We start from the raw sequence: 55455 nt of genomic DNA, 5'->3' as shown, positions 1-55455 counted from the left end.
GGTGCCACGCCGTTCTGTTGCAGCAGCCATTTCGCCCGGCTCAGTGCCGACCTGCCGGTATACATACGCCAGAGCCATGCCGAACGCGACCTGGCCGAGTTGGGCCGGCAACTGACCGGCCTGCCGGCGGGAGCATGGCAACTATGAGCCAGAACTTGATACAGGCTGCGCAAGGCACCCCCTGGAGTGCCTGGCAGCATTCTGCTCAGTTGGCCCGCGCCAGCTGGACGCTGCCTGCGCAGTTATGCCCACCCGGAAGGCGCCTGGTGCTGCTGGCTCCGCACCCGGACGACGAAATCCTCATGGCCGGCGGGCTGCTGGCCAGCTTCCAGGGACGAGAACAGGACGTGCTGCTGGTTTCTGCCACCAATGGCGAGGGCAGCCACCCGCATTCCTCGCAATGGCCCGAGCGCCGCCTGCGCCATCAGCGTCCACTGGAAAGCCGCCATGCCCTGCAACTGCTTGGGCTGGACCTCAACCGCCTCGACTGGCGACGACTCAACCTCAAGGATGGCGCGCTGCCCCACGATGAAGCCTTTTTGGTCAACCACCTGAACCAGTTGCTCAAACCTGACGACCTGCTGCTGACCACGTGGCGCGGCGACGGCCATTGCGACCACGAAGCAGCAGGTCGCGCCTGTGCCCAGGCGGCACAAGCCAGGCGCGTACAACTGGCTGAGGCCCCGGTCTGGGCCTGGCACTGGGCAAGCCCCGATGACCCGCGCCTGCCCTGGCCCCGGGCTCACCGCCTGCAGCTGGGCGATGAGCACCTGGCGCTCAAGCGCCAAGCCCTTGCCGCCCATGCCAGCCAGTTGCAGCCCGATGGTGACCGCCCACCGGTTGTGCCAGAACAGCTGCAGGCTTGCCTGTTGCAACCATTCGAGCTGATCTTTCTGTCAACGGAGGCAACATGAGCCTGGACGCACAGTACTTCGCCGACTTGTATGCCGGTAGCGATGACCCCTGGGCCTTTCGGACCCGTTGGTACGAGCGGCGCAAGCGCGAGCTGACCCTGGCCAGCCTGCCGCGCCAATGCTACGAGCGCGTATTCGAGCCGGCCTGCGCCAACGGCGAGCTGAGCGTTCTGCTGGCCGAGCGCTGCGCCAGCCTGTCGTGCCAGGACATCGACGCGACCGCCGTGGCCCTGGCCCGTCAGCGGCTTGCAGGCGTGAGCCACGCCCATGTCGAACAGGGCCACCTGCCCGGCGACTGGCCGGGCGGTCAGTTTGACCTGATCGTGCTCAGTGAGATCGGCTACTACCTGGACCCCACCGACTGGTTGCAGGTGATCGAGCAGTCGGTGGCCAGCCTGGCGTATGACGGTGGTTTGCTGGCCTGCCACTGGCGCCATCCCATCGCCGGTTGCCCGCAGGATGGCCGCGAGGTCCACGCCCTGCTGGCCCGGCATCTGCCGCTGTATCCGCTGCTGCGCCACGAGGAGGCAGACTTCCTGCTCGAGTACTGGTCATGTCAGCCCAGTGTCGTCGACCTCGACGAGATCTGCCCATGATCGCCGTCATCATTCCCGCTCACAATGAAGCCCGTCGGCTTGGGTACTGCCTTACTGCCGTCAAGCAGGCGGTGGCCCAAGCCGAAACGGCGGGCATTGCAGTCGAGGTCCTGGTGGTGCTCGACCGCTGTGTCGACGCCAGCGCGCGCATCGCCCGCCGCCATGGCGTGCATACACTGGAGCTGGAGGCCGGCAACGTCGGCATCGCCCGGCGCCTGGGCGCGACGTGGATGATCGAGCGCGGAGCCCAGTGGCTGGCCTTCACCGACGCCGACAGTCGCGTGCCCAGGCATTGGCTGGTGTCACAGCTGCAATGGCACGCGGACGCGGTGTGCGGCACGGTGCACATCGAACGCTGGCAGCCCTGGCAGAACGCAGCGTTACGCCAGTTGTATCGCAGCCGTTATCAGGCCCGTGAAGGGCATCGGCATATCCATGGCGCCAACCTCGGTGTATGCGCCAAGGCCTACGAGCGCGTGGGCGGCTTCCAGCCATTGCCGGCGCATGAAGATGTGCAACTGGTGCTGGCCCTGGAAGCCAGCGGCGCACAGATCGTCTGGACCGCAGCGCACAGCGTGGCCACCAGCAGCCGGGTGGACAGCCGTGCGCGCGAGGGTTTTGGGGACTATCTCGAGAGGCTGGAGGGACCGCTTGCGTAACTCATGAAGCCTTGGGCGGTCGCTTGGCCGCCGGCTTCTTCGCTTTGGTCTTGCCGCCGAGGCTGCGTTTAAGCAGCTCGGTAAGGTCGATGATGTTGGCGCCCTTCTCAGCCGTCGCGCGCTCGCCTTTGTCCACGGTTTCGATCTTGCCTTTGCTGGCTTTCTCCTCCACCAGGTCGAGGATGGTCTGGCGAAACGCATCATGGTACTCATCGGGCGTCCATTGCCCGCTCATGTCCTCCACCAGGCGCCTGGCCATGTCCAGCTCACGCTTATCGACCTTACTCTCGGTCACGCTCTTGTCCAGTTCCAGGGTATCCAGCCCGCGCACCTCTTCCGGCCAGCGCAGGGTGATCAAGACCAGTGCATCTTCCAGCGGGCGCAGCAGGGCCAGGTGCTGGCGGGTGTGCAGCACCACGGTGGCCAAGGCCACCTTGCCGGTGCTGTGCAAGGTCTCGCGCAGCAAGGCATAGACCTTGCCCCCACGACGGTCGGGGCTCAGGTAGTAAGGGGTATCAAACTGTTGCAGCGGGATGTCGCCGGCATCGACGAACGAGAAGATGTCGATGGTCTGGGTCGCCTCGGGCCTGGCCTTGCGGATTTCTTCCTCGCTGATCACCACGTAGCGGCCCTTTTCGTACTCCACGCCTTTGACGATGTGCTCCTTGTCGATGTCCTTGCCGGTCACCTTGTTCACCCGCTTGTAGCCAACCGGCTCCATGCTGCGCTTGTCCAGCCAGTCGAAGTCCACACGCTCACTGCGCACGGCGGTATTCAGCGAGACGGGGATGTGCACCAAGCCAAAGCTGATCGCGCCTTTCCAGATTGACCGGGCCATGGTCCGCTCCTACACATTGAAAGGTTGACCGGGCTGGCTGTAGCGCAGCGCGCCACAGCGTTCGCAACACTGGCAGTGAAGCCCGGCGACTTCACACACCACCAGGCTGCGCCATTGGCAGCCTCGCAGCAAGCAGACGAGTTTCATCAGCCACCTCCCTGGCCCGAGAAATACGGGCCCTTACTGAGACTGACTACGCGGCGCCGAGAAGGTTTATACGGATTTCCCGGACAGCCATCAGGCCACCTACCGAAAGTCACTCATCACTTGCCCGTACACTGCGCGCATCGCCTGGCGGCTATCCAGGCCCTGCTCACGGGCCAGTGCGTAGGCCTGGCGCTGGCGATCGGCGCTGCTGCCCTCGCGCAGGATGTGCCGGGCCTGATTGAATGAACGCTCAGCATCGGCGGTGTCAGCCGGGCACTGCTGCTGCAACTGCATCAGCCAGCCCTCGGCGCTGACCGGCTGTTGCGCGTGGACACCGATGAAGGTGGCCAGGCGGCCCTGACGCAGGGCGCGCCAGTAGTTCTCCTGGGTGACCCAGCGCATCTCTCGGCTGGCGGGGTCATCGTGGCGGGCCAGCGCCTTCTCGACGAGGTGGCGAAATAGGCCGGCGACAGCCATGGCATCCTCTAGCCGCGGGCAGCCATCGCAGATACGCAGCTCGACCGTCGGAAACCGCCGCGAGGGCCTGATCGCCCACCAGAAGTCGCCGTCCTCGGCCAGGCTGCCGGTACGTTGCAGCAATGCCCGGTAGCGCTGGTACGCACTCCAGTCCGGCAACGGCTCTGGCAGCCCCATGTGCGGCCATTCCCCGCACACTGCGCGGCGGTAGCTCATGTAGCCGGTATCCTCACCGCCCCAGTACGCAGACGAGGTACTCAGCGCCAATAACAAGGGCAGCCAGTAGAGCACCCGATTGATCACCCGCATACGATCGATGCCCACCGGTACGCCAACGTGCACGTGCAGGCCATTCAACAGGCTGCGCCGGGCCACCAGCTGGTAATCGTCGAACAACTGGCGATAGTGCGGGGAGCCACGTGGGCGTTGGCGCAGCCACTGGGCGCTGGGGTGGCTTGCCGCGCCGTACAGCCCGGCGCCCTCATCGGCCAGCGCCTGGGCCAGGCGCTGTCGCCGCTCGCCAAAGAACTCACGCGCCTGGTGCAACGTGTCGAAAACCGGCGAAGCGATCTCTATCTGGCTGTGGAACATTTCTTCGGCGAACCAAGGGCCGAGCGCATCCCGACAACAGCGGGCCACGGCTGCTGACGGAGCCGCCATGACCTGCCCGGTGGCCAGCTTCACCAGCAGGTATTCTTCCTCGATGCCAAACGTGCACTCCCGCGCCACGACGCTATCAGCCGCGACGGGTGACGGTCAGGGCCACGGCGGCAATGCGCTCGACCTGCTCGTAACCGGGGTCAAGCAATTGCTCACCGAATACATCCGGATCCAGCTCGCGATAGAACCAACTGAACGCAGGCCCTGCCAGGCGCAACCGCATGGCTTCGAGCAGCGCGTCGCGCCCCTCGACGATCGCGACACCGGTGTACAGCAGCAACGTGCCCCCGGGCGACAGGCGCTCCCGGGCTTGCTCGACGATGCGCAGCGACAGCTCGGCACCCAGTGCGCCGCCGCCGTGGCGGTAGGCGCGCTGTCCGGCGTCGAGCATGTACGGCGGGTTGGCGACGATCAGGTCGAACGTACCGGCGATGTCATTGAGCAGGTCACTGCGCTCGACCGAAACATTGGCCACACCGGCCAAGGCGGCATTGATGGCGGTGTAGCGCAATGCCATAGGGTTGATGTCCACGGCGCAAACCTGAGCGTTTTGGGCGGCGCGCGCGATCAGCAACGCCCCGACACCGCTGCCACAGCCGATGTCTACGGCATGCTGCACGCGCTCGGGCGTGCTGCTCAAATGATCGTGTATCAGCTGGGCGAAACGGTAGCTGTCGGGGCCAAAGAACACCGCGTCACGGCTGTCCGTTGGCCAGGCAGCATGTACCAGCAACAGGTCGTCCAGGCTGGACCAGCGCACAGTGCTGCGCCACAGCGCACCTTGGGCCTCCAGCACGCCAGCGAGGCGCAGCTGCGCCAGTTCATCGGGGCTGAGCAGTGACGCGGCGAACGGCCTACTCCAGCCGAACACATCACGCAGGGTACGCGCCTGCTGCGCATCGGCCCGTGCATTGACCCTGGTCTGGGTCGCCGGCGTCACACAGGTGAAACGATAGCCGTCGGCACGCAGGCGACGCCCCAACTGCAACAAGGCCTCATCGGCACGGATCTGGTCCTGGTCGAGCAGCATCAGTAGAGCCCTCCTTGCATCAGGCCGGTGGCCTGAATGAACGCGCGGGTGGCGTGCAGGCCCTGCGGGGTAGCATGCCGATTGCCAGCCATCGCTTCGATCAACGCAGCCATGTCTGCAGCCAGCGGCGCAAGGGGTGTTTCATCTGCCAACTGCAAGGCGTGCTCCCACTGCCCTGGCGGCACCCGACGGATCTCTGCGCCTTGCCAGTCTCCGGCGATCCAGTCATGCCAAAGCTGCTTTTCATAAGCATCGAACACACCGAACATGGCCGCTACAGGGCCTTCTATCAGCGACCAGAAGCGGCTTTGGCGGGGATCGGTGTCGCGCTTGATCCAACCCTGAGCCTGTAGCGCCTCCAGAAAATCAGGCATCGCGCCGGGTTCGGCAAGCCACTGGTTGATGGTGCGTCCTTGCAGGCGACAACGGTCAGAATGCATGCACTGGCCATAGATGCGCTTGCGCTCCAGCGCGCCGAGCAACTCGGCCCGCAGGTCGAACGAGGCGATCAACGACGGCGTGTCGATCCCCAGGTTATTAAGACGGTAGCCATGCCTGACACGCTCGTAAAAGGCGGGTTGCTCATCCCGCATCAGCTCGGTGAAGCTCTCTATGGCACGGCGCGCATGGCCGCTGGCGGCATTATCGATGGTCACATGCAACTGGAAGTAATGGGCGTCGATACCCAGCTCGGCCAGCTCGTGGGTGGTGATCAGCAGATGCAAGGGGGGCTGTTCGTAACCCAGGTTGTAACCGATCACTTCTGGAAGAAAACGCTCGAAGTGCTGGCCGAGCGCCAATTGCAACGAGCCCCGCAGGTAGCGAGCGGGGTCAAGCGATGGCTCCTGCAGGCAACCAAGACGACTGAGCAAGCGCTGGTAGATCAATACGTGATTGCAGCGTGGGTCACCGTCTCCGAGTTCTTCGAGGAAGGTGCGGATCAACCCATGGAAGCGCGGGTCCTGCCAATGCCATAGGGCTCCGTGTAGCCATGCGCCGTCGACCGCTTTGGTCGGCGCGACTTGCTGCAAAAACCACAAGGCATGGGCACGATTGGCAAAAAAACGACGGGGGCCGCCCTGACGCCGTTGTTCCAGGTAGGCCGCATGCTCGCTGGCGACACGTCCCGCATGGTTATCGGCCCATTGCGGGAGTAGCCCAGGATCATCTGGCAGGTCGTCGCAAAGCGCACGGGCCAGACGCAGTTGCTCCTCCAGCCAGGCCTCGGTGGTGGGCTCCGGGCCCTCAAGTAGCGCTCGATAGCGATGTTCCAGCCCTAAGTCGGCATTGTGAGGCCTTATACCTGCCTTTGTCGTCGCCACCATGCCCTGTACCTCACTCATTGATTCTGCGGTTTGGTCTCAGCTGGAGGGTTAGTTGCAGGGTCACTGGGTTGCTGCATCTGAAGTGACGGTTTGCTTGGGTCGGCATCCTTCGCTGGATGATCACTGTCGCGGTCGAAGCACCCTCCGAGCAGCGAGAAACTGGCAGTCAACAGCAACAGGGCGATCAGGTTGTTTTTCATGATGGTTACTCGTTTTTGTAAAGACCTAAACCAACGAGTCTCACCCGTCCTCCTGAATTCGTTCTGATTACGACATAGCGGATGAGCGGTGCCCGAGAACGCAGATTGCGCTGCCACGGCGGCCCTGTTTTCAAGAAAAACTAAACCTTCACCCGCACCTGCGGTTCAACCGAGTGCGACATTGAGGTCGCGCCAACAGAACGAAGGAGTGAGACATGAACACACCATTCTTGAAAATCGCCGGCGTTACCCTGTTGATGGGCCTGGCTTCGCTGCAGGTACAGGCAGCGTCTTCGGACGATTTCGTCGATGCGGCCACTGAAGCCGGTATCGCCGAAGTGGTCACCGGCAACCTGGCGCAGGAAAAGAGCCAGAGCGCAGACATCAGGCAATTCGCCCAGCAAATGGTCTCAGACCATACCAAAGCCAACCAGGAACTCGGTGATATCGCCCGCAAGCTGGACATCAGCGTGCCCGACGAAGCCGCGCTGACCGACAAGGTGAAGAAGATGATCCTCGAATGGCGCGAGGAGTCGTTCGACCGGTCATACGTCAATAACCAGGTCGACGCGCACGAAAAGGCCGTGGAACTGTTCAAGAAAGAGGCCGCCTCCTCCGACAAGCCGGAGCTGAAGGCCTTCGCCAACGACAAGCTGCCAACGCTGCAGCACCATCTGGAACAGGCCAAGGCGCTGCAAGCCACCCACGGCAAGTAACCCACACGTCACCGCGCAATCCCAGGGGCCGCCCTGCGGCCCTGCCTTGAGCCATCTGGAGGTGGGCTCCCCATGAATGATCGAATCATCGAACTGTTCACCGACACCACATTCTTCGGCATTTCCATCCTCAACCTGCTGGTAGCGCTGTGCGTTGCCGTGCTGACGTTCGTGATTGCCAGAGCTGTCATCGGCCTGTTGATGCGCCGGGTGCAGCGCTGGTCCGAACATGACGGGGCAATGAGTCAGGTGCTGGCCAAGGTACTGGCCGGCACCAGCAACAGCCTGCTGCTGCTCGCTTCGCTGCTGGTGGGTTTGAGCATGCTGGACCTGCCCGAGCGCTGGCTGGGCCGGGTCAGTAGCTTGTGGTTCGTGGTCGCTGCCCTGCAGATCGGCCTCTGGGTCAATCGCGCCATCGCGCTGGGCCTGACCCGCTACTTCAGCCGGCACAGCGCCGACGGCCTATACCAAGGCAGTGCGCTGGCCACGCTTTCGGCCTGGGGCGCGCGCGTGCTGTTGTGGTCGGTGGTGTTGCTGGCCATGCTGTCCAATCTGGGCGTCAATATCACCGCCTTCGTGGCCAGCCTGGGTGTGGGCGGCATTGCCGTCGCCCTGGCCGTGCAGAACATCCTGGGTGACCTGTTCGCCTCGTTGTCGATTGCCGTCGACAAACCGTTCGAGGTCGGTGACTTCATCGTCATCGGGCCGCTGGCCGGTACGGTGGAGCACGTGGGGCTGAAGACCACGCGGATCCGCAGCCTGGGTGGCGAGCAGATCGTCATGGCCAATGCCAGCATGATCAGCAGCACGATCCAGAACTACAAGCGCTTGCAGGAACGACGCATCGTGTTCGAGTTCGGCTTGTCCTATGACACGCCCACCGAGGCGGTGAAACAGGCGCCCGCCCTCGTCGAAGAGGCGATCACAGCCCAACAGCAGGTGCGTTTTGACCGCGCTCATTTGCGCGGCTTTGGCAAAGAGGCACTGGAGTTCGAATGCGTCTATATCGTGAGAGACCCTGGCTACAACCTCTACATGGATATTCAGCAGGCGATCAATTTCCACCTGCTCGAGCGCTTCAACAGGATCGGTGCCAAGTTTGCCGTACCGGTACGTGCCATCAAGGTGACCGCACTGCCACAATCCCTCGAGCAGCCCCAGGCCCTTTGATCGACAGCGGCACTTTGGCCAGCATGGGCAGTCCTACTTGAATCCCGCTCGTAGATTGATCGGTGCCAGGCCTATAATCGCCGCCACTGCTCACTCCCGGTCCGCACAAGGCTCGTGCCCATGAAATCGTCCAGCAAGCCCACGCTCGCCTCGCCGCAAAACCCTGCGCTAAGCCCCAGCCATCTGGACTTTCCAGTGGTGGGTATCGGTGCATCGGCCGGCGGCCTGGAGGCGGTCCAGGCGTTTTTCAAGCACGCCCCCGAGAACTGCGGCATGGCATTCGTTGTGGTGTTGCACTTGTCGCCGGACCACCAGAGCCAGGCCGACCGCTTGATCCAGCGCGTCACGCGCATGCCGGTGTGCCAGGTAAGCGAGCCGGTACCGATCGAGCGTGACCACGTCTATGTCATTTCGCCGGCCAACCGCCTGTCCACCAATGACGGCTACCTGCGGGTCAGCCCGGCCAGGCGCAGCCGCGGTGACCACGTCGCCATCGACCTGTTCTTCCGCGACCTTGCTGATGTGCACAAGGACCATGCGTTCTGCGTGATCCTTTCGGGCAGCGGCAGCGATGGCGCAGTGGGCCTGTCGCGCATCAAGGAACAAGGTGGCGTGACCCTTGTGCAGTCGCCCGATGACGCCCAGTACCCTGACATGCCCAAGGCCGCCATCGCCACCGGCATGGTCGACCTGATCCTTCCGGTGACCGAGATTCCGGGCAAGCTGGTGGAACTGTGGCGCTCGGCTCAGAAGGTCAAACTGCCGGAAATCGAGGATGACAGCCTCCCGCCGCCGCTAGGCGAACGCTCAGGCGACCCAGCCCAATGCGACCCGCTACTCGACGACATCCTCGCCCGGCTGCATGCCAGCACCGGCCACGACTTCCAGCACTACAAGCGCGCGACCGTCCTGCGCCGGCTTGAACGTCGCCTGCACGTCACCGCGCAGACCGACCTTGCCAGTTACCGCGACTACCTCGAGCGGCATCCTGAAGAGTCTCGCGCCCTGTTGGCGGACATGCTGATCGGGGTCACCAACTTCTTTCGCGACCGGGACGCCTTCGAAGCGTTGCAACAACAGGCGATGCCGGGGCTGGCCAACGACGACAGCGAGGATCCGCAGCGCGAAATACGTATCTGGTCGGCGGGGTGTTCATCCGGCGAGGAAGCCTATAGCCTGGCGATTATGGCAACCGAGCAATTGGCGATGGAGCAGCGCAGTGCCAAAGTGCAGGTGTTCGCCACCGACCTCGACGAGCGCGCGATCAATGTCGGTCGGCTGGGCGTCTATCCCGAAGCCATCGCCACCGATGTTCCCACGGCCAGGCTGCGCCAGTTCTTCATTAAGGAAGATCAGAAATACCGCGTGCGCAAGGACATTCGCGAAAAAGTGCTGTTCGCCCGGCACAACCTGTTGTCCGATCCACCGTTCTCTCAGTTGGACCTGGTGGTATGCCGTAACTTGCTCATCTACCTGGACCGAGAAGTGCAACGGGAAATCCTGCGGCTGTTCCACTTCGCCCTGCGCAAAGGAGGTTACCTGTTCCTGGGCAGTTCGGAATCTGCGGACGTGGCGGCCGACCTGTTCATTCCCGTGGACAAACGCCATCGCATCTTCCGCGCCAGGGAAGTAGAACCGGCGCGCCGTCCGGGGCGGCTTCAGACGCCCGACACGCAAGCCGTACGCGCCAAACCCAAGCTCCTGCGCAAGCTGTCCTATGCTGAAATCCATCACCGGGCGTTGTCCAGGCGCTCACCGCCCAGCCTGATCGTCGATGGCGATGGCAACATCTTGCACATGAGTGATGGCGTCGGCCGCTTCCTGCGCCACGCCGGTGGCGAAGTCAGCCCCAGCCTGCTGAACCTGGTACTCACGCCGCTGCGCCCGGCCCTGCGCAGTACCCTGTTGCAGGCTCAGAACACCGGCCAGCCGGTCAGCTCGGGCGCAGTGATCACCACCGTCGACGATCAGCGCGTCGAAGTCCAGGTACAGGTACAGCCCCACCAGGACGAACCCAGTGGCAGCGAATGCCTGCTGGTGGTTTTTCAGGTTCGCGAAGCTGATCCCCACAACCCGCCTGCTATTCAGCAAACCGAAGGCATGGTGTTGAGCACCCTGGAGCGCGAACTGCAGCGTACCCGTCAGCAGTTGCAGGAAACCATCGCGCAATCGGACATCTCCAGCCAGGAGCTGATGGCCTCCAACGAAGAAATGCAGGCGATCAACGAAGAGTTGCGCCTGGCCAGCGAAGAGCTGGAAACCAGCAAGGAAGAGCTGCAATCCATCAACGAAGAACTGCTGACGGTCAACTACGAGCTCAAGACCAAGGTCGATGAAACCGACAAGATCAACGACTACCTGAGCAACCTGATCGCCTCGACCCAGATCGCCACCGTGTTTGTCGACCGCAACCTGCACATTCGCTGGTTCACCCCTGGGGCCACCGCCATTTTCAGCATATTGCCGGTCGACACCGGCCGCTCGCTGCTCGACATCACCCATCGCCTGGAATATCCAGGCCTGGCTGACGATGCGCGTGCGGTGATCGAGCGCGAATCCACGATCGAGCGTGAAGTGATCGGCCAGGACCAGCATTGGTACCTGGCGCGCCTGCTACCGTACCGGGCCAGCGAGCAGAATGTCGATGGCACCGTGCTGACGTTTATCGACATCACCAAGAGTCGCGCTGCCGAAGAACGCTTGCGTCAAGGTGAGGAGCGCATGCGCCTGGTCGCAGAGAGCACCCATGACTTCGCCATCATCCTGCTTGACGAACAAGGCCTGATCATCGACTGGAATACGGGCGCTGCGCTGATCTTCGGCTACGCCAAGGATGAAGTGCTGGGCCTTCACTATGCGCTGATTTTCACCGAGCAGGACCGCGAAAACGGCGAGCCGGAACGCGAATTGCGCGCTGCCCGCCTGCATGGCCGCGGCCAGGACGAACGCTGGCATGTGCGCAAGGACGGCAGCCGCTTCTATTGCAGCGGTGAAGTTTCACGCCTCAAGGGCAGCAGCCTGCGCGGTTACGTGAAGATCGCCCGTGACCTCACCGGCCACAAGCGCCTGCAAGACGAACAAAGCAAGCGCCTGGCCGAGTCACAAAGCTCCAGCCACATGAAGGACGAGTTCTTCGCGGTGATGTCCCATGAGCTCAAGCACCCGTTGAACCTGATTCAGCTCAATGCCGATATCTTGCGACGTATACCATCGGTCACAAGTACCGGCATGGCGAACAAAGCGGTCAACGTTATTCGCGATGCGGTCACCAGCCAGGCGCGGATCATCGATGATTTGCTCGATGTAGCGCGCATCCGCACGGGCAAACTCAAACTGAAGACCCAGCCGGTCGATTTGTGCGCCGTGCTGCAGGGTATCTGCTCCGTAGCCTGCAATGAGCAGCGCGGCCGAAGTGTTCGGCTGACGCTGCCGGCTGATGGGGAACCGGTCTATGTGGAGGCCGACAGCACACGTGTCGAGCAGATCATCTGGAACCTACTGAACAACGCATTGAAGTTCAGCCCTGCCGATGGCGAAATTCTGTTGAGACTTGCTCGGCAGGATGAGCAGGCGCGACTTGAAGTCATTGATCAGGGTATAGGCCTCGCCAAAAACTCCCTGGAAGATATTTTTGAGCTGTTCAACCAGGCTGCACCCACCGGCCATGGGCGAGAGGGGCTAGGTATTGGCCTTTCCCTGGTTCGTCAATTGGTAGAAGCCCATGGCGGAGCGGTCAGCGTAGAGTCTCCCGGAATAGGCCAGGGTTGTACGTTCATCATCACCCTGCCTTTGTGCGTGTATACCCAGCAACCCCAGGCTCAGGGCGAAGCGCTGCCATCAGAAGGTCGCCTGAAAGGGATTCGCATCCTGCTGGTGGATGACTCGCTCGATGTGCTGGAAGTGATGGAACAATTGCTGTTGATGGAGGACGCCGACGTTGACGCCTACAGCGACCCGATACTGGCGCTGCAATCGGCGGCAGATGCGCGTTACGACGTGATTATTTCCGACATCGGCATGCCTGGCATGGACGGTCATGCACTGATTCGGGCGCTGCGCGGTCTGGAACATCTGCGCTACATCCCGGCCATCGCGTTGACTGGCTTCGGGGCAAGCGCTGACCAATACAAGTCCCGGCAGTCCGGGTTTGACCGCCACTTGAACAAGCCGGTGGGTTACGACGACCTGATCGACGCGATCGAGCGCCTGAATGGCTCAGCATCGGTCTGATTAACGGCAGATGGGCTTTGCGGGGGCGACTCACGCCCCTCAGTGCTTCCTGCCCTCCTACTTCTGTTTTTCTTCGTCCTGCCCTTCAACCTTGTCCATCAGCAAAGGCATCGTGCCCAGCACCAACAGCGCCAGCACCGTGCTGACCAGCGCCGTGGCTTCGCGTCCCATCCCCGCTGCCGTACCGATGGCAGCCGTCATCCATAACCCGGCAGCTGTGGTCAGGCCTTTGACATGACTGGTGTCCTGGCCATTGCCCTTGAGAATGGTGCCCGCACCCAGAAAGCCGATACCGGCAACGATGCCCTGAATCACCCGGCTGAGTGCCTGCGCATCGGCACCTGCCATGCTGGGTGCCAGCACGAACAGCGCCGCACCCAGCGAAACCAGCATGTGCGTGCGCACCCCGGCGGACTTGCCCTTGTGCTCTCGCTCGAAGCCTAGAACAGCGCCCAATACGGCAGCCATCACCAGCCGTACCAGAATTCGCACGATCTCGCGCTCATCGCCAATATCGGCGAATTCGGCCTGGATTGTTTGCCAGATCATGTCCATTGACAGATACCGGCCGGATGAGGTTCTCTGCTGATGCGGCGCTCTTCACAGGCTCTCGTTGGTCCGATCTTGATCGGCATGGCAGCGGCTTCCGAGGACGGTTAAAGCGTATGACTGCGAGCACTGCAAGGTTGCTGCATCAAGTTCCACAAAGCGTCTTAAAGCCTTCAGATACATAGGCGCCTCAGGTGGCTTGACTTGATGTCAAAACCGGCCCGGTGATGTTCATCTCCTTACCAATCGTGCGTATAACTGGCAGTCAACACAGTGCCGGGTGCTGGCAAGTGGCTGGTGTTGTTGTTATTGCGCAGCAATTGACTGTAGAGCGGGTAGTAGTCGCGATTGAACAGGTTCTGGATGCCGACGCTTACCTTGTCGTCAGCGGATATCTGGTACTGGCTCACCAGGTCCACTGTCGTATAGCTACTCACTTGATGCCGACCGAAGCTGTCCACGCCATCGAGCCTATAGTCCTTGCCGTCGAAGAACGTAGCTTGCAAGCGGTTGCTCCACTCCAGTGTCGGCTTGTACTGGACGTAGGCGGTCAGCTTCAGGGGCGGAACGCGATAGCCGGTCATGTCTTGCCAGCCTTTGCCGTCCGGTTTTTCTCGTCCGCGCATCCAGGTCGCACTCCCCCCTGCGCCCCACACCGCATCGTCGGACAGCCAATCTGCACTGGCTTCGGCTCCGTAGATGCGCTCCTTGGTGCGGGTCAGAATCAGGCCATTGTTGAAACTCTGCACATCCCCCAGTTTGGAGGTGGTGTAGAACAGCGCCAAGGTACCGAGGGTGTTGCTGCCCAGCTCTCCTCGCCAGCCAAGCTCATAGTTGTTGGTTTTGACCGGTTCCAGGTTCGATACGCCGATGTCGAAACCACGGCGCGCATTGCGCAATTGAATGCCCACGTCGGGCAATTGGAAGCCCTGGCTGAAGGAGGCGTAGATCTCCTGGCCGAGTACCGGTGAGTAGACGACGCCCAGGTTCGACAGCACCGCATCGTAATGAACTTCGCCCCCCTTCACCGCCACCGGCGAGGCAGCGGTGGATTCGGACAACGGAACGAAGTCATCGAATTCGGCAGTGGAGTATTCGTAGCGCAGGCCGCCGTCGACAGACCAATGCTCATCAAAGCGATGCTGTAGCTGGGCGAACGCACCGGCGCTTCGCGTCCTCAGCGGGGGCATGTAGGTGAGCTTGCCCGTCTTGTCGAAGACCAGGCCGCCACTGGCGTCATAAACCGCAGGGTCGAAGACATCGAGCGGCATGTCGCTGCGCTCCTGGTTATAGTCGCCCCCCCACACCAGCTCGGTACTGCCGCTGTCGCCAAGTGGCGTGCGCAGGGTCAGGCGGCTGCCGAACACTTCGCTGTTCTGCATGATCTGGTCCACGTTGCTGCCGCGGGTAGCAACGGCCCGGGCATCGAACGGCGTGAAACGGGTGAAGTAGTCCCGGTAGTACATCTGGGCAGAGAGCCGGCTGCTGAGAATGTCGAGATTCTCGTACTCCAGGTTCACCAGCGTGTTGCGAATGCGGTTCTGTTCGTCAAGATCCAGGCCCTTGATCGCATTGGCCGGCACAGAGCCTGCGGGGAGTTTCGCGACGCTTGGGTCTGTAGCGTAGTCGGTGTCCTGGCGTGCATCGTAGTGGCTGACTGCAAGCTGGATTCGCTGGTTCTCGTCGATGTGCAGCCCCAGCTTGCCGCCGATGTTGTAGATGTTCGAATCGAACAGGTCACCTTGACTGGGCTCCGGGGCGATCCGGTCACCATGCGCATCGTACGAGGCACCGATGTGGCGGGTGCCGAAGTCGAACGCGTAGTCCACCGCTCCCTGAGAGCCTGCGAAATACTGCTGGAACTGGCCCCCCAGGCCATCGCTGCCCAGGCGGGTAAGTGGCGAGGTGGCGCTCAGGCTGGTTTCGGCACGGTTTTCACCACCTGCAGGTCGTGTAGTGATGGAGATGATGCCTCCCGTGGCGCCGCTGCCGTAGATGGCGCTGCTACCACGGATAACTTCGACCCGGTCGATCAGCGCCGGGTCGATATTGGCCAGGTTGCGCGACGAGTCGCGGTTGGTATTGAGCGGCACCCCGTCGACCATGACCAGCATGCTGCGCCCGCGCAGGGTCTGGCCATACTCGGTGATGGTGCGGCTGGAGTCGGACATGCCCGGAATCGCCTTGGCCAGTACCGTGGCCAGGCTGTCTGAACCCTGGCGCAGCTCCTGCAGTTGTTCATGCTCAAGAACGGTGGATTGCCGCGTTGCGGAAACCAGGCTGCTGCTGGTGCGCGAGGCGGTGATTTCCATCTGCGCCATTTCCACGGGCACGCTCTGGGTCACGGGGCTGGATGCGGGGGCACCCTGCGCGACGATGACGAACGTACGCTCATCCTTGGCCTGCAACTGCAAGCCACTGTCCTTGAGCAGCGTTTTAAGTGCTTGCTCAGGTGTGAACCGTCCTTTCACCGCAGGCGCGTTTCGGCCTGCACCGAGATCGCTGGCAAAGATGACCTGTACCGAAGACTGCTGTGCAAGGGCGTTGATGGCCTCCCCCAGCGGCGCGGCGGGGAGATCCACGTTCACCTTTTCCCGGCCCTGGGCCGACATTGCGATGAGCAGGCTACTGGCGAGCAATGACAGGCGTAGTTGGCGACTGCGGAGGGGAAAATGCACGTCTCGAGTTCCTTTTTCTGGTTGGGCTTTTTTCAATAGCCGCCATGGGAATCGAGAAACCCTACCTGCGCTTGAGCTTTATTTTCTTGCCGATTTACGTTGAATCCGCACGCTGCCATCCTCTGTTTTCAACACGGCGACGGGCAGGATGCTCGGTAGCAGATCCAGCAGTCGGTCGACATTGTGCGCTTCGAAGACCCCTGTCACCTTGAGTGCAGCCAAGCTTGGGTCGCTCAGCTCAATGGATGCCTTGCGATAGTGACGCAGCAACGACACCGCTTCATCCAGCGGCGTCTGCTCGAACACGATGCGATCATCTTTCCAGGCCATCGCCTTCAAGGCGTCGACCTTCGAAACCGGCATCAGTTGCCCGCCGATGGAGTCGACCTGTTGCCCTGGCCTGAGGGTGACAGGCGCGTGTTCTGAAGCTGCAGCGGTGACGTCCACGCGTCCACGGGCCAGGGTCACACGCACCGCATCGTTATCCAGCCGGCGGACATTGAACAGCGTACCGAGCACCTCGACCTTCGCCGGGCCAGCGGACACTACGAAGGGGCGATACACGGCCGAGGAGACATCGAAAAGCGCCTGCCCTGCGCGCAGGTCGACTTCGCGGCTGAGCAGACGCCAGCTGATATCGACATGCGTGCCACTGTCCAGCAGCAGCTTGCTTCCGTCGTTCAGCAGCACAGCACGCCGCTCACCAATGGCGGTAGCGAAACGCTCGCTCTTGTAGGCAGGGTTCAGCCAGGCCAGGCCTGCAAAGGCGATCGCAACCGCCAGCGTGATACCTGCCGACTTTGCTGCCTTCGAGGGCGCAGGCCTGGACGGCGGCATGGGGAACAGCTGCTTGAGCTCTTCACGATGTCGCCCAAGAGCCTCGTCCAGTGGCACCTGTTCGGGTTGCTTCGTCATGGGCGCACCTCATCACGCCCAAGCCGTTGCCGGCACGCCGCCAGCCCCAGGCGCAGGTGCTTTTCCACGGTCTTGATGGAAATACCGAGGCGAGTGGCTACTTCTGCCTGGGGGATTTGGTGAATCTTGTGCATGACGAGAACAGCTTGGCAGCGAGGTGGGAGGTCTGTGATCGCGTCGACGAGCAGTTGAAACTCGCGCTCGCTGTCATACCGGGTCATCGGGGTGGCCGCCGGGCAGGCCACCTCAGGCAGCTCGGAGACCGCCTCTACCCAGGCGCCCCGGCGGCGATCGCTACGATAGCGACTAATAGCGGTATCGTGGGAGATTTTTCGTAGCAAGGCCAATGGGGTTCGAACGTCTTCTTTCTCACCGCGCTCAAGCAACTGCACGCACACGTCATGCACCACATCACGCGCCATGCTTCTGTCGCCGAAGCGTCGGCGAATGTGGTCCACCAGATCGTCATAGTGACGTACCAATGTAGACAGCAGCGTCGGTTTGGCGGGATCGAACGACACGATGCATCCTGGATAAGAGGTAGGCTCCGAAACAAGACACAAGTGTAAATGAGAAATAATTGCGAATAAACCAGCTGCCGCGTTGCGGTATGCTAAATCGCAGGAAGGTGAGCAATGGTCAGCCCGTTGGCAACGGCAAAGGCCAGATCACCAACGGTCTGGTCGCTGTAGCTGCGGTAGTTGTTGGCTTGGCGATGGGCCACGATAAGCCCGAGTTGCTCGTAATAGCGCTATGTATGGCGGCCGACTTCACTCCGGCGCTCCAACTCTCCAACATTCACAGTAAAAACTCCTTGACTGTAGAGTACGCTCTACACCTTAGCCTGCGCCGATCATTCAAACAAGGATTCAGGTATGAGCGTGGAGTGCTTCGTCACAGGCGGCAGTGGGTTTGTGGGTCAACATCTGCTGGCCCATCTTACCGCCACAGGGCATAAGACTTGGGTGCTCATGCGCACCCCTGAAAATATCGGACGCCTCAAAGCGCAAGTCGGGCAACTGGGAGGTAACCCTGCGTATATCCATGCAGTTGGAGGAGATATCAGCAGGGATGGGCTTGGACTCAGCGAAGCAGACAGGCAATGCGTAGCTTCAGCCGCTGTGGTCTTCCACCTCGCGGCGCAGTTTACCTGGGGCCTGACAATGGAACAGGCCCGCGCAGTCAATGTACAAGGGGCGCTGAATGTCGCCGGGCTCGCGGCGAGCCAGCGTATGCGCTTGCTGATGGTGGGCGGTTATATGCTGCAGAACCTTACACATCTTGCAAGTATCGGAGTTGATAACGAGCACCCTGAAAACACCAATTGGCCTGCAGTCTACGGCCGTGTAGGTGGCTACGAAGGGAGCAAGCTGGAGTCCCATTTCGCCGTCATCCGTTACATGCAGGCGGTAGGCGCAGATTACGCGATCGTTCATCCTGCTACGGTGTGTGGTCACAGCGAGAGTGGGCACATCCCTGAAGGACAACCTCTGGTAGATCTCATTCGAAATCTGGCACTGGGCCGGTTCAAGGCTGTCCCGGGTTCCGACAGGCACTGGTTGCCATTGGTCAGCGTCGATTACCTGGTAAAGATGATGACCTGCGTGGCGTTCGACCCGTCAATGGCCAACCGGCAGGTGCTGGCGCTGTATGAGCACACGCCAAACCTGCAGGGTATGCTCGAACAATTGGCACAAACGCTGAATATAAGGGCTCCCCGCCGCCATGTACCTATAGGATTGCTGAAGTGGCTATTGGCGATTCCCGGACTGGCCACCCGATTATCGATCAGCGCCGAGTCACTGAACTTCGTCCAGACGCAGCGCTTCGACATGAGTGACAGCCAGCAACTGGAACTCAAGTATCAGCTGGCACATCCCGACATGGCGCGAGCGTTGGAAAAGACCGTGCGTTACGTCCAGGGTTACTTGCCCAATCGTCATGTTCACACTTCTGCAAACCCTGCCGGGAGATAACAAACGGGTTCTGCCCTGAGTCACCCAGCTGAGCCCTGCGCATCGGCACCTGCCATGCTCGGTGCCAGCACGAACTGAGGGTGTCCCTGGAGTTGACCATGTAAGGATTACTCCTTGCAATTTCTTCCACACGCCCGGAGCTACGGTCCGCAGGAAGTAAATCCGATCCCTAGCCGTGTTCGAGAAGATGTTGGGCAATGGCAATCCTCTCGATGACTACAATCCTTTCGCCCCACCCGCTGTTCACTCGGATGCAAACGAAGGTCGTTCCGCGAACCATGCCACCGCCAGCGCCTTGAACGCCTCGGCCGAAGGCGTCAGCGGATAGCGCTGATCATGCGCTGTACGCAGATCCTTGCCATCGAATACTTGTTGGCGGCCCAGGCATTCGAGTTTCTCAAGGAGCAGCGCGTTGGCGCAGGTACCCAGGTAGTCTGGCGGTTACTGCGCGAACGGGTGCCTGCCTATGCCCAGGACCGCTAGCTGGCTCCGGACATCGCCAGCAGTGCATCGATCCTGAAGAATCCCGGCCTGCTTGACGCTGCCTTTCCTTGGCTGCTATGACGCGTGCTGAACGGCGCCAGGGTGTTCACACTACAGCGCTTGATGCTGCCCCAAAGGATTACTCATGCTCTACATCGTCATGCTCGGCGGTCGCCACCCTCGAGCCCGTATCGAAGTCCACGATGTTGTCTTCGCCCAGGCCGACACCCTGGAACAGCTCCATCCCCAGTTGCGCGAAGCCTGGTTTGGCAGCGCACAAGGCCTGCACATCGACTCCTGGCTGGAAGTCGGCGGGGTCGATGGCTACCGTGTCGAACTGAGCCAAGTAGCCCCCGGCCCCGGCGCCATGCGCTTGTTTTTCCTGAACCTGGGCGGTTATGAACGGCAGGTATTTGGCGAAGCGCACCGGTACCTGCTGGTGGTGGCTGTCGACAAGGCCGAAGCCAAGCGCCTGGGCAAGCAACGTATGGCAGAAGATTGGCTCAAGCCGCATACCGACGCCGTGCTGGATGTCGACGATTGCCTGCCGGTCGACCTGGTGGCAGGACGCTATGTGCATCTGGTCAAGGGTGAGCATGCGGGTATTCGCCAATTCAGCGACTACATCCTGCTCTGAAGCCTATGAGCCCAGGCCAAAACCAGCCCGTTCTTTGACCCGAAAATCCTGCCAAACGTAAACAGTGACTCGGCATTGACCGGCTGGAAGTTGCTGAAGCCTTCGCGGATCAGGCGGCCGAAGTTGCCCCCGGTGATCGACACCAGCGCTTTATACGCTCAGAGGTTTGCCTGGAAGAACGGCGTCAGATGCTGCAAGGCCCTAAGCACGCCCGGGCCGTCGTACAGGTCCATGTGCGCCAGGCCGTCGAGCACCACCAGTTCCTTCTTGCCCTGCGCCTTGGCAAGTATCTGGAAGGCGCTGGAAGAATGATCGTGGTACCTAACCGATTGGTGAACTTCATCGTCTGACCTTGCGGGCAGCTCCTGAAAGCCATGAAACCGGCATATTTTGATAATGCCGGTTTTTTTGTTCAGTTTCAGCGCACGCTTGGAATTCGCATCTTTAGCTGTGCAAAAACTTGTACATCAATTTATATTTGTACAGTATTTTGTTCTCCGGTATCACACGCATGGCAAGCAGAAGCGCGGCGCTCAGCCTGTACACCTTGGCCATTCTGACCGCAATGGCGCTGCCCGCAAGCGCAGACTGGCGGCAATCGCTGTCATCGGCACACATGGCCGGTAGCGGCGAGTTCAGCTGGTTTGGCCTGCGTCTGTATACCGCCCGGCTTTGGCACAGTGGTTCCGCGTGGGACTGGAACGAGCCGTTCGCCCTCGAGTTGATTTATCACCGGTCGCTGTCCAGAGACACATTGGTACAGGCCAGCATGGATGAAATGCAACGCCTGGCTGATCGCCCAATGCCGGCAGAGACCCTGAATCGTTGGTCCCAGGCTATGCGTCAAGCCTTTGTGGATGTACGCCCGGGCATGCGCATCAGTGGCCTATACCTGCCTGGAAAAGGTTGCCGCTTCTACGTCGATGGCCAACTTGTCCAGGAAGTGAACGACCCCGCCTTTGCCCGTGCCTTCTTTGCCATCTGGCTCGACCCGCGGGCCCGCGATCCACAGCTGCGCCAGCGATTGCTTGGGTTGACCGAGCAGGATCAAGGAGACTGAAACATGCACAAACTATTGCTGTTGATCGCCTGCCTGCTGCTGGGTAGCTGCAAAGTCGGCGTTGAGCATTACGCCCAGGAACAGCCACAGTTGGATTTGGTGGAGTTTTTCTCGCGGCCCGTGCAAGCCTGGGGCATGTTCCAGAAACGTTCAGGGGAAGTCGTCAAACGCTTTCATGTACGGATCGACAGCCGTCTCGAAGGTGAACAGTTGATCCTTGACGAGCACTTTGTCTACAGCGACGGCACGCGCCAACAGCGAACCTGGGCACTCACCCCGAACGGCCCCGGGCGCTGGCGTGGCACTGCGGGAGACGTGATCGGTGAGGCCAGCGGAGAAGTGGCAGGTAACGCGTTGCGCTGGCGCTACCGCCTGGATCTACCCGTTGATGGCCGCCACTGGGAGGTGGACCTGGATGACTGGATGTACCGGATGGACGAAGACACCCTCATCAACCGCTCCAGCATGAGCAAGCTCGGTGTGGAGATTGGGCAGATAACCTTGTTCTTCCGCCGTCTTCCGGCCAGCAAAGAGTAGTGCCGACGATGCGACTGGGCTTGGTGCTGGGCGACCAGCTGTCCTTCGACTTGCCGGTGCTGCGTGCGCTGGACCCTCAGCGCGATATGTTGTTGATGGCAGAAGTGGACGGTGAAGCACGCTATGTCCCTCATCACCCGCAAAAAATCGTGTTTATTTTCAGTGCAATGCGCCATTTTGCTCATGCATTGCGCGAACGGGGCTGGCGTGTGCAGTACCAAACATTGGACACGCCAGGCAACAGCGGCTCTATCGCCGGCGAGCTAAAGCGCTGGCTGGTGTTACTGGGCGCAGACGAGGTGCATGTAACCGAATGTGGAGAGTGGCGCCTGGAGCAGGCTCTACGCGATGCCGCGTTGCCACTTGTCTGGCACCGCGACACCCGCTTCCTGTGCTCACGCGAAGCGTTCGCACGATGGGCCGAGGGCCGCAAACAGCTGCGCATGGAGCATTTCTACAGGGGGATGCGCAAACGCTGCAACCTGCTGCTGGAGCCTGACGGCAGCCCCGCCGGCGGTGCCTGGAACTTCGATGGAGCCAACCGCAAGTCATTGCCACGCGGCTTGCGCGGGGCAATACCCGCGCAGTTTACCCGCGACGCCATCACCACTTCGGTCATTGCACTGGTTCGTGAGCGTTTTACCGACCATTACGGCGCAATCGATGCCTTCGACTATCCCGTAACCCACGAAGAGGCGCGGCAGCTCTGGGAACACTTTCTGGAATTCGGCTTGGCAGCCTTTGGCGACTACCAGGATGCGATGGCCGAAGGTGAACCCTATGTGTTCCATGCCCGCATCAGTGCAGCACTGAATGTTGGCCTGCTGGATGTGCGTCAGTTGTGCGAGGATGTCGACGCAGCCTGGCGTGAGCGGCGTGTGCCACTCAATGCGGCAGAGGGTTTTATACGGCAGCTGATTGGCTGGCGGGAATATGTGCGGGGTATCTACTGGTTGCGCATGCCCGAATACGCGCAACTCAATTACCTGGGTAATGTGCGTACGCTCCCCGAGTTCTACTGGACAGGCCAGACGCGCATGCGCTGTATGGCCCAGGTGATTGGGCAGACACTGAAGCTGGGCTACGCGCACCATATCCAGCGCTTGATGGTCACCGGCAATTTCGCGTTACTGGCCGGCATTGCCCCACCGGCGATATGCGAATGGTACCTGGCCGTGTACATGGATGCCTTCGACTGGGTCGAATTACCCAATACGTTGGGCATGGTGATGCACGCAGACGGGGGTTACCTGGGCTCGAAACCGTATTGCGCCAGCGGCCGCTACATCCAGCGGATGTCCGATCATTGCAAGGCGTGCAGTTACAAGGTCGATCGCGTTGTGGAGGACGACGCTTGCCCGTTCAATGCGCTCTACTGGCATTTCCTTATCCGCCATCGCCCTTTGCTGTCTAGCAACCCCCGCCTGACGCTGGTTTATCGGGGGCTGGACAGCATGTCAGCCAGCCGACGCGACGCTGTCTGGCAACGTGGCCAGCAGCTAATGACGCACCTGGATGCCGGGGAGTCGATATGAAAAAACCGTTTCTACCCAGCAAAGTCTGCGCCGAGTGTGGCTTGCCTTTCACCTGGCGCAACCGGTGGGCCGGCTGCTGGGAACAAGTGCGTTACTGTTCCGAACGCTGCCGCCGCTCACGCCACACGTCACATTAACGCGCTACCCGCTCTGCCCCACCAGAGCGGCTGGCCCGGCTGACGACAGCTTTCCCGGCACGATCGAATGCGACAGCGCATCACCGATCAACGACCAGCCCTTGAGCATCAGGAAACAGGACAGGAACGCACACACGCCGCCCACCAGCATCGACACCCACATCGCATTGCGCATATAGCCATGGGCGAACGGCTCGATCAGCCCTTCGACGATGGTTTGGGTGGTAACACGTCACGGGTCGAGGTAAGTCGGAACCAGACCCTCTTCCCCGTTGAGCGAGTCGACATACAGCACACCGCCATAGTGCGCGCCGGTTTGTCGGACACGGGGCTCTCACTGAAAATGGCCGGAACAGCAGCGCGCCAAGCAGCGCACCGGCAAGGCGTCAGGGTCCGGAAAGGTGCTTGTATTGTTCGAACATCCGACACTTCCACGTCTTGCCAGAGGAAACGGCTAGGTTGACGGTATGGGCGCCGCTGTTTGAACCCGCACGACACGCACGGGTACTGCTGGCTTTAGTGCAACGAGTATGAATTGCTACCCTGCCGATCGCAAACAGGTCTACTGCCATTTCTCAATTCCCCCAAAGCCGCGTCAGGATGGTAGACTTCGCACCGGGTGCTAGCTGCATAACGCAGCAACGCAGGTTAAAGAACAGCGCAGGTCGGGCCGCCTTGCGGGGTTACTTGTGCCTATGCAAAAAATTCGAATTCCCCTTGCCCAACAACTGGCCCGTCGCGCGTTCGCCACGCTTGAGCGCTTCCTGCATGTCGAGGCCGTAAGTGGTTTCGTTCTGCTCATCGCCGCCCTGGCTGCACTCGCCTGGGCAAACTCTTCACTCGCTGATAGCTATGATGCGCTCTGGCACACACCGCTCACGTTCGGTGTGGGTTCGATGGTCTTCTCGCAATCCCTGCACTTCTGGATCAATGATGGCCTGATGACCATTTTCTTCCTGGTGGTCGGCATGGAGATCCGCCGGGAAATCCACGAAGGCGCACTGGCAAGCCTGCGCCAAGCCACCCTACCCATGGCGGCAGCCGTTGGCGGCGTGGTTGTACCTGCCCTGATCTACCTGGCGTTCGCTCATGCACCCCAAGAACAGAACGGCTGGGCGGTCCCCACGGCGACCGACATCGCCTTCGCGGTTGGCGTGCTCGCCTTGCTTGGCAAATCGATCCCGTCCAACGTGCGTATCTTCCTGCTGGCACTTGCGATCATCGACGACATCATCGCGGTGCTGATCATTGCAATCTTCTATTCGGGCGGCCTGGACTACGCAGGCTTTGGTGTTGCCATCATCGGCATCCTGCTGGTTGTCGGGCTGCAGAAGATCGGCGTTGGCTCGGCCTACGCTTACGTGATTCCGGGCGCAATTACCTGGCTCGGCGTGCTGATGACCGGCGCCCACCCCACACTGGCGGGTGTGGTGCTTGGGCTCATGACACCCGTTCGCTCAGCGCCCATGGGTGAGCGCCCTGTGGATGCCGTCAAACGGTTTTCCAACGACCTGTTCGGCACCGCAAAAGCGCCAGAGCAGGACAGCAGCAACCTGATTGACCCACTGAAACGCCTGCGGTTTGCCCAGCGTGAAATGGTACCGCCTGTGGTGCGGGTCCAGAGTGCACTGCACCCCTGGGTCGCCTTCGTGATAATGCCCCTGTTCGCGCTGGCCAATGCCGGGGTCGGGCTGTCTGGAGTAGACCTGTCCTCCGAAGGGCCATACCACGTCATGCTCGCTGTCACCCTGGCACTTGTCCTGGGCAAGCCCTTGGGCATCGTCGGCATCAGCTGGCTAATGGTGCGCCTGGGTTGGTGTGAGCTGCCCAAGGGTGTCACCTGGAGTGGCATTACCTTGATCGGCTTGCTGGCAGGTATCGGTTTCACCATGTCGATCTTTATTGCCAACCTTGCCTTTGTCGACCCTGGCGCACTGGGTGCGGCCAAGCTCGGCATTCTTACCGGCTCGCTCATTGCTGCAACAGTCGGGCTGTTGTGGGGCGCAGTCAGTGTTAGAAAAGCCGCCAGCCCACTGAACGCCAGCTAGCCTGCAAAGTACCGCTTGCGGGCCACGCTGCGTCTCGGCAGCCCGCAAGTCAGGCTCTCGGTTTTACATCTCGACCTGGGTGCCCAGTTCAATCACCCGGTTCAACGGCAATTTGAAATATTTCAGGTTACTGTTGGCATTCTTCAGCAAGAACGCGAACAGGTGCTCGCGCCACTTGGCCATGCCGATCCGCTTGGTCGGTACCACGGTTTCCCGGCTGAGGAAGTAGGTGGTGCGCATGGGGCTGAAGTCCAGTTCGGCTGCGCCGCACTGGCTCAACGCGAGCGGTACGTCTGGCTCTTCCATGAAGCCGAAGTGCAGGCTTACCCGGAAGAACCCATCGCCGAAATCTTCGATCTCGAAGCGCTCGCCCACGCTGACCCGCGGCGAATCCTCTGATACCACCGTCAACAGCACCACTTGCTCATGCAGTACCTGGTTGTGCAGCAGGTTATGCAGCAGTGCATGGGGCACGGCATCAGTGCGGGCCGTCAGGAACACCGCAGTACCCTGTACCCGATGCGGCGGCTGTGCCTGCACACTGGCAATGAAGAGGTCCAGCGGCAATGCTGACTCGTCCAGCCGATCGAAGATGATCGAGCGCCCGCGCTTCCAGGTAGTCATGAGCACGAACAGGGCCAGACCGGCAATCACCGGGAAGGCGCCACCCTGAAGAATCTTCGGTGCGTTGGCCGCGAAGTACAGACCATCCACCAGCAAGAAGCCCAACAACAGCGGAATCGCCAACCAGCGCGGCGTCTTCCACAGCAACAGCACCACCGCCGAGGCCAGCAGCGTGGTGATTAGCATGGTACCCGTCACCGCCACACCGTAAGCGGCGGCCAACGCGCTGGAAGACTCGAAACCGACCACCAGCAGCACCACACCCACCATCAGCGCCCAATTGACCATGCCGATGTAGATCTGCCCCTGCTCTTCACTGGAGGTGTGCTGGATGAACATACGCGGCACATAGCCCAACTGGATAGCCTGCCGCGTCAGCGAGAAGGCACCGGAAATCACCGCCTGCGAGGCGATGATGGTGGCCAGGGTGGCCAACCCGACCATCGGCAATAGCGCCCACTCGGGGGCCAGCAGATAGAACGGGTTACGCACTGCCGTTGGGTCGTTGAGGATCAACGCGCCTTGGCCGAAGTAATTGAGCACAAGGCCTGGCAACACCAACATGAACCAGGCCCGGGAAATTGGCTTGCGGCCGAAATGCCCCATGTCGGCATACAGTGCCTCGGCCCCCGTCAGGGCCAGTACCACCGCGCCCAGTATCGCCACGCCCACACCCGGATGAGCGACGAAGAAGTGCACGGCCCATGCAGGGCTGAGCGCTTGCAGCACTTCGGGCCGTTGAGCGATTCCATAAACGCCAAGCGCGCCCAGCACCACGAACCACAGCACCATCACCGGCCCAAACAGTATGCCGATACGCGCCGTGCCATGCTTCTGGATCACGAACAGCCCGACCAGCACCACCACCGAGATCGGTACCACCCAGTGATCAATGCCATCGATGCCCAGTTGCAAGCCTTCGACCGCCGACAGCACAGAAATGGCCGGGGTGATCATGCTGTCACCATAGAACAGCGCCGCGCCGAACAGACCCAACAGCACCAGCACCCTGCTCAGGACTGGATAAGGCCGCGCCGCCCGCCTGGCCAGCGCAGTCAGTGCCATGATCCCGCCTTCGCCCTGGTTGCTAGCACGCAGGATGAACAGCACATATTTGACAGACACCACCCAGATCAGCGACCAGAACACCAGCGAGAGGATGCCCAGTACCCCTTCAATGTTGGCCTGCACGCCGAAATGGCCGTTGAACACTTCCTTGAGGGTGTACAACGGGCTGGTACCGATGTCGCCGTAGACCACGCCAACGGCAGCGACCAGCAGGCCGACGCCCGTGCTCTTGCCAGCGTGGGATTGATTTTCAGCAGTTGCGGTTTGGCTCACAGATAACGTCTCGTCTGTTTTGCGTAAATTCTGGCGTAGGTAGGAATTCGGGTGCTTGAAAAAGCTGCGCCAGTATCGGCCCTGGCCGTGATCCAGCGCATAAAGAATGCGTAAAAAAACCGTCGGCCGCCTCACCGTCCGCGTAAAAGAACAGCCGCCTTCACCCGCTGGCTGCCGGGGCGAAGAGCCCTTGGTTATTTTTTCATTTTGCTGCATCCAAGTGGCCTTCCCGTGGGTATTACCCAAGGGCAACACATCCTTGCCCTGCCAATCCCCCACCAGGAGATCACTCGATGAACATCACTCATGTCTCGTTTCTGCTTGCCTCTGGCCTGGTACTGGCCATGGTGCTGCCAGCCGCGCACGCCCAGACCGGAGTGCCCGATGCCGTAAAGGTGCCAAGCGGCTACAAAGTGGCGCTAGAAACCGTCGGCGTTGGCGAAATCACCTACGAATGCCGCGACAAAGCCGAGGCGCCCGGGCAGGCCGAATGGGCATTTGTTGGCCCTAGGGCCGTGCTCAATGATCGCAAAGGCAAACCTGTGGGGGACTATTTCGGCCCGCCCGCCACCTGGCAGGCGAAGGATGGCTCAAAGATAACCGGCACCCAATTGGCCATCGCCCCAGCGGCCAAGGGCGACCTGCCGTATCAACTGGTCAAGGCAAACCCCGCCGATGGCAAAGGTGCCATGAGTGGCATCAGCTTCGTCCAGCGCCTGGCCACACGTGGCGGCGTTGCACCACAAAGCGCCTGTACAGCGCAAAACAAGGGTGAGAAGCAGATCGTCAAATACCAGGCCGACTACATCTTCTGGGCCGCCAACTGAGGGCCGGGCGTACGAGCGTGCCGCCAGCCTTCAGCTACGCTCATGAGCACCCCCGGCCAGCCGGCCGGGGTATTTCTGCCAGCAGAAGGAACGCACCGGTTTGAACCTGCCTACGACGCCGTTCGACTTCCAGCGTTGCCTCGAGGCCTGTGCCATGGGCGAACGCAGCGCCTTGCAGGCGCTTTATGACCAGGAAGGTGCCCGGCTGCTTGGTGTAGCACGGCGCATCGCCCGTGACGATGCCATGGCCGAAGACATAGTCCATGATGCCTTCATCCGCATCTGGACCCGCGCCGCCACCTTCGACCCCGCGCGCGGTTCGGCAAGGGGCTGGATTTACAGCCTGACGCGGCACCTGGCACTGAATTTCATACGTGATACCCGTCGAGAAACCGTGCTGGACGATGTCGCCATTGATGCCATGGCGGCAATGGCACCCGAACACAATGACATGGCATTGCTGGCTGACTCGGCAAAGGTTCACCGTTGCCTCGATCAACTTGAGCCTGCTCCTCGCACGTGCATCCTGCATGCCTATGTCGACGGCTGCAGCCATGCCGAAATCGCCCACCTGCTCGGTAGCCCGCTGGGCACGGTCAAGGCCTGGATCAGACGTAGCCTGAAAGCGCTGCGGGAGTGCATGGAATGACGACCGAACCCGGCGCCGAAAACTTTGATGACCTCGACCAGCTGGCCGGGGAGTATGTGCTGGGCACATTATCGGCCGAACAGCATGCCGTGGTGGTCCGGCGCCTGGGCACCGACCGCGCATTACGCGATGCGGTAGACGCATGGGAGAACCGGTTGCTGGAGCTGAACACGCTGGCCACGCCCCAGCCGCCCAGCAGCAGGTTGTGGCAGCGGATCGAGCGCAGCCTGGGTGACCGCCCTGCCCGCCCTTCGTGGTGGCAACGCCTGGGGTTGTGGCAAGGTTTGGCCGCCACGAGTCTGGCCGCGAGCGTATTGCTGGCCCTGGCGTTAGTGACTGCGCAACCTCCGACAACCACCTACCTGGTGGTGCTCGTAGCGCCCACCACCCAGGCACCTGGCTGGGTGATCCAGGCCCGTGACACACACCAGATTCAGCTCATCCCCCTGGGCAAAACCGAGGTGCCGCCGGACAAAGTCTTGCAGTTCTGGACCAAGGGCGATCAATGGAAAGCGCCCGTCTCCCTTGGCCTGATCAGGCCTGGGCAACAGACCGACGTGCCGCTCGACAAGCTGCCTGCGTTGGAGCCCAATCAACTCTTCGAGCTGACGCTGGAGAAGCTGGGCGGTTCCCCAACAGGGCGGCCGACTGGCCCGGTGCAATTCATTGGGCGCGCGGTGAAAGTAATCTGAGGCGCCTGAAGACCCGACGCTCGGCCTGGCATACCCTCACTCACAGGTTGGTCTGGTCCTTGCTACGTAAGTGCCAAGCCGACGGTGATCGGTACCCACAATCACACTCCCGCTTTGGCGTTATCCGAATACTGCAACCACCGTCCGGTAACTGCAGACCCCTCGGGCCAGAACGGTGCAGCCATGATTGCCTGTGTAACGAGAGGTGACAATGATCATCAACGATACAAGCCTTGCGAGTGGTGAATGCTTCAGTGAGTTGCAACTGTTCACCGAACAGAACCAGTTATTCCTGCATTACGACCTGGACAACGTGCGCAGCAGTGTCGGGCGGATATTCAAACCCCATGAGCTGTCCGCCGTTCGCACTGGCGAGACGGTAGCGGCAAGCATGCACCATGTGGTCCGTGGGGGCCTGTCACTGGGGCGCCTGGAGTATGCGACGGAGGTCAATATCGACCCAGGGCGGCTTGAGGATTTCTACCTGGTCCAGATCCCCATCCACGGTGGCGCGACCATCCTCTGCGAAGGCATGGAGTTCGAATCCTCTCCCTTGGTAGCCTCGCTGCTGTCACCCAGCCTGCCGGCGCGCATGCGTTGGCAAGGTGGTGCGCCGCAACTGACACTGCGTATCGAACAGGCCGACATGGCCTACCACTGCCGCCAGCACATCCCACAAGCCAGCCAGCGCCTGCCGCGTTTCGACCCGCGCCTGGACTTCTCGCGCCCGGGCGCCGCCTACTTCCTGCAACTGCTCAACACCCTGGTCACCGCCATCGGCAGCCCGGAACACCCGCTGCACCAACCGCTGGTGCTCAAGCAATTTGAATCGGCACTGCTCAATTCGCTGCTGTATGGCCAGCCCCACAGTGCGCTGGACAACCTCGACCGCCCGGCAGAAAGCACTGTCTCGCCCTACTTCATCAAGCGCACCGAGGCCTTTATCCGAGAACACCTGCACGAGCCGCTCAGCGTCGAGTCGCTGGCCGAACAGGCTGGCGTCAGTGTGCGCACCTTGTTCGCGGGCTTTCGCACCTTCCGCAATACCAGCCCGATGGCCTACCTGCGCGAATTGCGCCTCGAACAGGTGCATGAGGAGCTGGCGCGCAACGAGCAGGCTTCAGTGACCGATGTGGCGTTCAAATGGGGTTTCGCCCACTTGGGGCGGTTCGCTCAGGAGTACAAACGTCGCTATGGGGAACTGCCCTCGGCGACCCGACGGTTTCGAGCGTCCTGAGGGGACGGCGCGGTTGCCTCAGCGCAATCGCGCCAGTGTAGCGGATGGCGACTCACCGAACGCCTTGCGATAATCGCTGGCAAAGCGACCCAAATGACTGAAGCCCCACTCCAGCGCCACACTGGAGACACTGGCCGAGGCTCCGCCATTCAACAGCGCACTGCGCGCCGCTGCCAACCGATGATGCTTCAGGTAGGCCATGGGTGTCAGCCCATGATGGCGGCGAAAAGCCTCGTAGAGTTTTTCTCGCGACACCCCCGCGACCTGCTCCAGATCATCCAGGCGCAAGGTTTCGCGGGCATGCTGGTGAAGAAACTGGCGGGCACGCACCAGATACTCTGGAACGCGCTCCATTGCGCCCGGCTCCAGCTCCGCCGAATAGTTGCTCGGCTGGGCCAGCAGCAGGCCCCGAATCAGCAGGCATTCCATGTCGCGCGCCAGACGCGGCTGACCGTACAGCGCGCTCATCTGCGGCCAGTGCTCCAGCACCTGCCGGATGCTCAACCACCAGGCGGCCACCGCCGCGCACCCGGTATCCATTTCTGCACGAAAACGGATTGGCTCGGCCAGCGGCCGCTGCAACAAGGCTTCGGCCACTTCCTCAAGGGCCTGCCGGCGGATCACCACCTGAAGTTTCTCGCAGTCCCCTCCCAGCTCCAGCGAATGGGCTTCGAGGGGTGACACCACCAGGCCGCATGCTGCGTCGGATCGCACCTGGTCCCGCCCGCTGCGCAGGCGCTGCCGCCCGCGCAGAGGCAGGCTGATGCTGTAGGCATCGAGGGAGCGGATATCGATGTTCACCTCCGTGCCGTAGGCGATACGCCCAAGTACCGTGCCCAACGCCGGCAGGCGCGTGCCCAGGTGGCTGAAGCACAGCTGCTCCGGGTGCCGGGAGCGCAACTGGTGCGGGCCGCAGATCTCGCTCATCCATTGCTGGGCCAGGCCCAGTTCGGCACAGCGATTGTGCAGCGTGGCAGCGACGCTGTGCATGGGCATCTCCCGTCAAAACAATGGTCTGGCTCAATTGTCCGGCGCAGTACGGCCTCGCCACTATCCATTTTCTGCAGCTATTTGCAACCGTGTCATCCACGCACTGCAACGCCGGAAAAAATGGCTGATCAACGCCCATTAAGTGGCTAGAGCGAATGTGCTGCCAGCGCTTCAATCGTGCACACAACCCCAACAATGAGGACACGCCTGATGAGCGCCCGCAGCCTGACCCAATGGCAAACCTACGTCCAGGGTTGCCTGGACTTTCGCCCCGTCGAGGGGGTCTATCGCGTCGCCCGCGATATCTTCACCGAGCCAGAACTGTTCGACCTGGAGATGGAGCTGATTTTCGAGAAGCAGTGGATCTACGCCTGCCACGAAAGTGAAATCGCCAAGCCCAACGACTTCATCACCCTGCGCGCCGGCCGCCAGCCGATGATCATCACCCGTGACGGCAACGGCGAGCTGCATGCGCTGATCAATGCCTGCCAGCACCGCGGCGCCACCCTCACCCGCCAAGGCGCGGGCAACCAATCCACCTTCACCTGCCCGTTCCATGCCTGGTGCTACAAGAGCGATGGCCGGCTGGTCAAGGTCAAGGCCCCCGGCGAATACCCGGAAGGTTTCGACAAGGCCACCCGAGGCCTGCGCAAGGCGCGTATCCAGAGCTACAAGGGCTTCGTCTTCATCAGCCTCGACAGCAACGCCAACGACTCGCTGGAAGACTTCCTGGGTGATGCACGGATCTTCTTCGACATGATGGTCGCCCAGTCGCCCACCGGCGAACTCGAAGTGCTACCCGGCAAATCGACCTACACCTACGACGGCAACTGGAAGCTGCAGAACGAGAACGGCCTGGACGGTTATCACGTGTCCACCGTGCACTACAACTACGTGTCTACCGTGCAGCACCGCCAGCAGGTCAACGCGGAAAAAGGCGGCAGCGGCAGCACCCTGGACTACAGCAAGCTGGGCGCTGGTGATGCCGAGACCGACGACGGCTGGTTTACCTTCCACAACGGCCACAGCCTGCTGTTCAGCGACATGCCCAACCCCGCCGTACGCCCCGGTTACGACAGCGTCATGCCGAGGCTGGTCGAGGAATACGGGCAGACTCGCGCCGAATGGATGATGCACCGCCTGCGCAACCTCAATATCTACCCGAGCCTGTTCTTCATGGACCAGATCAGCTCGCAGCTGCGCATCGTCCGCCCGGTGGCCTGGAACAAGACCGAGGTCATCAGCCAGTGCATCGGAGTCAAGGGCGAGTCCGCTGCCGACCGGCGCAACCGGATTCGCCAGTTCGAGGACTTCTTCAACGTCTCGGGCATGGGCACGCCAGACGACCTGGTGGAGTTCCGCGAGCAGCAGCGCGGTTTCCAGGCCCGCCTGGAACGCTGGAGCGACATCTCGCGAGGCCATCACCGCTGGGCAGACGGCCCCACGCCCAACAGCGAGGCGCTGGGCATTCAACCGGTGCTGACTGGCCGCGAATTCACCCACGAAGGGCTCTACGTCAACCAGCACGGCACCTGGCAGCGTCTGCTGCTCGAAGGCCTGGCCCGCCGCGCGCTGCAACTCAAGGAGGTTCAGGCATGAACATCACCCAGCACTACGCCATCGAACAATTCCTGATCCGCAAGGCCGAACTCTGCGACGCCCAGGACTGGGACGCCTATCTGGAGCTGTTCGATGCAGACAGCGAATTCCACCTGCCGCAGTGGATCAGCGAGCACCGCTATGTAGAAGACCCGGACCAGGGCCTGTCGTACATCTACTACGCCGACCGCTCCGGCCTGGAAGACCGGGTATTCCGCCTGCGCACTGGCAAGTCCGCAGCTTCCACGCCGCTACCTCGCACCTTGCATCAGGTCAGCAACCTGCGGCTGCGTATGCTGGGCGACAACGAATTCGAAGCACGCGTGGCCTGGCACACCCTGTACACCCGTCAGGGCCAGCAGAGCAGTTTCTTCGGCCACTGCACCTATCGCCTGCGACAGACCGGCGAAACGTTCCGCATTCGCCGCAAGCATGTACTGCTGCTCAACGACACCATCGATTCCGTGCTCGACTTCTACCACCTCTGAGGGCCGCCAGCATGACCCATAACGTTGCCCTCAGCTTCGCCGACGGCAAGACCTTCTTCATTGCCGTCAAGCCCGGCGAACTGCTGCTCGACGCTGCACTGCGCCAAGGCATCAGCCTGCCGCTGGACTGCCGCGAAGGCGTCTGCGGCACCTGCCAGGGCCGCTGCGAGGCCGGTCGCTATGAGCAGGACTACGTCGACGACGAGGCCCTGAGCCCCCACGACCTGGCCCAACGCAAGGTACTGGCCTGCCAGACCCGCGTGCAGTCCGATGCCACCTTCTACTTCGACCACGATTCCAGCCATTGCCATGCTGGAGAACCCCTGCTGCTGCGCAGCCGCGTAACCGATGTGGAGCTGGTATCGGCCAGCACCGCCATCCTGCACCTGGATGCCAGCGAGCAGCCAGACACCCTGCACTTCCTGCCCGGCCAGTATGCCCGCTTGCAAGTGCCCGGCACCGATCAATGCCGTGCCTATTCATTCGCCAACAGGCCAAACCCTGGTAACCAGCTGCAGTTCCTGATTCGCCTGCTGCCAGACGGTGTGATGAGCAACTTCCTGCGCGAGCACTGCACGCCCGGCATGGAAATGCTGCTGGAGGCGCCGCTGGGCAGTTTCTACCTGCGTCAGGTGGAACGGCCGTTGGTGATGGTGGCGGGCGGTACTGGCCTGTCGGCGTTCCTCGGCATGCTCGACGAGATTGCCGAGCGCGGTGACTGCGGCTACCCGATCCAGCTGTTCTACGGTGTCAACCAGGAAGCCGACCTGTGCGAAACCGCGCGCCTGGAGGCCCTGCGCGCGCGTATTCCCGGCTTTGAGTTCACCCCCGTGGTCAGCCAGCCCGGCGCCAGCTGGACCGGAAGGCGCGGTTACATTCATGAGCACTTCGACCGTGAGCGACTGGTTGCCACGCCGTTCGACATGTACCTGTGCGGCCCGCCCCCCATGGTCGAAGCCGTGAAAAACTGGGTCACCGAGCAGGCCTCGGCCGGGGTGCAGGTTTACGCCGAGAAGTTCCTGCAAAGCGCCAGCCGGCGCTAACCCTGAAATAACGGCACAACAGAGGTAAACACAATGAGCCTGGGCATTTCTTGGAATGCCCGGGCTCAATGCATTCCGGGGGCACGCTCTGCTGTGCCACGCACTCTTCAAAAAAAAGGCCTGCCAAATGGGCAGGCCAAACCTTCATCAAGAGGCGAACACCGCCTCGATCAGAAGTGGTGGATATAGCGCACCTGCAACCGCGATCCGTCCGGGCGGTTTTCCACGTCCTGCTCGAAATAGGCGTTGAACACGAGGTGATCGTCCTTGGAAAAGCTGTACATCGCACCCGGCCCGATTGCCCAGACCTTTTCCCGGCGCCCAGAGACTTCATGGCCATCTACCCGGGTGTCACTGATCTGCTTGAGCCAGTACCCGTTGATGCCCAGGCGCAGTTGCGGGGTGACCGCATACTCGGTAGCGAAGTTGGCGTGCAGCGCCTGGCCAGCCTGAATATCGTCGGCATCGCCAAAGCCGTAGTTGGGGTCGTGGTTCTTGAAGTTGTAGAGGTAATGCGCACGCACCGAGGCGGTCCAGTCGGGGGTGAACCAATAGGTCGCCGCCCAGTAGGGGTTGAAAGAAACCGCATTGTTGCCGGGGTTGATGTCCTTCTTGTCGCTGTACTCGCCGGTGGGCAGGTTGACCTGCAATTCGATGCGGTGGACAAAGCGTGGGCCGTCCGGCCCCATGATCGGGTCGAACTGGATGAACGGCCCGATCAGCCAGTCACCCACCCCGCCCTGGTCCTTCAGGGCCGCGTTGTTCAAACCGTCATCGACTTTCATCCGGGTGACGATAGGCAACACCGTGTTCAGGCCCAGGCTGGCGTTGCCAACGCGCAGCTCAGACAGGTAACTGACCTGCGTCACCGCCACCTGATAGTCCAGCTGGGTCTTCGGCAAGCCCAGCTTGTCGCCGTTCTTGTCTACCAGCCGGTTCGCGCTGTAGTTCTGGAAGTACTGTTGCAGGTACCAGCCCGGCCCCGCCGGCAGGCCGCCGTCGAGAAAGCTGGTCAGGCCCAGGTTGACCACCGGCAGGTCATACGCTTGGGCCGCACCACTGCCCAGCGCAAGGGCGCAGGCCAGGTAACGGATGTTATTCATGCAAGGCTCCGAATGTTGTTTTTGGTGGCAGGAGACTCAACGGCCGAGTTCGGGGTGCGCGACGGCGACCCGGTACTGCCCGGCATGGAAGACCAGCGGTTCTCCGCCGCTGTATCGGTAGTGCTCGATTTCACCGAGGAAGATCAGGTGATCGCCGCCCTCGTACTGGGTGACGTTGCGGCACACCAGGGTAGCGATGGCACCGTCGAGCAGCGGCACGCCGGCGGTGGCCTCGACATGCTCGATGCCAGCGAACTTGTCTGACGAAGGCCGCGCAAAGTGCCCGGACAAACCGTGCTGGTCGCTGCCCAGCACATTGATGGCGAAATGGCTGGCGGCCAGGAAGTCGCTCACACTCGGCGCCGTGCGCGCCAGGCTCCAGAGCACCAGCGGCGGCTCCAGCGACACCGAGGAAAACGAATTGGCGGTCATCCCCACCTTGCGACCGTCGCTCGCCCGGGTGGTGACCACCGTAACCCCCGTGGCGAACTGCCCAAGCAGGTTGCGCAGGGCCCGTGGCTCGCTGCTGTCGGCGGCGATCAGATTGTCAGGCAAATGCATTGCGTTCATGCTCATGGCTCCTCAGGCTGCCTGCTGGCACAGCTTGTCAACAAAGGCCTGGCAGGCCTGGGCATCGAACCACCAGGGAGCAAACTGCCGCGGGTCATCGAAGTTGTTGGCGATGATCGAGGCCAGCGCCTGGGACTTGCTGGCAGCGCCGAGCAGTTTCAGCAGGTGCTCGGGGGGCGGCAGCAGCATGCTGTTGGTCCAGCCGACCACGTGCTGGGCGTAGTCCCAGTAACGCTCGAAGGTCTGCACCATCCATTGCGGGGTGAACGCCTGGTCGCCATGAGCAACGATGGCATCGAGGTAGACCTTGCTGCACTTGGCAGCGTTGTTGGAGCCCTGGCCGGTAATCGGGTCGTTGACCACCAGGGCATCGGCCATGCCGAACACCGGCAGGCCTGACGGCAGCTCCAGCACCGGCTTGCGCACCATCGGCGTAAAACGTCCGGCCAGCACACCTCCCGCATCGGTCAGCTCTAAATTGCGGCAACGCTCGGCCTCCCAAGGCACATAGCGGCGAACAATTTCCAGGCTGCGCTGCAAGTGCTGCTCGGGGCTCTGCACGTCTTGCCAGCAGTCCATCGGCCCGCCAGGCACGCCTTCGAACACCATGATTTCGCACGGCCCGCTCAAGGTCAGCGCCGGGAACACGAAGTACTCGCCTACGCCGGGGATCAGGTTGAAGGCCACCCGCGAATAGGGCGACATCGGCGTCATGCCTTTCACGTAGGTCAGCGCCAACGCCCGCTGCGGCTGGCTGAAGCAGGTGCGCTCGGCATCCTTGGGGAACAGGTTGACGATCTCGCCCTTGCCCGCCGCCAGCAGCACCAGGTCGTGGCTGACAGCCAACGCTTCCAGCTCTTTGACACCGACGTCCTGGATGGTCAACTCGCCGCCACGGCGGACGAACTCATCCATCCACACCGGCATCTTCAGGCGCTGGTCCACGGCTTGGGCGTAGCGTTCGAGGCGCGCACTCCAGTCAATCGCCTTGCTGCCCGGCTGTTCAGGGTGCGGGACGCTGAGGCCGATGCCTTCCACGGCGGGGCATTGTTCTTCCCAGAAGTTGAGGCCCAGGTCCCGTTCGGTCTGCAAGGCGGTGTTGAACATGCACTGGCTGGACATCACCTTGCCGGTACGAATCTGTTCAGCGGTGCGGTTGGTGGTAATGCTCACCTGGTAGCCCTGGGCAAGCAGCCCGAGCCCCAGTTGCAGGCCGGCCTGGCCGGCCCCGACGATAGCGATGCGACGCATGGAGTAACTCCCATTGTAGGATTGTTTTTGTGAAAAACAGCGCGCTTGGTGCGCGCTGGAAACACGCTTTCGCCAGCCTTATTCGGCCAGCCTTGGAATGGCCGGAACATTGCGCTCCGGCCCCATTACCGAGTAGCCACCGTCCACCGCGTAGTCAGCACCCGTGACGAAACTGGCCGCTGGCGAGCAAAGGAAGGCCACCACCTGGGCCACCTCGGCGGGGTCACCAAGGCGCCCCAGCAGGTGATAGTCGGCGGCCACCTGGTCGGCCTTGTTGCGATCACCGCCGCTGACCTCGGCGATGACCCGCGACCAGGTCCAGCCCGGCGACACCGAATTGACCCGGATGCCGTCGCCGGCCAGGTCCATGGCCATGCAGCGGGTCAACTGCTTGATGGCCGCCTTGGACACCGGGTACAGCCAGCGCCCGGTCTGCGCGCAGCCAGCGGAAATCGAGGCGAAATTGACCACCACCCCGCTGTTGGCCCTCAGCTCGTCGTGCAGTGCACGCACCAGCTGCACCGCCGACACCAGGTTGATGTCCAGGGCCCGCAGCCATTCTGCCCGGTCAGAAGCCAAGCCTTGGTCGAGGTAGCTGCAAGCCAGGTTGATCACCATGTCGACCCGGCCCCAGCACTGCTTCACTGTGCCGACCGCCTGCTCGATGGCCGCATCGTCGGTCAGGTCCAGCGGCACAAACAGACATGCCTCAGCAAGACTTGACGCTACGTCGGCACCTTTCGGGTCGATATCCAACAGTGCCACCCGTGCCCCCGCAGCCACCAATACCTCCGCCACCGCCGCTCCGATCAGGGTCGCACCGCCACTGATCACCGCCACCTTACCTGCCAGGTTCATGCTCATGGCTCAACCCTCGATCGGTAGGTTGGCGCTACTGGCCCAACCCGGCATCAGGGTGTTGGACGGCAGCGTCTCGTCGAGCAGTTTGTGCGCAGTCTGCACACCGGCCACTGGTAGGCCGCTAGGGTCGAGCAAGCCGATTTGCACCAGTACGCTGGCCTGGTCCCAGTAGATATGTTCGTGGTAGAGCTTCGGCCCGCGGAACTTGACCACACCTAACATCGGGATCTCGACAAACCGCCCTGTGGGTGCCACGCCCGGCAGCATCCAGTCGATTTCCTGATCGTGGGTGAAGCTCATGATGAACTCGTCGACGATCTGCGACGCACCGACAGTGCGCGAGATCGGCGTCAGTGCCATGTCCTTCGGGTTGCCATGCACGAAGTGGTAACGGTAGAACCGCGCCAGCTCGCGATAGCCGACACCACCTGTCATGGTCGGGATATGGTTGACGTAAGGCTGGGGGACCATGGTTGCCATGGTCGCCGGCACGTCGCGGGTAGCGAACTCGTGGCGGACATGTTCATCCCACAGCGCCGACAGGTTGTAGTCCGGCCCGATGGTACGGCGCAGCGCTGCGATGCTGCGTTCATGGGCGAGCAAGGCCGAGGGTTTGTGGTAGTGGTCGCTTGCTGGACGGGCGAACGCATGGTCGACACCCGGATAGACATAGGCCTCGGTGCCGGGCTTCTGATGCAGTGCGCGGATGATCGTTTCGCGGGCATCGGCCTGGCAGAACTGATCCTGTTCGGCAAAATGCAGCACCAGCCGGCCTGTCAGGCCTTCCAGTTCATGCAGCGCGTTCTCGATACCCACACCGTAGTAACCCACGGCGCAGGCCACTTCGGGCAAGCGGCACGCCGCCAGATAGGCAAGCTTGCCGCCGAGGCAATAGCCGACCACACCGAGGCCATCCGCGCTGCAAGCCTCCATGCTGCGCAGATGCCGCAGGCTGGCGGCAATATCGCGTACACCCAGTGCCTCGTCGAATGCCTGATACAGGGCGAAGGCACGCTGAAAATCCGCTTCGGTATAGCCCAGGTCCACGCCTGGCTCCTGGCGCCAATACAGGTCTGGCACCAGCACCGTATAGCCTTCTTGCGCCAGGTGGTCAGCCACCTCGCGCATGGCCGCGTTAACACCGAAGATTTCCTGGCACAGCACCACGCCCGGGCCATGGCCATCGATCGACGTGGCCAGGTAGGCCTGGAAGTGCTCGCCGGAATCGGCAGCGAGGGTAATGTATTGGCCCTTCATTGTTATGTCTCCAGTCGCGGGGGGATGGAGACATATTCAGGCGCTGGAAATCAAAGGGCTGTCCGGGAGGTGCGTGAATTATCCGTTGAGTGCGGGAAATTCGGCTAGGCAGTCAAGTGGCGTGCATCATCGCCGTCGCGCATCCCTGCGCACAGCCTGTGGAGGCACACCAAACCCACGCATGAACACCTCACGCAGATGCCGGCGGTCCCTGAACCCGGTCTCTCTGGCTACGACATCCAGGCTGTGGCGGCTCTGCTCGATCATCAAACGGGCTGCCTCCAGCCGCAGGCGCTCAACGGCCTTGGCGGGTGACTCACCGGTCTCAGCGGTGAATACACGGGTGAATTGCCTCGGGCTCAGGTGCACCACATCGGCAAGTTCCTCCACACTCAACGGGCGGCTGAGGTGTTTGCGGGCGTAATCCAGCGCGCTCTGGATACGGTCCGACTTGGGCGAGAGCGATAACAGTTCGGAATGCTGGGATTGCCCACCAGAGCGGCGTTGGTGCATGACCATCTTGTGCGCCACCGACCTTGCCAGGTCGGTGCCCAGGTCTTTTTCGACCATGCCCAGCGCCATGTCCAGAGCGGCGGTCATGCCGGCGGACGTCCATACCGGCCCGTCAACAATGAAAATCCGGTCTTCCTCGACGTCGATCTTCGGGTGCAACTCACGCAGCTTGTTTGCATAAGCCCAGTGGGTGGTGGCGCGCCGGCCATCCAGCACACCGGCCTGCGCCAACACGAAGCAGCCGGTACAAAGGCCTGCGGTGCGACGCGCACCGTCGACGAATCCACGCACGCTGGCAAGTACCTCTTCACTGGGGGGCGTGAGCGGGGTCAGCGTACCGGCGACCATCCAGGTGTCGGCCAGGCCCGGCGCGCTCAATGTCAACGTGTCGATATGCATCCCCAGGGAAGAACGCACCGTGCCACCCCCGATGGAAAAATTCTCGATCCTGTAAACCGCTTCGCCCGCTACGATATTGGCGAATTCGAATACGGTTTGTGTAGCCAGGGACATGACCTGGAAGCCTTCGGGTATCAGGTAGCCGACCCGGTGCATGATTGAAGCCCTCTTTGCGATGTCCTGAAAACGTACCATATACGTCATTTAAGTCAAAACACACATTCTGCATGATGACTCCACACCCAAATACCGGAGCATCACCATGACGCAGCAATTCAAAGGCACCGCGCTCATCACGGGCGCCTCCACCGGCATCGGTTCGATCTACGCAGACCATCTGGCACGACGTGGCTATGACCTGGTGCTGGTAGCACGCAACCGCGAACGCCTTAACGCATTGGCGGCCCGGCTCACCAGCGAAACCCGGCAGAACGTGGAAGTGTTCCCGGCCGACCTGGCCAACGCAGCCGACCTCGCCAAGGTCGAACGCAAACTGCGCGAAGACGCCAGCATCAGCCTGCTGGTGAACAATGCGGGTATCGGTACCCATACCGGCCTGCTGGAAAGTGACGTCGAACGCATGGCCGAAATGATCAGCCTCAACATCACCGCCCTCACCCGCCTCACCTACGCGGCGGTGCCAGGCTTTGTCGCTCGCAAGCAAGGCGCGGTCATTAATATCTCGTCCATCGTCAGCCTGGCGCCGGAGCTGCTCAACGGCGTCTACGGCGGCAGCAAGGCCTATGTCACCGCGTTTACGCAAGCGCTTGCCAAAGAGCTGGCAGGCAAAGGCGTTCAGGTCCAGGCAGTACTGCCTGGGGCCACCGCTACCGACCTTTGGCAGACAGGCGGTTTGCCGCTCGAAAACCTCGACCCTGCCATCGTAATGTCGGCCGAGGACCTGGTGGACGGCGCCCTGCAGGACTTCGACAAGGGTGTATTGATCTCCCTGCCTTCGGTGCACGACCTGCAAGCGTTCGAGCACTACGAAGCCAGCCGCAAGGCCTTGTTCGGCCAACTGTCCAGCAACCAGCTCGCGCCCCGCTACAGGGCCTAGTGACCAAGATGAGCCCAAGCCGCATCGTTCATTTTCATTGAAGACGAGAAAGTCTTACTGCATTCAGGCTATTTTTCGAGCAAATCAAAACGCTTAGCCTGAATGCACTTTTCGACCACCCTGGAGGTAGCGCCAATGAAGGCCGTCGTTTACACCCAACCCGGTTTGCCGATCCACGCCCCACAATCGCTGTACGACGCGGAACTGCCCGCCCCCAAACCCGGTGCCCGGGACCTGCTTGTCGAAGTCAGGGCCATTGCCGTCAACCCGGTTGATACTAAAATCCGTGCAAGCCGCGGCGGTGACCAGCCACAGGTGCTGGGCTGGGACGCTGTCGGCGTTGTCCGCGAGGTCGGGCCTGAGGTCACATTGTTCCGACCGGGCGATGAAGTTTTCTACGCCGGCGCCATTGACCGCCCGGGCAGCTACAGCGAGCTGCATGTGGTGGATGAACGCATCGTCGGTCACAAGCCTCGCAGCCTGGACAATGCCAGTGCCGCCGCCCTGCCCCTTACGTCCATTACCGCCTGGGAGCTGCTGTTCGACCGCCTGGGCGTTGAGGAAAACGCTGGCGAAGGCCAGCGCCTTCTGGTGGTCGGTGCCGGTGGCGGGGTTGGCTCCATCCTGGTACAGCTTGCCAGCAAACTCACTCGGCTGACCGTCATCGGCACAGCGTCAAGGCCCGAAACCCAGGCGTGGGTAAAGGCGCTGGGCGCCCATCATGTGATCGATCACGCCGAGTCGATTCCGCTTCAGCTGGAGGCGCTCAAGCTGGGCCCGGTCGATTACGTGATCAGCCTCACCCATACCGACACCTACCTGCCGCAACTGGTGGAAGTGCTTCGCCCACAAGGCAAGCTTGCGTTGATCGACGACCCGGCGCAGCTGGATGTCATGCCGCTCAAGCGCAAGTCACTGTCGCTGCACTGGGAACTCATGTTCACGCGTTCCCTGTACAAGACCGAGGACATGATCAAGCAGCACCAACTGCTCGATCGCGTTTCGCAACTGGTCGACAGCGGTGTGCTCAAAACCACCCTCGGCGAACACTACGGTACGATCAACGCCGAGCACCTAAAGCGCGCCCACGCCATGGTCGAAAGTGGAAAAGCGCGCGGCAAGATTGTGCTGGAAGGCTTCTGATTGCCGCCAGCACAACTACCCAGGCTACCCTGCATGGGTCAGCTAAGGCTGCTCGCCCGCGAGGAAGGCTTTGCTGATTTCACGGAACTGTTCGTGGCTTGCACTGCGCAGCAGTTCGAACACGACCATTTCACGGGTGACGACCTGTACGCCAGCCGCCGCCATGCGCTGGAGGGCCGCGAGGTGGTTTTCCGCTGTGCGGCTCGACGTGGCGTCGGCGACCACGAACACCTGCTTGCCACTGGCCAGCAGGTCGAGTGCGGTCTGCAGCACGCACACATGGCATTCGATGCCACAGAGAATGACCTGCTCACGCTGCATCATCGCCTGCGGCAGGCATTCGGCGGGTACGCAGGAAAAGTGCAGCTTCTCCACCACTGGCGCCGTGGCGCAGCGTTCCGGGTGAAAACCAACAATCACCAACGCAGCAATCGTGGCCCTAATGCTGCACCCACCACGGCCGGCACCAGCATCCCCAGCACATACCATACCCCCCAGAACGGCACGCCCATTTCAGGGCAGTGCAGGCAGTAGGCCAACGTCGCTGTGGCGCCTGCGAGCAAGCCCCCCGCCGCGCCAGCCTGACGCAGGCGGGTTGGTGCCAGGCCGCGCAAGGCGACGAACACCGCGATAAAGGCAGGCACAGAGAGCAAGGTGATGTTCAACGGGCAGGTGCGCCAGGTGCGGCCCAGGATCAGCTCGGCGCGGGCTTCCAGCGGAGCGCCAGACAGGCTCACGGCCGCGCCCAGCCAGACCAGCAGCAACGGCAGCCCCAACAAGGCCCAGCACGCACCGCCCTGCACACCCGGCCTGGCCAACCGCTGGGTCAGCCACAGCGACAGTATTGCCAAACTGCCGGGCAAGGCCAGCTTGGCCCAGAACAACGGTGTGGACGCGACCAGCGCCAGATCGTTACGGACACCGAACAGGGTCACGGTCAGCAATACCGCGCCCAGCATACCGCCCAGCAACGCCATACCCATACGCCGCGCCAGCACATGGCGGTCCACCGGCCCTTCCCCAGCGGCCAACAGGGCAATCAGTTCATCGGTCCTCATCGTCGCCCTTGCCTCCTATCAACTTGGCCAATGCCTTCAAGCCCCGGTGGATGCCAACCTTGACTGCCGAGGCAGAAAGCCCGGTCATGCGTGCAGTCTCCTCCACCGACAATCCCTCCAGCTTGACGTGAACGATGGGCAGGCGCTGGCGTGGCGGCAACTGCGCCAACAGCTTGCCCAGGTCCCGCGTGGCCTGGGCCGCCTATTCCTCGCTGGCGGTGAACAGGTCGCTGTCATCCTCCAGCCCGTCGTGCAGCGCATCGTGGCGGGCATAACTGCGATAGTGATCCGCCAGCTTGTAGCGGGCAATGGCCTGCACCCAGACGGTCAGCGGTTGCTGGGCCTGGTAGGTGTGGCGGGCGTTGTGCACCGCCAGCAACACCTCCTGTAGCAGGTCTTCCACTTCGCCGGGGCGCTGCGCCAGGCGCCTTAGTAAAAAACCACGCACATGCACCGCCAGCGCCGCCAGAAAGGCCCTGTACGCCACGGCATCGCCCGTCAACCCTTGCAGCAGTAACGCCTGCAACCGGGCTTCGCGTGCGATGAGTGCCTGCTGAGAAGTAGTTCGTAGCATTGGCCGCCCGGGTTACATCCACCGTGGAGTTTTTACCTAGGGTTGTTGCCTTCATACGTTAGGCGACGGCTACGACGTCGTGATTTTTTTTCCAGCGCCTGTAACCCGATCCGCCAAAGCCGCGAACTAGTTCATGAGCCGCCGGTACATCGCCACGGCCCCACTTCCCGGAGACACATCATGAAAACCCTCGCCCTCACCACCGCCGCCCTCGCACTCGCCTCACTGGCCGGTGCCGCCCTGGCCGCTGACGCGACCAACAACGCAACCGGCGCCGCCATGGAAAAATGCTACGGCGTTGCCATGGCCGGCAAGAACGACTGCAAGGCCGGCGCCGGCACCAGTTGCGCCGGCAGCGCGAAAAAGGACTACGACGGCATGCACTGGAAGAACGTACCCGCTGGCACCTGCACCTCCATCAAGACGCCCAATGGCATGGGCTCGCTGTCTCCGATCAAGTCGTGAGCGCAGGCCGCCGATCATGAACGGGATCACCTGCATGGGCGCCGGCCTGGGGCTCAAGGCCGAGCACTTTGCCGAAGTCTGGGCTTGCCAGGCCAACGGGCTGTGGTTTGAAGTGCACCCGGAAAACTACATGGTCGGCGGCCCACGGCTGGACGGGTTGCAGCGCATTGGCGAACGCCATCCACTGTCACTGCACGGCGTCGCGCTGTCACTGGCGGCCGATGCCGTACCCGATGCGCAGCACCTGCGTCGCCTGCGGGCGCTGGTCGATCTGGTGCAGCCGGCCTTGGTGTCGGAGCACCTGGCCTGGTCGACCTGGGGCGGGCAGTATCACCCTGACCTGCTGCCCTTCCCCCGCAGCAACGAGGCCCTTGCCCGTATCAGCGACAACATCCTGCGTACCCAGGACGCGCTGGGGCGCAGCCTCTCGCTGGAAAACCCCAGCCATTATCTGGAGCTGGATGGCCACGACTGGGATGAAACCGAATTTCTGCATGAACTGGTGCGCAGGACCGACTGCGGATTGTTGCTGGATGTCAACAACGTGTACGTGAGTGCCCAAAACCTCGGCTTCGACGCCGCCGGATACCTTGAGCGGTTCCCGGCAGGGGCAATCCGCGAAATACACTTGGCCGGCCACAGCCAGGACACGCAGAGCACGCTACTGATCGACTCCCATGACGCGGCCATCGCCGCACCGGTCTGGGCCTTGTACCAGCAAGTGATCGCACGCATCGGCCCGCGCCCGACCTTGATCGAGCGTGACGGCAACGTGCCCGCCTTCACGGAACTGCTAGCCGAACGCAATACCGCCCAGGCGCTGCTCGATCAGGCCGGAGCACGACCATGAACCTTTCCCTTGGCCAGTTTCAAACCGCCTTTGTCGAGGCGCTGTATCACCGCTCTGCCCCACAATTGGCCGCACTGACTGGCCAGCCAGCGTTTGCGGTGTATCGCAACACCGTGCTGGCAGGTTGTGTTGACGCCCTTCGCGCCAACTTCCCCGCCGTCGAGGCACTGGTCGGCCCGGCCTGGATGCAGGACGCTGCCGCAGCCTACGCACAATGCACGCCCCCCGACGACCCGCGGCTGATCCGCTACGGGGCGGCGTTTGCCGACTTTCTCGAACAACAGCAAGCCCATCACCGCTTGCCGTACCTGGCCGATGTGGCACGCCTGGATTTCGCCTGGTGCGAAGCCTTCAGTGCCCTTCGCGAGCCCTGCCTTGACCTGGCCGACCTTGCCGGCATGACCGCCACGGACCTGGCGTGCAGCTACCTGGCCCCGCGCAGCAGCGTGCGCTGGTACTGGTTCGCGCAAACTCCGGCGTTCAGCCTGTGGCGCCACAGCCGTGAAGGCCTGGCCTGGCCGCAAGACCAGCCCTGGCGCGCAGAAGGCGCTTTGTTGAGCGGCACTGACGAAGGTGTCGTACAACAAGCGCTGGAAATCGGGGGCTGTGCATTGCTCGATGCCTGCGCCCAAGGCCTGACGCTGGAGCAGGCCTCACAGGTTGCGCAGCAGGCTCAGCCCGACCTGGACTTCGCCGCCCTGCTCGGCCGACTGCTGGCCGCCCAGGTGTTTCGTCCACTTTCCTTCGCTTGAGGAACCACCATGGACATCACCCATACTTCGCGCACTGGCCACGGTCTGCGCCAACGCTGGAACCACCTCGCCGAACGGCTGCACCTGCTGTTGAGCGACACACTGTTATGCCTGGTGGCACGCCTTGCCATTGCCTCGATCTTCTTTCTGTCCGGCCGTACCAAGGTCGAAGGCTTGCTGACCATCACGCCCAGCACCTATGACCTGTTCCAGAGCGAATATGCACTGCCGCTGGTGTCCCCCTGGCTGGCGGCCCACCTGGCCGCCTATGCAGAGCACCTGTTCCCGCTGTTGCTGGTACTGGGCCTGTATACGCGCCTTTCGGCCTTCGCCTTGCTGGGCATGACCACGGTGATCGAAGTGTTTGTCTACCCCGATGCCTGGCCAACGCACTTGTCCTGGGCCGGCTTGCTGCTGTTGTTGATCGGGCGGGGAGCCGGTGCGTTGTCGCTTGATCGGCTGCTGGGCGTGAGATGACCCGCCGTTGTAAAATCAGGCTCGCGCCTCGGTTTTGCGATGGCTTGGCAGACGAAGGCAGTTCGGGAGGGGCTGGTGGCAGACCATGTTGACTACAAGCGCAATAGCGAAATCCCCGGCCTGGTGCTGAGCGAGGGGCGGTTTTCCAGCTTTCGCTTTGATCGCCATTATCACCTCGACTACCACGTAGGCCTGATTACCGAGGGTGTGCAGCGCCAAGGGCTGAACGGCGAATCCGTGCTGCTTACCCCCGGCACCATTCAATTGATGCCGCCCTGCGAAATCCATGACGGTGTCAGTGCCGATACCGCGTCCTACACCCTCAAGACCTTTCGCGTTTCGGCCGCCCTGCTCAAGGATGTCACCGAGGAGCTGACCGGGCACGACCGGTTTTCTGCGCTTGGCGGCGCGCTGTTGCAAGACCCTGGGCTGTCCATGGAACTGGCGCACTTGCACAGCACGCTGGCACAGGGCATGCCCGCGTCGCCCTTGTTCGTCGAGTCGCAATGGCTGACATTGCTGGGCCGCTTGTTCAGCGAAACCCGCATGGTCAAGCAGCAGTTCCTCAAAGGCACCCTCTCACCGCTGCAATGGCGCAGGGTGACAGAGCACTGCAACGCTCACCTGGCAGACAAGATCACCTTGCTGGAACTGGCTGCGTTGTGTGGCCTTGAGCGCTTCCAGTTCCTGAAAATGTTCAAGCAGACCGTGGGCATGACGCCCCATGCGTGGCTGGTTCGCCTGCGCCTGGAGCGCGCCTGCGAACTGCTCAGCCACACACAGTGGGAGCTGACCAAGGTTGCTCAGGAAGTCGGCTTTTACGATCAAAGCCATTTCAACCGGGCCTTCAAGCAGGCGTTTGGCGTGGCACCCTCGCTGTACTGACGCCCCCTTCCAGATCACTCAATTTTATACAAGCGCGTCTCGCACAGGCTTCTTAACCTTGGGCACCGGGCCGGACACCGCATTGTCCCCGCCCCGTACTGATAGAAACGGTCAAGGAGCCATTGATGACACTGCGCGCGTATTACACAAGCGATGAACTCACCCTGCGCACAGACGTGCTGAGCTGCACGCCAACGGATGACGGCAAGTTCCAGGTGGTGCTGGAGGAAACGCTGTTCCACCCACAAGGCGGTGGGCAACTGGCCGATCAGGGTGTCATCGCTGGCATACCGGTCAAGGGCGTAAGCCAGAATGAAAACCAGGTCATCCATGTCCTTGAGCACCCGGTTCCACTTGGCCCTGCCGAAATCGCTGTCTCACCTGACGTTCGCAGCTTGCACGCCCGTCTGCACTCCGCTGGCCACCTGATCTCTGGCGTAGGTCAGCTGTTGGGCTGGCAGCCGGTCAAGGGGCACCACTGGCCGGGTGAGTGCCGTGTGGTGTTAGAGCGCCAGCCGCAATCCGAGGCGCTGACGGCTGAGCAGCTGGAGCACGCCGTCAATCAACTGATCAACGATGACGTACCTCGCCACCTGCTTGACCAGAACGGCCTGAGAACGGTGTCTTTCGGTACGCTGCCCATGCACGGTTGCGGGGGTACGCATGTTGTATCCGCTGGCGAGATCGGCCCGGTCAAAGTGCTCAAGATCAAAGAAAAGAAGGGCCAGCTGTCTGTCCATTACGACATAGGCAACTGATCGGCGGCACTGCCCGGCTTCCAGGCCGCAGGCTGTGTACATGCAATCGACTTTACAGGAGGCCACCGCGTGGACTACATACCTCAACTCTTGACCATTGCTGCGGTCATGCTGCTGGGCTGCATAAGCCCGGGGCCGGACTTCATCGCCGTCACCTCCAACGCGCTGATCAGCCGCAATCGCGGCCTGGGAGTTGCCCTGGGCACCGCCTTGGGCATCTGCGTCTGGGCCGTGATGGCGGTCATTGGCCTGGGCGTGCTGCTCACCAAACTGGCCTGGCTGTACGACGCCATCCGCGTGGTCGGGGTGTGCTACCTGCTCTACCTGGGCGCCAAGATGCTGCTCGGTGCTCGCCGCCCCTATCAGGAGCTGGCGATCGCCACCTCCAGCAATACCACTACCCCAGCGCCTCGGGTCGGCTTTCTGGTGTCGATGACCAACCCCAAGGCCGCTGTGTTCTTCGGCAGCTTTTTCATTACCGTACTGCCTCAGCATGCTCCCGTCTGGGTACTTGGCAGCGCTGTCGTGGTGGTGACGCTGGTTTCGTTCCTGTGGTTTTCAACGCTGGCCCTGATGTTTTCGACCCAACGGGTTCGCCTGATCTACGCGGGCATGCGACGGCCGATCGATGCGGCGATGGGGGCGGCGCTGGTCGGGCTTGGCGCGCACCTGGCGCTTGCCCGATAAAGGTCACTGGCGCCCCACGCCCATCGTCCTGTAAAGCTACTGCCGGTCAAGCTTTGCCGATGGGGCTCGTGCAGGCGCCGCGAACCATTTCTCGCGCGGTACCCATTTGTCCTGCGCCGGATCACCCAGGTAATGCGGCGACATGATCTGCACCCCATACTCGTTGAACACGTCCTGGATGTTGGCATGCAACAGGCTCAGCAACTCCGCACGCGGCCTTGGCGCGCGGGGTACTGCCTGGGCCACCAGGCGGTACTCGGGGTAGAAGTCTGAAAGGCCGGTCTGGAATACCTGCGGCGTGGGGTTTTCCAGTATGCCATCGGTGCGGTGAGCGGCTTCTACCAGCATGGCTTCCACCTGGCGCCACGGCGTGTCGTAGCCGATGGTGACAACCGTATCGACGATGTAACCTGGCCCCTGCACCACCCGCGAATAGTTGCGCGTCACCGACCCGGTAATCATCGAGTTGGGCAACGTCAGCACTTCGCCCAGGCCGGTGCGGATGGTGGTGTTGAACATGCCGACCTCAGTCACCGTGCCTTCGTTGTCGCCCACGCGCACGTATTCACCCGCCTTCAGCGTGCGTGAATACGTCAGGATCAGCCCCGCCGCTGCCTGCCCGACCACGCTGGAAGCCCCCAGCGAAATCATCAAACCGAGCAGTACCGACAGGCCCTTGAAGGCATCGGTGCCAGAGCCTGGCAGGTACGGGTATGCCATCACCAGGGCAAACAGCCAGATCGCCAGTGACGTCAGCCGCGTGGTGGGCTGCAGGGTTTCCTCGGTCAGCCATTTCAGCGTACCGGGGCGGGCCATGCGCTCCAGCATGCGCCGGCTGAAGCCACTGATGCCCCGGGCGATGAAGAAAATCATGACGGCCACGGCGATGCCAGGGATGGCGTGCAGAATGCCATCGAGCAGATAACGCAGCAGATCGAGCAGGTGCACGTTGAGGCTTTCACCCCACGGCCGTGTATAAGGAAACTGCGATAGCACAAAGCTCAGCCACTGGTAGCTGAGCAGCAGCACGATTGCCCAGTACATCAGGCGCAGCAAACGGTCGATCAGAAAGTACACGTACTGCATGTCGAACAGCGGCAGCTGGCCCACCTTGATCTGCCGGGCACGTTCACGCATCAATTGCGGCAGGCGCCCGCGCAGTTTGCGCCGGCCCAGGTTGGCACCCTTGATCAGCACCACGAACACCAGTGTGGCGACGGCAGAAAACCCTAGCGCCTTGAGCAGGAAGCGCAGGCTGCGTGCTTCGCCGGTCTCATCCACTACCTGGCGCAACGTAGCGGCTGCCTGCTCGGCCGCTTCACGGGTATCGCCGCCCTCTACGCCCAGGTCCTGGGGCGCGACAATGAACGCCCTGCGCCCGCCCAGCAGCACCAGGTGGCTATTGACGATCGGGTCGACACTGACCTTCAGCTCGTCGGTACCACGCAAGGCCTCGTCGATAACCGATGAGGCCCGCTGCGCGCGTGCAGCGGGGGTTTCGCCCAGCAGCGTGGCGTGAAAGGTGAAAATGCTGCGGTTGGCGATACGCAACTCTGCGGGTTCATCCGGCACACCATCAGTAGCTTTCCGAAGCACTGTTCAACCATCTGGCACCGGCTGGCTTCGAGGCCTTCAGTTCCGGCAGCTTTCCCAGGGGGCAGGTACTGCCCCGCAGCCTGAGCACCTTGCAGCAAGCCGGTATTTCGACCGAGGCCCTGAGCAGCAAGGGCAACGACGCCTTTGAAAGCAACCCGCCGGACATCGTCATTACCGTCTGCGACAACGCTGCCGGCGAAGCCTGCCCGGTGTATTTCGGCCCCGCGCTGAAAGCGCATTGGGGGCTTGCAGACCCGTCCGAAGTGCGGGGTGACGAATCGGCGGTAGACGCGGCGTTCCAAGCCACGTTGACGCACATCGCGTCACGCTGCGACGCCTTCTTCGCACTGCCTTTCGACAACCTTGACCGTGATCAACTCCAGCACGCGCTGGATCGCATCGGCACGCGTTGAGCAGGCGGAAATAAACCTGCTCGCCGGCTCCACCGCCCCTGATCGAAGGAACGACATTGGCCATTCTCGAAGATTTGATGAACCAGGTACCAACCGATATCGATGTGCTCATCAGCCTTGATGCCCAAGGCGACAATTTCAATACCCAGCGGGACGTCGATTTCGTTTTCTATGCAAAGGAGCTGCACCAGGGCGAAGCTGCGGTTGGGTTCATCAACGACTTAAGGTTTGGCACTGCCAAGTTTGAGACCGTATCTGAAGAGCAGCATAGAATATGGGTGACAAATCCACGGCCAGATCACACAAGAGCGACGCAAAGGTGACATTGCCAATGTGTAGCCAGCGGCCAGAGCTGGCATTCGAGTCGTAACGAAAACGAACGATTTACGGTGCGCGGTCTTCGCGCACGGGATACCAGAAGTTAACTACATCGGTCTCCCCCATCCCCCATCAGGCCAGTCATACACTGCGCCCGTTTGCGTTCTTGTCGGCACTCCATTAGTCAAACATGATACTAAGTCTCATTTACATCCATTCTGTGGCAGCTCATGGCCTCCGTCGATACCGCTCGGCTCACTGCTCTGTACGAACAGCAACACCGCTGGTTGCGTAGCTGGCTGTATCGGCAATTGAACTGCTCACAGTCAGTCGTCCTGGGTTCGCGGTATCAACAACAAACCCCTGGATCCGATGGAAGGCACCGGTTATGAAGTCGGCGTCAAAGGCAGCCACTTCGACGGCAAGCTGAACTCCAGCTTCGCGCTGTTCAAGATCGAGCAAGACAACCTGGCGATCTGGATCGATACCCCAGGTGGCAACACGTACAAGTCAGAACAGGGAACCACCACCAAGGGCGCCAAAGTCACCCTGGACGGAGAACTGGCTGAAGGGTGGCAGGCATCCGCCGGTTATGCCTATGCGGTCAGCACCGACGCTGATGACCAGCGCATCGTTACCACCCTGCCCCGCCACAGTCTCAAGACTTTCACCAGCTATCGCCTGCCGGGAATTCTGGACAAGGTCACCCTTGGCGGCGGCGTGAACTGGCAGAGTAAAACCGGTGCCGACCTGCACACCTTCACGCAAGGCAGCTACGCCGTCACCAACCTCATGGCGCGCTACGACTTCAACCAACACCTGAGTGCGTCAGTCAATCTGAACAACGTGTTCGACCGCGAATACCTCAGCTATGCCGGTGACCACGGCATGTACGGTGCGCCAAGAAACATTATGACGGGTATCAAATACAACTTCTGACGTGCGCACGCGCCATAGCGTCGCACGCGGTGCTGACGCTGTTCGCCCCGAGCATGATGGGAACCTTTCAATCCGCCTACCCTGCCTCCCTGTCAAAGGCGTAATCCTTGAAAGCTAACTACCCGATCGCATGGGAGCACCGTACGTGCCTATCGACTTCAGACCCGCTCAAGCCTCGGACGCGCACGATATTGCGCGCTTCTTTCAACTGACATCGGAGGGCATGGCCGATTACATCTGGAGCAAGCTTGCCGCACCTGGGGAAGCATTGCTGAGTGTCGGTGCGTCTCGCTATGCCAGGGAACAGGGCGACTTTTCGTACAAGAACTGCCTGATGGCCACTTACGAAGGGCGCGTCATCGGCATGATGCACAGCTATGCCTTGCGCGAGACCCCTGACAGGCCGGTCGAGACAGACCCGGTCCTGGCGCCGTATTCCGACATGGAAATACCCGACACCTTGTACATATCCAGCCTGGCCCTGGATGAGGCCTGGCGCAGCCAGGGGCTGGGCGTCCAGTTTCTTCACCACGCCCAGCAGCGCGCGGAGGTCGCTGGTCTGGATGGGCTATGCCTGATCGATTATGCAGAAAACCACGGTGCACGCCGCTTCTATGAACGTCACGGTTTTCAAATTGTTAAAACCTGCCAGATCGTTCCGCACCCGATGCTGGGCGTAACCGGTGAAGCCTATTTGATGTATCGCCCTAACCACAACGTGCTCGAGAAAAAACCATGAACAAGAAACTGACCGTGTTCCGCGAACTGGACATTCAACCGGTGCGCGACCTTCCCTTTTTTGAAGAGGTTGTGGAAGGCACCCCGCATACGCTGACTTCAAAGTATTATCACGATGAACAGCAAGGTCGCATTTCCGGAGAATGGGAAGCCAGCACCGGAGCGTGGCGCATCGACTACAAGGTTTGGGAGTTCTGCCATGTGCTGAGTGGACGCTGCGTCATCGAACTCGAGGGTTGCGCCCCCGTCACACTGGCCGCTGGCGACACGTTCATTATCGAACCGGGCGCCAAGGGCAAATGGACCGTGCTGGAAGACATGAAAAAGAACTTCGTGATCCTCTTGCCCGCGAACTAGGCACGGGGTCACGTTTCATCGAGCGCAGCATAAGGACAGTTTGCATGCTTGCCTGCTGGCGGCGCTCGAATGTATTTCGGCAGGCCACAACAGCCCTCTACCTCTCAGTGTTTGCTTGGGTTGAGAGCGGTCACGTGTGAGCCGCACCTTTCACGCTGATGCCGCCAGACCAGGAAATAGAGTTGCCTGGCACGGGCTACGCCCTTACTCGTGGGTCAAGCCCGCACTGATACTTGGCATCTTCAAGGCGTGCTTCAAACGCCTGGAGCCCTGCGTATATCTGTTGGAGCCCAGTGATTTGCCCCAGCACTTCGCGTTTCTTGTCGGCAATGGCCCTGCCCGCCAACTCCCACGGCAAATCAGCACCCTGATGCCTCGGCAGAATCCCCTGCAGTTCCTTCAGTTTGAAACCCAACTGCTGCGCGCATTTGATGAATGTCAGCAGTTCGACACTCTGCTGGTTGTAGACGCGGTACTGCCCCTGGCGCTCGGGCGGCGGCAGCAGGCCAATCGCTTCATAGTGGCGGATGGTTTTGACGGTGGTGCCCGACAGTTGGGCGGCTTTGCCAATGTACATGAACGTCCTTTTCATAAGGAGGGCGGCGCATCATTGCATGACGCCAGCGGTTCGGGAACCTCATTGGCGCAGGTCAGCCGGCGAGCTTTCGTGCCTGTTGGAGCCAGGCTGCGCGCCGCCGCGCGCTGGAGCCGAGCAGCGGCCCGAACATCAGGGTACGCAGCGGCCTGATACCGCAAAACTGCAACGTGGTCTTGCGCACTTGGTGAAGGCCAGGCATGCGATACACCCAGCGGTAGTACCACGGCGGTGTATCCATCGTCACCAGCAGATGCGCCGTGCGCCCCTTGAGCAGTTGCTCGGGGAAAGCCTTGCCTGTCCTATACCGGAACGCGAAACCGGGCAAGAACACGCGGTCGAAAAAGCCTTTCATCAATGCAGGGATACCGCCCCACCAAATGGGGTAGATAAAGGCTAAGTGCTCGGCCCAGGTGATGTCGGCCTGAGCCCTGAGCAGGTCGGGTTCCAGTGGCTGCGCTTGCCGGTAGCCGCTGCGCAGCACCGGGTCGAAGCTCAACGCATCAAGCCGTAACACCCTTACATCATGGCCGGCACTTCTAGCCGCCTCGACATAACTCTCGGTCAGCGCTGCGCAGAAACTCTCGCCTGACGGGTGCCCCAGCACCACGAGTACTCGTTTGCTCATCATCACTTCATCCTGAACATGAAGCGTGCAGGGTAAAGTCTGCCCCTAACGGGAGAGTCAACTGCTCAGGCTTTATCGCTGCCATGAGCATCCAGTCAATCGCTTGTGCATGGGTGTGCATGCCAGCTCAAGCCCCGAAGGCGAGGTGTAGATTCCTTCAGCCTCCACCTGATAACTCCTTGTCATGGCTGATCATGACCGGAG

At 61.6% G+C, this 55455-nt stretch carries 58 protein-coding genes and 5 pseudogenes (1 of these 63 only partly in view); 37 read left to right on the top strand and 26 right to left on the bottom strand.

The window, feature by feature from the left end; translation table 11 throughout:
- The 4 genes in view from APH36_RS20580 to APH36_RS20565 are tightly spaced (each overlapping or abutting the next) and all read left to right on the top strand, a layout consistent with a single transcriptional unit that may run on beyond the window.
- On the top strand, positions 1-147 hold the end of the coding sequence (locus tag APH36_RS20580) for a hypothetical protein (RefSeq protein WP_060500072.1). It extends 876 nt beyond the left edge of the window; the window shows 147 of its 1023 coding nt (coding positions 877-1023); its start codon lies beyond the left edge, outside the window; its stop codon occupies positions 145-147.
- Positions 144-914: a PIG-L deacetylase family protein gene (locus APH36_RS20575; protein WP_060500071.1), complete on the top strand. Its 771-nt coding sequence runs from the start codon at positions 144-146 to the stop codon at positions 912-914. The genes APH36_RS20580 and APH36_RS20575 overlap by 4 nt, the downstream gene beginning before the upstream one ends.
- Positions 911-1510, top strand: coding sequence for a bifunctional 2-polyprenyl-6-hydroxyphenol methylase/3-demethylubiquinol 3-O-methyltransferase UbiG (locus tag APH36_RS20570; RefSeq protein WP_060500070.1), 600 nt, complete (start codon positions 911-913; stop codon positions 1508-1510). Before APH36_RS20575 ends, APH36_RS20570 begins: the two co-directional genes overlap by 4 nt.
- Positions 1507-2169, top strand: coding sequence for a glycosyltransferase family 2 protein (locus APH36_RS20565; protein WP_060500069.1), 663 nt, complete (start codon positions 1507-1509; stop codon positions 2167-2169). The genes APH36_RS20570 and APH36_RS20565 overlap by 4 nt, the downstream gene beginning before the upstream one ends.
- A 1-nt stretch (position 2170) precedes the next feature.
- Here the strand turns inward: APH36_RS20565 and APH36_RS20560 are convergent, their stop codons facing one another.
- From APH36_RS20560 to APH36_RS20540, 6 genes are all read right to left on the bottom strand, one after another.
- Positions 2171-3007, bottom strand: a complete 837-nt coding sequence (locus APH36_RS20560) for a Ku protein (RefSeq protein ID WP_060500068.1) — start codon at positions 3005-3007, stop codon at positions 2171-2173.
- A gap of 9 nt (positions 3008-3016) precedes the next feature.
- A complete protein-coding gene (locus tag APH36_RS32130) occupies positions 3017-3154 on the bottom strand; it encodes a PSPA7_2676 family Cys-rich small protein (protein ID WP_177337118.1) in 138 nt (45 codons plus the stop codon).
- Positions 3155-3253: 99 nt separating this feature from the next.
- Positions 3254-4360, bottom strand: coding sequence for a carboxylate-amine ligase (locus tag APH36_RS20555; protein ID WP_060500067.1), 1107 nt, complete (start codon positions 4358-4360; stop codon positions 3254-3256).
- Between the two features lie 7 nt (positions 4361-4367).
- Positions 4368-5321 carry a class I SAM-dependent methyltransferase gene (locus tag APH36_RS20550; RefSeq protein ID WP_060500066.1) on the bottom strand — a complete coding sequence of 318 codons (954 nt, stop codon included), beginning with the start codon at positions 5319-5321 and terminating at the stop codon, positions 4368-4370.
- The gene (locus tag APH36_RS20545; RefSeq protein ID WP_060500065.1) at positions 5321-6646 is read right to left on the bottom strand and encodes an iron-containing redox enzyme family protein; all 1326 of its coding nucleotides are present in this window, start codon (positions 6644-6646) and stop codon (positions 5321-5323) included. The genes APH36_RS20550 and APH36_RS20545 overlap by 1 nt, the downstream gene beginning before the upstream one ends.
- A gap of 14 nt (positions 6647-6660) precedes the next feature.
- Entirely contained in the window at positions 6661-6846 is a 186-nt protein-coding gene (locus APH36_RS20540) for a hypothetical protein (RefSeq protein ID WP_060500064.1), read from the bottom strand.
- Between the two features lie 215 nt (positions 6847-7061).
- On the opposite strand from APH36_RS20540, the gene APH36_RS20535 reads away from it, so the two are divergent.
- The 3 genes from APH36_RS20535 (at position 7062) to APH36_RS20525 (ending at position 12962) form a co-directional block, all read left to right on the top strand.
- A complete protein-coding gene (locus APH36_RS20535) occupies positions 7062-7562 on the top strand; it encodes a DUF4142 domain-containing protein (protein ID WP_060500063.1) in 501 nt (166 codons plus the stop codon).
- Between the two features lie 72 nt (positions 7563-7634).
- Positions 7635-8732 carry a mechanosensitive ion channel family protein gene (locus APH36_RS20530; RefSeq protein ID WP_060500062.1) on the top strand — a complete coding sequence of 366 codons (1098 nt, stop codon included), beginning with the start codon at positions 7635-7637 and terminating at the stop codon, positions 8730-8732.
- A 120-nt stretch (positions 8733-8852) separates the two neighbouring features.
- A complete protein-coding gene (locus APH36_RS20525) occupies positions 8853-12962 on the top strand; it encodes a CheR family methyltransferase (RefSeq protein WP_060500061.1) in 4110 nt (1369 codons plus the stop codon).
- Between the two features lie 57 nt (positions 12963-13019).
- Here the strand turns inward: APH36_RS20525 and APH36_RS20520 are convergent, their stop codons facing one another.
- The 5 genes and pseudogenes from APH36_RS20520 to APH36_RS20500 form a co-directional block, all read right to left on the bottom strand.
- Positions 13020-13517 carry an MgtC/SapB family protein gene (locus APH36_RS20520; protein ID WP_060500060.1) on the bottom strand — a complete coding sequence of 166 codons (498 nt, stop codon included), beginning with the start codon at positions 13515-13517 and terminating at the stop codon, positions 13020-13022.
- Between the two features lie 233 nt (positions 13518-13750).
- Positions 13751-16189: a TonB-dependent receptor gene (locus APH36_RS20515; protein ID WP_060500059.1), complete on the bottom strand. Its 2439-nt coding sequence runs from the start codon at positions 16187-16189 to the stop codon at positions 13751-13753.
- Positions 16190-16267: 78 nt separating this feature from the next.
- Entirely contained in the window at positions 16268-17104 is an 837-nt protein-coding gene (locus APH36_RS20510; RefSeq protein ID WP_060500058.1) for a FecR family protein, read from the bottom strand.
- Positions 17101-17625, bottom strand: a complete 525-nt coding sequence (locus tag APH36_RS20505) for an RNA polymerase sigma factor (protein WP_060500057.1) — start codon at positions 17623-17625, stop codon at positions 17101-17103. Before APH36_RS20505 ends, APH36_RS20510 begins: the two co-directional genes overlap by 4 nt.
- Before the next feature lie 104 nt (positions 17626-17729).
- Positions 17730-17906: pseudogene (locus APH36_RS20500) on the bottom strand (MerR family transcriptional regulator); the annotation flags it as partial.
- A gap of 73 nt (positions 17907-17979) precedes the next feature.
- Between APH36_RS20500 and APH36_RS20495 the strand changes: the two are divergent.
- From APH36_RS20495 to APH36_RS31045, 8 genes and pseudogenes are all read left to right on the top strand, one after another.
- Positions 17980-19080, top strand: a complete 1101-nt coding sequence (locus APH36_RS20495) for an SDR family oxidoreductase (RefSeq protein ID WP_060500056.1) — start codon at positions 17980-17982, stop codon at positions 19078-19080.
- Positions 19081-19419: 339 nt separating this feature from the next.
- Positions 19420-19644: pseudogene (locus APH36_RS33255) on the top strand (histidine ammonia-lyase); the annotation flags it as partial.
- Between the two features lie 64 nt (positions 19645-19708).
- Complete coding sequence (locus APH36_RS20490) at positions 19709-20200, top strand: DUF1543 domain-containing protein (protein WP_060500055.1); 492 nt, start codon at positions 19709-19711, stop codon at positions 20198-20200.
- 188 nt (positions 20201-20388) lie between these two features.
- Complete coding sequence (locus APH36_RS31745; protein ID WP_156342171.1) at positions 20389-20550, top strand: hypothetical protein; 162 nt, start codon at positions 20389-20391, stop codon at positions 20548-20550.
- Between the two features lie 161 nt (positions 20551-20711).
- Positions 20712-21260 (top strand): chalcone isomerase family protein, encoded by a 549-nt coding sequence (locus tag APH36_RS20485; RefSeq protein WP_060500054.1) that lies wholly within the window; start codon positions 20712-20714, stop codon positions 21258-21260.
- A 3-nt stretch (positions 21261-21263) separates the two neighbouring features.
- Positions 21264-21797 (top strand): DUF3833 domain-containing protein, encoded by a 534-nt coding sequence (locus APH36_RS20480; RefSeq protein WP_060500053.1) that lies wholly within the window; start codon positions 21264-21266, stop codon positions 21795-21797.
- Positions 21798-21805: 8 nt separating this feature from the next.
- Positions 21806-23332 (top strand): cryptochrome/photolyase family protein, encoded by a 1527-nt coding sequence (locus APH36_RS20475; protein ID WP_060500052.1) that lies wholly within the window; start codon positions 21806-21808, stop codon positions 23330-23332.
- Positions 23329-23469 (top strand): DUF2256 domain-containing protein, encoded by a 141-nt coding sequence (locus APH36_RS31045; protein ID WP_082426427.1) that lies wholly within the window; start codon positions 23329-23331, stop codon positions 23467-23469. The genes APH36_RS20475 and APH36_RS31045 overlap by 4 nt, the downstream gene beginning before the upstream one ends.
- Before the next feature lie 4 nt (positions 23470-23473).
- Here the strand turns inward: APH36_RS31045 and APH36_RS31040 are convergent, their stop codons facing one another.
- A complete protein-coding gene (locus APH36_RS31040; protein WP_198035904.1) occupies positions 23474-23644 on the bottom strand; it encodes a metal ABC transporter permease in 171 nt (56 codons plus the stop codon).
- Positions 23645-24164: 520 nt separating this feature from the next.
- On the opposite strand from APH36_RS31040, the gene nhaA reads away from it, so the two are divergent.
- Positions 24165-25517: a Na+/H+ antiporter NhaA gene (nhaA, locus tag APH36_RS20470; RefSeq protein ID WP_060500051.1), complete on the top strand. Its 1353-nt coding sequence runs from the start codon at positions 24165-24167 to the stop codon at positions 25515-25517.
- Between the two features lie 63 nt (positions 25518-25580).
- Here nhaA and APH36_RS20465 read toward each other — a convergent pair whose 3' ends face one another.
- Positions 25581-27482 carry a potassium transporter Kup gene (locus APH36_RS20465; RefSeq protein WP_060500050.1) on the bottom strand — a complete coding sequence of 634 codons (1902 nt, stop codon included), beginning with the start codon at positions 27480-27482 and terminating at the stop codon, positions 25581-25583.
- Between the two features lie 293 nt (positions 27483-27775).
- Here APH36_RS20465 and APH36_RS20460 point away from each other — a divergent pair, with 293 nt between their 5' ends.
- The 4 genes from APH36_RS20460 to APH36_RS20445 all read left to right on the top strand — a co-directional run bounded on the left by APH36_RS20460 (position 27776) and on the right by APH36_RS20445 (position 30887).
- On the top strand, positions 27776-28309 hold the full coding sequence (locus APH36_RS20460; protein WP_060500049.1) for a DUF3455 domain-containing protein: 534 nt from the start codon (positions 27776-27778) through the stop codon (positions 28307-28309).
- Between the two features lie 100 nt (positions 28310-28409).
- Complete coding sequence (locus APH36_RS20455) at positions 28410-28958, top strand: sigma-70 family RNA polymerase sigma factor (RefSeq protein WP_060500048.1); 549 nt, start codon at positions 28410-28412, stop codon at positions 28956-28958.
- Positions 28955-29650 (top strand): anti-sigma factor domain-containing protein, encoded by a 696-nt coding sequence (locus APH36_RS20450; protein WP_060500047.1) that lies wholly within the window; start codon positions 28955-28957, stop codon positions 29648-29650. Before APH36_RS20455 ends, APH36_RS20450 begins: the two co-directional genes overlap by 4 nt.
- A gap of 211 nt (positions 29651-29861) precedes the next feature.
- The gene (locus APH36_RS20445) at positions 29862-30887 is read left to right on the top strand and encodes an AraC family transcriptional regulator (RefSeq protein WP_060500046.1); all 1026 of its coding nucleotides are present in this window, start codon (positions 29862-29864) and stop codon (positions 30885-30887) included.
- 18 nt (positions 30888-30905) lie between these two features.
- Here APH36_RS20445 and APH36_RS20440 read toward each other — a convergent pair whose 3' ends face one another.
- Positions 30906-31877 carry an AraC family transcriptional regulator gene (locus APH36_RS20440; RefSeq protein WP_060500045.1) on the bottom strand — a complete coding sequence of 324 codons (972 nt, stop codon included), beginning with the start codon at positions 31875-31877 and terminating at the stop codon, positions 30906-30908.
- Between the two features lie 210 nt (positions 31878-32087).
- Between APH36_RS20440 and antA the strand changes: the two genes are divergently transcribed.
- From antA to antC, 3 genes are read left to right on the top strand one after another with little or no spacing between them, the layout of a single operon-like run.
- Positions 32088-33476 (top strand): anthranilate 1,2-dioxygenase large subunit, encoded by a 1389-nt coding sequence (gene antA / locus APH36_RS20435; protein ID WP_164524474.1) that lies wholly within the window; start codon positions 32088-32090, stop codon positions 33474-33476.
- Positions 33473-33964 carry an anthranilate 1,2-dioxygenase small subunit gene (antB, locus tag APH36_RS20430; protein ID WP_060500043.1) on the top strand — a complete coding sequence of 164 codons (492 nt, stop codon included), beginning with the start codon at positions 33473-33475 and terminating at the stop codon, positions 33962-33964. The genes antA and antB overlap by 4 nt, the downstream gene beginning before the upstream one ends.
- Positions 33965-33975: 11 nt before the next feature.
- Complete coding sequence (gene antC, locus APH36_RS20425) at positions 33976-35007, top strand: anthranilate 1,2-dioxygenase electron transfer component AntC (protein WP_060500042.1); 1032 nt, start codon at positions 33976-33978, stop codon at positions 35005-35007.
- Positions 35008-35177: 170 nt separating this feature from the next.
- On the opposite strand, the gene APH36_RS20420 is transcribed toward antC, so the two are convergent.
- The 6 genes from APH36_RS20420 to APH36_RS20395 form a co-directional block, all read right to left on the bottom strand.
- Positions 35178-36110 carry a transporter gene (locus APH36_RS20420; protein WP_060500041.1) on the bottom strand — a complete coding sequence of 311 codons (933 nt, stop codon included), beginning with the start codon at positions 36108-36110 and terminating at the stop codon, positions 35178-35180.
- A gap of 36 nt (positions 36111-36146) precedes the next feature.
- Positions 36147-36680 carry a flavin reductase family protein gene (locus tag APH36_RS20415; protein ID WP_104834937.1) on the bottom strand — a complete coding sequence of 178 codons (534 nt, stop codon included), beginning with the start codon at positions 36678-36680 and terminating at the stop codon, positions 36147-36149.
- 12 nt (positions 36681-36692) lie between these two features.
- Entirely contained in the window at positions 36693-37931 is a 1239-nt protein-coding gene (locus tag APH36_RS20410; RefSeq protein ID WP_060500039.1) for a styrene monooxygenase/indole monooxygenase family protein, read from the bottom strand.
- 78 nt (positions 37932-38009) lie between these two features.
- Entirely contained in the window at positions 38010-38795 is a 786-nt protein-coding gene (locus tag APH36_RS20405; protein WP_060500038.1) for an SDR family oxidoreductase, read from the bottom strand.
- Positions 38796-38798: 3 nt separating this feature from the next.
- Positions 38799-40049 carry a dienelactone hydrolase family protein gene (locus tag APH36_RS20400; RefSeq protein WP_060500037.1) on the bottom strand — a complete coding sequence of 417 codons (1251 nt, stop codon included), beginning with the start codon at positions 40047-40049 and terminating at the stop codon, positions 38799-38801.
- A gap of 126 nt (positions 40050-40175) precedes the next feature.
- Entirely contained in the window at positions 40176-41117 is a 942-nt protein-coding gene (locus APH36_RS20395; RefSeq protein WP_060500036.1) for a GlxA family transcriptional regulator, read from the bottom strand.
- 106 nt (positions 41118-41223) lie between these two features.
- Between APH36_RS20395 and APH36_RS20390 the strand changes: the two genes are divergently transcribed.
- Both APH36_RS20390 and APH36_RS20385 read left to right on the top strand, forming a co-directional pair.
- Positions 41224-42018, top strand: a complete 795-nt coding sequence (locus APH36_RS20390) for an SDR family oxidoreductase (protein WP_060500035.1) — start codon at positions 41224-41226, stop codon at positions 42016-42018.
- Positions 42019-42153: 135 nt separating this feature from the next.
- Positions 42154-43161, top strand: a complete 1008-nt coding sequence (locus APH36_RS20385; RefSeq protein WP_060500034.1) for a zinc-binding alcohol dehydrogenase family protein — start codon at positions 42154-42156, stop codon at positions 43159-43161.
- 42 nt (positions 43162-43203) lie between these two features.
- On the opposite strand, the pseudogene APH36_RS20380 reads toward APH36_RS20385, so the two are convergent.
- The 3 genes and pseudogenes from APH36_RS20380 to APH36_RS20370 form a co-directional block, all read right to left on the bottom strand.
- Positions 43204-43545: pseudogene (locus APH36_RS20380) on the bottom strand (isochorismatase family protein); the annotation flags it as partial.
- Between the two features lie 32 nt (positions 43546-43577).
- On the bottom strand, positions 43578-44219 hold the full coding sequence (locus tag APH36_RS20375; protein ID WP_060500033.1) for a DUF1109 domain-containing protein: 642 nt from the start codon (positions 44217-44219) through the stop codon (positions 43578-43580).
- Positions 44206-44793, bottom strand: a pseudogene (locus tag APH36_RS20370) (sigma-70 family RNA polymerase sigma factor). Before APH36_RS20370 ends, APH36_RS20375 begins: the two are co-directional and overlap by 14 nt.
- A 180-nt stretch (positions 44794-44973) precedes the next feature.
- Here APH36_RS20370 and APH36_RS20365 point away from each other — a divergent pair.
- The 7 genes from APH36_RS20365 to APH36_RS20335 all read left to right on the top strand — a co-directional run bounded on the left by APH36_RS20365 (position 44974) and on the right by APH36_RS20335 (position 49667).
- A complete protein-coding gene (locus tag APH36_RS20365; RefSeq protein WP_060500032.1) occupies positions 44974-45258 on the top strand; it encodes a DUF2282 domain-containing protein in 285 nt (94 codons plus the stop codon).
- A gap of 16 nt (positions 45259-45274) precedes the next feature.
- A complete protein-coding gene (locus APH36_RS20360; protein WP_060500031.1) occupies positions 45275-46108 on the top strand; it encodes a DUF692 domain-containing protein in 834 nt (277 codons plus the stop codon).
- Positions 46105-46860: a DNA-binding domain-containing protein gene (locus APH36_RS20355; protein WP_060500030.1), complete on the top strand. Its 756-nt coding sequence runs from the start codon at positions 46105-46107 to the stop codon at positions 46858-46860. The genes APH36_RS20360 and APH36_RS20355 overlap by 4 nt, the downstream gene beginning before the upstream one ends.
- Positions 46861-46869: 9 nt before the next feature.
- Complete coding sequence (locus tag APH36_RS20350) at positions 46870-47337, top strand: DoxX family protein (RefSeq protein WP_060500029.1); 468 nt, start codon at positions 46870-46872, stop codon at positions 47335-47337.
- A gap of 75 nt (positions 47338-47412) precedes the next feature.
- Entirely contained in the window at positions 47413-48222 is an 810-nt protein-coding gene (locus APH36_RS20345) for an AraC family transcriptional regulator (RefSeq protein ID WP_060500028.1), read from the top strand.
- A 125-nt stretch (positions 48223-48347) separates the two neighbouring features.
- Positions 48348-48980, top strand: a complete 633-nt coding sequence (locus APH36_RS20340) for a hypothetical protein (RefSeq protein WP_060500027.1) — start codon at positions 48348-48350, stop codon at positions 48978-48980.
- A 69-nt stretch (positions 48981-49049) separates the two neighbouring features.
- Complete coding sequence (locus tag APH36_RS20335; RefSeq protein WP_060500026.1) at positions 49050-49667, top strand: LysE family translocator; 618 nt, start codon at positions 49050-49052, stop codon at positions 49665-49667.
- A gap of 36 nt (positions 49668-49703) precedes the next feature.
- Here APH36_RS20335 and APH36_RS20330 read toward each other — a convergent pair whose 3' ends face one another.
- Positions 49704-51263, bottom strand: a complete 1560-nt coding sequence (locus APH36_RS20330; protein ID WP_082426426.1) for a mechanosensitive ion channel family protein — start codon at positions 51261-51263, stop codon at positions 49704-49706.
- Here APH36_RS20330 and APH36_RS20325 point away from each other — a divergent pair.
- The 5 genes and pseudogenes from APH36_RS20325 to APH36_RS20305 all read left to right on the top strand — a co-directional run bounded on the left by APH36_RS20325 (position 51263) and on the right by APH36_RS20305 (position 54028).
- Complete coding sequence (locus APH36_RS20325; RefSeq protein ID WP_060500025.1) at positions 51263-51676, top strand: arsenate reductase ArsC; 414 nt, start codon at positions 51263-51265, stop codon at positions 51674-51676. The genes APH36_RS20330 and APH36_RS20325 overlap by 1 nt on opposite strands.
- 56 nt (positions 51677-51732) lie before the next feature.
- On the top strand, positions 51733-51999 hold the full coding sequence (locus APH36_RS20320; RefSeq protein WP_060500024.1) for a hypothetical protein: 267 nt from the start codon (positions 51733-51735) through the stop codon (positions 51997-51999).
- Between the two features lie 322 nt (positions 52000-52321).
- Positions 52322-52933: pseudogene (locus tag APH36_RS20315) on the top strand (TonB-dependent siderophore receptor); the annotation flags it as partial.
- Between the two features lie 130 nt (positions 52934-53063).
- Positions 53064-53672 (top strand): GNAT family N-acetyltransferase, encoded by a 609-nt coding sequence (locus APH36_RS20310; protein WP_060500022.1) that lies wholly within the window; start codon positions 53064-53066, stop codon positions 53670-53672.
- The gene (locus APH36_RS20305) at positions 53669-54028 is read left to right on the top strand and encodes a cupin domain-containing protein (RefSeq protein WP_060500021.1); all 360 of its coding nucleotides are present in this window, start codon (positions 53669-53671) and stop codon (positions 54026-54028) included. The genes APH36_RS20310 and APH36_RS20305 overlap by 4 nt, the downstream gene beginning before the upstream one ends.
- A 196-nt stretch (positions 54029-54224) precedes the next feature.
- On the opposite strand, the gene APH36_RS20300 is transcribed toward APH36_RS20305, so the two are convergent.
- Positions 54225-54605 carry a MerR family transcriptional regulator gene (locus APH36_RS20300; RefSeq protein WP_060500020.1) on the bottom strand — a complete coding sequence of 127 codons (381 nt, stop codon included), beginning with the start codon at positions 54603-54605 and terminating at the stop codon, positions 54225-54227.
- A gap of 73 nt (positions 54606-54678) precedes the next feature.
- Positions 54679-55254: an NAD(P)H-dependent oxidoreductase gene (locus tag APH36_RS20295; RefSeq protein ID WP_060500019.1), complete on the bottom strand. Its 576-nt coding sequence runs from the start codon at positions 55252-55254 to the stop codon at positions 54679-54681.
- Between the last annotated feature and the right edge of the window lie 201 nt (positions 55255-55455).

The organism is Pseudomonas sp. NBRC 111133 (assembly GCF_001320605.1).
GTDB lineage: Bacteria > Pseudomonadota > Gammaproteobacteria > Pseudomonadales > Pseudomonadaceae > Aquipseudomonas > Aquipseudomonas monteilii.
This window is presented reverse-complemented; position numbering and strand designations above follow the sequence as displayed.

Excerpts from the sequence above, each read along its gene's own strand:
- APH36_RS20575 (WP_060500071.1), top strand. The coding sequence starts at position 144 with ATGAGCCAGAACTTGATACAGGCTGCGCAAGGCACCCCCTGGAGTGCC.
- APH36_RS20570 (WP_060500070.1), top strand. The coding sequence starts at position 911 with ATGAGCCTGGACGCACAGTACTTCGCCGACTTGTATGCCGGTAGCGAT.
- APH36_RS20565 (WP_060500069.1), top strand. The coding sequence starts at position 1,507 with ATGATCGCCGTCATCATTCCCGCTCACAATGAAGCCCGTCGGCTTGGG.
- APH36_RS20560 (WP_060500068.1), bottom strand. The coding sequence starts at position 3,007 with ATGGCCCGGTCAATCTGGAAAGGCGCGATCAGCTTTGGCTTGGTGCAC.
- APH36_RS32130 (WP_177337118.1), bottom strand. The coding sequence starts at position 3,154 with ATGAAACTCGTCTGCTTGCTGCGAGGCTGCCAATGGCGCAGCCTGGTG.
- APH36_RS20550 (WP_060500066.1), bottom strand. The coding sequence starts at position 5,321 with ATGCTGCTCGACCAGGACCAGATCCGTGCCGATGAGGCCTTGTTGCAG.
- APH36_RS20545 (WP_060500065.1), bottom strand. The coding sequence starts at position 6,646 with ATGGTGGCGACGACAAAGGCAGGTATAAGGCCTCACAATGCCGACTTA.
- APH36_RS20540 (WP_060500064.1), bottom strand. The coding sequence starts at position 6,846 with ATGAAAAACAACCTGATCGCCCTGTTGCTGTTGACTGCCAGTTTCTCG.
- APH36_RS20535 (WP_060500063.1), top strand. The coding sequence starts at position 7,062 with ATGAACACACCATTCTTGAAAATCGCCGGCGTTACCCTGTTGATGGGC.
- APH36_RS20530 (WP_060500062.1), top strand. The coding sequence starts at position 7,635 with ATGAATGATCGAATCATCGAACTGTTCACCGACACCACATTCTTCGGC.
- APH36_RS20525 (WP_060500061.1), top strand. The coding sequence starts at position 8,853 with ATGAAATCGTCCAGCAAGCCCACGCTCGCCTCGCCGCAAAACCCTGCG.
- APH36_RS20520 (WP_060500060.1), bottom strand. The coding sequence starts at position 13,517 with ATGGACATGATCTGGCAAACAATCCAGGCCGAATTCGCCGATATTGGC.
- APH36_RS20510 (WP_060500058.1), bottom strand. The coding sequence starts at position 17,104 with ATGACGAAGCAACCCGAACAGGTGCCACTGGACGAGGCTCTTGGGCGA.
- APH36_RS20495 (WP_060500056.1), top strand. The coding sequence starts at position 17,980 with ATGAGCGTGGAGTGCTTCGTCACAGGCGGCAGTGGGTTTGTGGGTCAA.
- APH36_RS20490 (WP_060500055.1), top strand. The coding sequence starts at position 19,709 with ATGCTCTACATCGTCATGCTCGGCGGTCGCCACCCTCGAGCCCGTATC.
- APH36_RS31745 (WP_156342171.1), top strand. The coding sequence starts at position 20,389 with ATGCTGCAAGGCCCTAAGCACGCCCGGGCCGTCGTACAGGTCCATGTG.
- APH36_RS20485 (WP_060500054.1), top strand. The coding sequence starts at position 20,712 with ATGGCAAGCAGAAGCGCGGCGCTCAGCCTGTACACCTTGGCCATTCTG.
- APH36_RS20480 (WP_060500053.1), top strand. The coding sequence starts at position 21,264 with ATGCACAAACTATTGCTGTTGATCGCCTGCCTGCTGCTGGGTAGCTGC.
- APH36_RS20475 (WP_060500052.1), top strand. The coding sequence starts at position 21,806 with ATGCGACTGGGCTTGGTGCTGGGCGACCAGCTGTCCTTCGACTTGCCG.
- APH36_RS31045 (WP_082426427.1), top strand. The coding sequence starts at position 23,329 with ATGAAAAAACCGTTTCTACCCAGCAAAGTCTGCGCCGAGTGTGGCTTG.
- APH36_RS31040 (WP_198035904.1), bottom strand. The coding sequence starts at position 23,644 with ATGCGCAATGCGATGTGGGTGTCGATGCTGGTGGGCGGCGTGTGTGCG.
- nhaA (WP_060500051.1), top strand. The coding sequence starts at position 24,165 with ATGCAAAAAATTCGAATTCCCCTTGCCCAACAACTGGCCCGTCGCGCG.
- APH36_RS20460 (WP_060500049.1), top strand. The coding sequence starts at position 27,776 with ATGAACATCACTCATGTCTCGTTTCTGCTTGCCTCTGGCCTGGTACTG.
- APH36_RS20450 (WP_060500047.1), top strand. The coding sequence starts at position 28,955 with ATGACGACCGAACCCGGCGCCGAAAACTTTGATGACCTCGACCAGCTG.
- APH36_RS20445 (WP_060500046.1), top strand. The coding sequence starts at position 29,862 with ATGATCATCAACGATACAAGCCTTGCGAGTGGTGAATGCTTCAGTGAG.
- APH36_RS20440 (WP_060500045.1), bottom strand. The coding sequence starts at position 31,877 with ATGCACAGCGTCGCTGCCACGCTGCACAATCGCTGTGCCGAACTGGGC.
- antA (WP_164524474.1), top strand. The coding sequence starts at position 32,088 with ATGAGCGCCCGCAGCCTGACCCAATGGCAAACCTACGTCCAGGGTTGC.
- antB (WP_060500043.1), top strand. The coding sequence starts at position 33,473 with ATGAACATCACCCAGCACTACGCCATCGAACAATTCCTGATCCGCAAG.
- antC (WP_060500042.1), top strand. The coding sequence starts at position 33,976 with ATGACCCATAACGTTGCCCTCAGCTTCGCCGACGGCAAGACCTTCTTC.
- APH36_RS20420 (WP_060500041.1), bottom strand. The coding sequence starts at position 36,110 with ATGAATAACATCCGTTACCTGGCCTGCGCCCTTGCGCTGGGCAGTGGT.
- APH36_RS20415 (WP_104834937.1), bottom strand. The coding sequence starts at position 36,680 with ATGAACGCAATGCATTTGCCTGACAATCTGATCGCCGCCGACAGCAGC.
- APH36_RS20410 (WP_060500039.1), bottom strand. The coding sequence starts at position 37,931 with ATGCGTCGCATCGCTATCGTCGGGGCCGGCCAGGCCGGCCTGCAACTG.
- APH36_RS20405 (WP_060500038.1), bottom strand. The coding sequence starts at position 38,795 with ATGAGCATGAACCTGGCAGGTAAGGTGGCGGTGATCAGTGGCGGTGCG.
- APH36_RS20400 (WP_060500037.1), bottom strand. The coding sequence starts at position 40,049 with ATGAAGGGCCAATACATTACCCTCGCTGCCGATTCCGGCGAGCACTTC.
- APH36_RS20395 (WP_060500036.1), bottom strand. The coding sequence starts at position 41,117 with ATGCACCGGGTCGGCTACCTGATACCCGAAGGCTTCCAGGTCATGTCC.
- APH36_RS20390 (WP_060500035.1), top strand. The coding sequence starts at position 41,224 with ATGACGCAGCAATTCAAAGGCACCGCGCTCATCACGGGCGCCTCCACC.
- APH36_RS20385 (WP_060500034.1), top strand. The coding sequence starts at position 42,154 with ATGAAGGCCGTCGTTTACACCCAACCCGGTTTGCCGATCCACGCCCCA.
- APH36_RS20375 (WP_060500033.1), bottom strand. The coding sequence starts at position 44,219 with ATGAGGACCGATGAACTGATTGCCCTGTTGGCCGCTGGGGAAGGGCCG.
- APH36_RS20365 (WP_060500032.1), top strand. The coding sequence starts at position 44,974 with ATGAAAACCCTCGCCCTCACCACCGCCGCCCTCGCACTCGCCTCACTG.
- APH36_RS20360 (WP_060500031.1), top strand. The coding sequence starts at position 45,275 with ATGAACGGGATCACCTGCATGGGCGCCGGCCTGGGGCTCAAGGCCGAG.
- APH36_RS20355 (WP_060500030.1), top strand. The coding sequence starts at position 46,105 with ATGAACCTTTCCCTTGGCCAGTTTCAAACCGCCTTTGTCGAGGCGCTG.
- APH36_RS20350 (WP_060500029.1), top strand. The coding sequence starts at position 46,870 with ATGGACATCACCCATACTTCGCGCACTGGCCACGGTCTGCGCCAACGC.
- APH36_RS20340 (WP_060500027.1), top strand. The coding sequence starts at position 48,348 with ATGACACTGCGCGCGTATTACACAAGCGATGAACTCACCCTGCGCACA.
- APH36_RS20310 (WP_060500022.1), top strand. The coding sequence starts at position 53,064 with ATGGGAGCACCGTACGTGCCTATCGACTTCAGACCCGCTCAAGCCTCG.
- APH36_RS20305 (WP_060500021.1), top strand. The coding sequence starts at position 53,669 with ATGAACAAGAAACTGACCGTGTTCCGCGAACTGGACATTCAACCGGTG.
- APH36_RS20300 (WP_060500020.1), bottom strand. The coding sequence starts at position 54,605 with ATGTACATTGGCAAAGCCGCCCAACTGTCGGGCACCACCGTCAAAACC.
- APH36_RS20295 (WP_060500019.1), bottom strand. The coding sequence starts at position 55,254 with ATGATGAGCAAACGAGTACTCGTGGTGCTGGGGCACCCGTCAGGCGAG.